This window comes from Rhodoplanes sp. SY1 (genome assembly GCF_046000175.1).
Classification (GTDB): domain Bacteria; phylum Pseudomonadota; class Alphaproteobacteria; order Rhizobiales; family Xanthobacteraceae; genus Rhodoplanes.
On the sequence record NZ_JBEOMB010000060.1, the window covers coordinates 1 to 56,348 of the forward strand.

Below are 56,348 nucleotides of genomic sequence, written 5' to 3' on the forward strand. Positions count from 1 at the left end.
GATCGCCTCGTCGTAGTCGGCGATCGCGCGGTCGAAGTCCTTCATGTTGCGGTAGGCGTTGCCGCGGAAGTTGAAGTAGCTCGCGCTGCGCGGCTCGAGCCGGATCGCCTCGTCGTACTCGGCGACGGCGCGCGCCCAGTCGGACTTGTTGTACCAGGTGTGGCCGCGATTGATGATCGCGGTGACGTAGTTCGGGCGCAGGCGCAGCGCCTCGTCGAAGTCGCGCAGCGCCCGGTCGTAGTCGTTCTTGTTGCGGTAGGCGTTGCCGCGATTGCTGCGGTAGACGGCGTTCTTGGGCGCCAGCCGGATCGCCTCGTCGTAGTCGGCGATCGCCTTGTCCCACTCGCGGCGATCGAAATGGACGTTGCCGCGGGCGTTGAAGTAGTCGTCGGCACCGGGCTTCAGCCGGATCGCCGCGTCGTAGTCGGCGATCGCCTTCTCGGATTCGCCCTTCTTGCGCCAGGCGACGGCCCGGTTGCCGAGCGCGACGACCTTCTTCGGATCGAGCCGCAGCGCCTCGTCGTAGTCGCGGATGGCGCGATCCGGATTGCCGGAGGCGTTGAAGGCGTAGCCGCGATTGTTGAAGGCGGTCGCGTTGGTCGGATCGGCGCGCAGCGCCTCGTCGAGATCCTTGATGGCCAGCGTGTGCTGGCCCTTCTCGTTGTAGACATAGGCGCGATTGGTGTAGGCCTCGGACCGCTCGCGGGCCGCGAGCTTGCCGGCCTTGTCGAGGATCTTGCTGCAGGCGGCGACCCGCTTGTCGAGGTCGCCGGTGCGGCAGGCGGCCCAGTCCTTCTGGCTCTGCGCCTCGGCCGGCGACGGCATGGCGAGGACGGCCGCCGCAGCGGCCAGAACGGCGAATGTCGCGAGACGCCGGCGCATTGGGCCCTCCCCGGAGAACGTCCTGTCACTGCGGGTCTCTCGTTCGACCACCGTCATAGATTCCGCGAGCCGCCCCCCGGATTCAAGCCCCGGCGGAGGTTTGTATGCGGGGCGGGCCGATCGGTTCGATCGACCGCCGGCGCGGCGCTCAGCGCGCCGGCGCGACCGTCAGCGTGCCGGCGCGACCGTCAGCGCGCCAGAACGACGTCGCCGATCAGCGAGGAGTGGTCCCACGGAAGCTGGCGTTGCCGCGTCGCCTCGTAGACGTCGGCCCGCACCCGCTTCATCACGGCGCCGATCTCCAGCCCCGGCGTCGGCAGATGCTTGAGCAGCGCCGTCGTGAACGGGCTGTTGCGGCCGTCGCCGTCGAGGGCGACGTTCTTGGGCTGCGTGGCGTAGACGATCATGGTGCCGACCGCGCTCTGGATCGGCGCCAGCCCCGACCCGACCGAGGCGGAGCGGGTGCCGAGCGAGCGGGCGAGCGTGCGGGCCAGCGGGTTGTCGCGGCAGGCGTCGAGGAAGACGAGGTTGACGCGGCGCTCGCTCTCCATCTGGGCCAGCACGTCGTCGATCGTGATGGTGTCGAGCGCGAGGTCGCCGGGCCGCTCCAGCTTGGCGTCGATCGGCACCAGGTAGTTCTTGTCGGCGACCTGCAGGCCGTGTCCCGCGTAGAAGAACAGGGCGAGGTCGGCGCGGTCGAGCTTCTTGCCGAACTCGCGGATCTTGCGCTCCATGCCGTGCTTCTCGAGGTCGATGCCTTCGACCACGTCGAAGCCGAGGCCGCGCAGCGAGCGGGCGACGTCGCGGGCGTCGTTGCCCGGATTGGGCAGGGCGGTGGCGTAGCGGTAGTCGCCGTTGCCGATCACCAGCGCGACCCGGTTTTCGCGCCCGACCGGGATGGCGGTCGACGGTGACGAAACAGGCGGTGACGGCACGGGCGGGGACGTCGCGGGCGGGCTCGGCGCGACCGCGGCGGTGGTCGACGGAGGTGTGACCGGCGTGCCGCTGTCGATCGCGGCGAGCCGGGCACGGGCCGTGTCGACGGCCCACTTGCCGCTGACATAGGTCCGGGCCGGAGCCGCGAGCGCGGCCCGGAAGCTGTCCCTGGCGCGGGCGAGGTCGCCGCGGGCCTCGTAGGCGAGGCCGCGGCTGGTCAGCGCCGGCGTCATCTCCGGCGACAGCCGCAGCGCCTCGTCGAGATCGGCGAGCGCGCGGCCGAGGTCGCCCTTCAGCCGGTACGCCTCGCCGCGGTTGCCGATCGCCACCGCGCTGCGCGGATCGAGACGGATCGCCTCGTCGAGATCGCGCAGCGCCCGATCGAGGTCGCCGCGCTGCCGGTAGACGAAGCCGCGGAGATTGTAGGCGATCGCGTCCTTCGGGGTGATCTCGAGCTCCTTGTCGAGATCGAGCAGCGCGCGGTCGAGATCGCCGCGGGCGATGTGGGTCTCGGCGCGGAAGTGATAGGCGCCGTCGTCGCGCGGATTGAGGCGGATCGCCTCGTCGAGATCGCGCAGCGCCCGGTCGGTATCGCCGGCGAGCCGGTAGGCGCGTCCGCGATAGGCGTAATAAGGACCCGAGCGCGGCTCCAGCCGGATCGCCTCGTCGAAGTCGCGGATCGCCGCGGCGTAGTCGCGCCGCCCTTGGTGGCTGTGGCCGCGATTGACCCAGGCGGCCACGTAGGTCGGCGACAGGCGGATCGCGGTGTCGAAGTCGACGATGGCGCGGTCGTGCTCGCCCTTGTGACGGTAGGCATTGCCGCGATTGTGGACGATCACGGCATCCTTCGGCGAGAGCCGCATGCCCTCCTCGTAGTCGGCGATCGCGCGGTCGTACTCCTTCTTGTCGAACCAGACATTGCCGCGGGCGTTGCGCAGCGGTGCGGACTTGGGGTCGAGCCGGATCGCCTCGTCGTAGTCGCGCAGCGCCAGGTCGTGATTGCCGAGGTTGCGATGGATGGAGGCGCGGTTCCCCCAGACGGTGGCGCTCTTCGCCCCGAGCCGCAGGGCGTCGTCGAAGTCGCGCACGGCGCGCTGGTTGTCGCCCTTGCCCGAGAAGGCGACGCCGCGGTTGTTGAAGGCGGCGCCGTTGGTCGGATCGAGACGCAGCGCCTCGTCCAGCTCGTGGATCGCCTGATCGTACTGCCCGCGCTCGTTATAGACCTGCCCGCGATTGTTATGAGCTGCGGAGCGGTTCTTGGTCGAGACCTTGCTGCCCTGCGCGATGATGCGTCCGCAGGCGGCGAGCCGGGTGTCGAGATTGCTCGACTGGCAACCGGCGACGTCGCTCTTGCTCTGCGCTCGGGCAGGACCGGAGCCGGTCAGCAAGACGGCCATCAGGACGGCGAGCAGGATGCCGGCGGAGAGAATCGAAAGAGCAAAACGATGTCGATGCATGCGGGCCCCCCGAACGCATCTCGTCACGTGATCACGGGCGGCGGCTGCGCCGTCCGGAGTGTCGGCTTCTCGGTCGGATGTTTCAAGTGCCGACAAGAATTAGTGCGGCTTCCCCCGAAGCCGGTTCACGCTCCGCTCATCCCCGCGAAGGCGGGGATCCAGAGCCACGTGCCGTGCCGCTCCTGCGTCGCCGCCTCCGCGGGGACGAACGGACGAGGTCGATTCAGCGGTCGTGGTTCTCGCGCAGAAGGGCGGCGCGGGCCTTCAGGAGGCCGGCGCGCTCGGCCTTCGAAAGCGTCGGGAAGGCGAGGTCGAGCGTCCCCATCGCCTCGACGATCGCGGCGACGATCACCAGCCGGGCGAACCACTTGTTGTCGGAGGGCACGACGAACCACGGCGCGTGCGGGGCGGCGGTCGCCCGGATCATGTCCTCGTAGGCGCGCATGTACGCCTTCCAGTGCTGGCGCTCGGCGATGTCGGCGCCGGAGAACTTCCAGTTCTTCTCGGCCTCGTCGAGCCGCTCGATGAAGCGCCGCTTCTGCTCCTTCTTGGAGACGTGCAGGAAGAACTTCAGGATCAGCGTGCCGTTGCGGGCGAGATAGCGCTCGAAACTCGCGATGTCCTCGTGGCGGTCCGCGAAGATGTGCTTGCCGACGAGCTGCGGCGGGAGCTTCTGGCGGGCCAGCACGGCCTCGTGGACGCGGGCGACCAGCACCTCCTCGTAATAGGAGCGGTTGAAGATGCCGATGCGGCCGCGCTCCGGCAGATGGATCAGACAGCGCCACATGTAGTCGTGGTCGAGCTCCAGCGCCGAAGGCTGCTTGAACGAGGTGACCTGGCAGCCCTGCGGATTGACGCCCGACATCACGTGCTTGATGGCGCCGTCCTTGCCGGCCGCGTCCATGGCCTGGAAGATCAGCAGCACCGACCAGCGGTCCTGGGCGTAGAGCTTCTCCTGCATCTCCGAAAGCTTCTCGACGCCGGCCGCGATGTGCAGCTTGGCCTCCTCCTTTTCGATGTCGAGGCCGAGCGTGTCGTCGGGCGCGATGTCGGACAGCGCGAACTTGCGGCCTTTGGTGATGCGGAAGGGGGCGATCAGCTCGGCGGCCCTCATGGGCATGGCGGGACACTCCGGAGGCGGGACGGCGGCCGGCCGGAGCGGCCGGCGCCGGGACATCATCGATACCGCGTCCGATCCGGTCGGGCAAAACGCGCGGCGGGGTGGTCGCTGGCGGACCGCCGATGGCGTGATCTCACCGGTCCGCGTTCGCCGGGCTATCGACCGCTTCGGCGAGCCGCCCGACCAGCTCGGGCATGCCGATCGTGGCGACCCAGCCGAGCTTGTCACGCACCCGTTCGGGCCGGCCCAGCGAGACGGCGATGTCGGAGGGCCGCTTGTGCTCGGCGACGGAGACGACGTGCGCTTCCCAGTCGAGCTCGAACGCCGCGAAGGCGGCCGCCGCGAAGTCCCGCAGGGTCGCGGCCCGGCCGGTGGCGACGACGAGGTCCTCGGGCGCCGCGGCCCGCACCATCAGGCGCATGGCATCGACGTACTCGGTGGCCCAGCCCCAGTCGCGGGTCACGTCGAGATTGCCGAGCGGCAGCGGTTCGGCGGTCTCGCCGGCGGCGAGGCGGCCCGCGATGCGGGCGGCGCCGCGGACGATCTTCTGGGTGACGAAGCGTTCCGGCCGCAGCGGCGACTCGTGGTTGAACAGGATCGCCGTGACGGCGAACAGGCCGAAGCGCTCGCGACAGGTCGCAACCGCCTGCTGGGCCGCCGCCTTGGCCTCCGCATAGGGACTGCGCGGCCGGAACGGCGTCGTCTCGTCGGCCCCCTCCGGCCCGGTGTCGCCGAAGCACTCGCCCGAGCCGGCATTGCAGAAGCGGATCGGCGCCGCCACGTCGCGGATCGCGTCGAGGAGGCCGGTGGTGGCGCCGAGGATGCTGTCGCGGGTCTCGCGCGGCGCTTTGAACGAGTCGCCGACCGAGCTCTGAGCCGAGAGATTGTAGACCTCGTCCGGCCGCACCGTCTCGAGCAGGCGCCGGACGCCGGCGACCTGCTCGGGGGCGCAGCTGTGGACCACGACGCGGTCCCGGATGCCGAGCCGGACCAGGTTGGCGAACGGATTGGCGGCGGCGTCGCGCGACGTGCCGTGCACGATCGTGCCTTCGGCCAGCAGCCGTTCGGCGAGGAGGCTGCCGTCCTGCCCCGAGATGCCGACGATCAGGGCGGTCCGGCTCATGCCGCCCGCTCCGGCCCGGCGCAACGCATCGACGAGGGGGCGGCCGGCCGGGGCCGGGACGCGGGACGGGCCGTGACTGCGATCATGGTTCGACTCGGCGCGACGGACGGCGCCGGTGTAACAGACCGTCACCGGCAGGAACAGCGCGCCCGACCGTCGACCATGGTCGATCGGCTCTCGTCATCGAGGATCAGGGGCGCGTCCACGGCAGCGCGCCACCAGGCGGGCGCTGCCACGGGGTCGCAAGGACGCATTGGTGGAAAACCCGGGCGTGCCGGTGTATCGGAACGCGCGGTCGCGATGGTTCCGCGTGTTCAATGGAATGTTGCCCCGGCTCGCGAAGTTGTTTCGAGTCGTTTCCCGAGACGTGAAGGAAACAGACGGAAACAAAAAACTGCGCCAGAACCCGGCGGAACATGCGTATGCGAGACGACCAACGGGGGCCCGAATGACCGACTCTCCGCATATCCTGGTCGTCGAGGACGATCAGGAGATCAGCCGCCTCGTCGCCCGCTATCTGCGTGCCAACGAATGCCGGGTGTCGCTCGCGGGCGACGGCCGCGAGATGGACCGGGTGATGGGGACGAGCCGGATCGACCTCGTCGTGCTCGACCTGATGCTGCCCGGCGAGGACGGGCTGAGCCTGTGCCGCCGGCTGCGCAACGCCTCCAGCGTGCCGGTGATCATCCTGTCGGCCCGCGGCGAGGAGGTCGATCGCATCGTCGGGCTCGAGATGGGCGCCGACGACTATCTGGCCAAGCCGTTCAACCCGCGCGAGCTGCTCGCCCGGGTGCGCGCCGTGCTGCGGCGCAGCGACTCGCTGCTGCGCGGTCCCGCCGGCCGGCGTCCGCGCGTGCTGAGCTTCCTCGGCTGGCGGCTCGACTGCGGGCTCGCCAAGCTGACCAATCCGGAGGGCGGGGCGGTGGCGATCACGGGCGGCGAGTTCGACCTCCTGCAGGCGCTGTGCGAGCACCCGGGGCGGGTGCTGTCGCGCGACCAGCTCCTCGACCTCACGCAGGGACGGGCGGCCGGCGCCTTCGAGCGCTCGATCGACGTGCTGATCAGCCGTCTGCGGCGCAAGATCGAGCCCGACCCGCATCACCCCGAGATCATCCGGACGGTGCGGTCCGGCGGCTACGTGTTCACGCCGGAGGTCGCCGTCGCGTCATGAGGCGCGCGCTCGCCCGGCTGTTCCCGCTCTCCATCGGCACCCAGATCGCCGGGCTGGTCCTGGTCTCGCTCCTCGGCATCCATGGCCTGCTGACGCTGCTGTTCTTTCTCGGCGATCGCGACGACGGGCGGGTCCGCGACGACACGGCGGCGCAATTCGTCGCGCTCGTGCGACTCGCCGAGGCCGATCGGGCCGGCCGCGACGCCCTGATCGCGCGGGCCGCGACCGCGTTCCCGAAGTTCGACCTGATGCGCACCGAGGCGGCGCCGCCGCTGCCGGGCCTCCTGCCGCCACCCGGTCCCAGGCAACCGCCCGGTGCCACGCCCGCGGCCGGCGGGCCGCCGCCCGCGCCCGGGTCGAGGGGGCTCGAACGCGAGCTGCGCGCCTTGCCGGCCGGCGTCACGGTCGTGGCCCTGGCGCCGGCCGAGCCGGGCGCGCCGCGTCGCATCACGGTGCGACTGCGGGACGGTACGGCCCTGTCGGCGACCGTGGCCCCGCGACGGCGGCCGCCCTTCGGCCCCCTGGAGGTCTCGATCCTCATCCTGGCGAGCCTGGTCACCGTGCTGAGCGGCTGGGCGGCGCTCGCCCTCACGCGCCCGCTGCGCGCCTTCGCCACGGCGGCCGAGGCCTTCAGGCCCGACGGCGAGATCGTCCCGCTGCCCGAGCGGGGGCCGCAGGAGATTCGGATCGCGGCGCGTGCGCTCAACGAGATGCGGGCGCGCGTTAAAGCGATGGTGGAGGAACGGTCCCGGATGCTGGCGGCGGTCGGGCACGATCTGCGCACCCCGATCACCCGGCTGCGGCTGCGCAGCGAGTTCATCGAGGACGAGAGCCTGCGGACGCAGGCGCTCGCCGACCTCGATCAGATGCGGGGGATGGTCGAGTCGCTCCTCGTCTTCATGCGCGGCGGCCAGTCGGCGCGGGCCCCCGTCATGGTCGACCTGACCGCCAGCCTGACCACGGTGTGCGACCAGTTCGCCGATCTCGGGCACGCCGTCACCTATTCGGGTCCGGACCACGCCGCGATCGTGGGGCACCCCGACGACCTGCAGCGGGCGGTGACGAACCTCGTCGACAACGCCGTGCGTTACGCCGGGCGGGCAACGGTCCGTCTGAGCCTCGCGGCGGACCGGGTCGAGATCGACGTGGAGGACGACGGCCCCGGCATTCCGGACACCCAGAAGGCCGCGATGCTGCGTCCGTTCGCGCGCGGCGAGAGCGCCCGCAGCATGGACGGCACCACCGGGTTCGGGCTCGGCCTCTCGATCGCCCAGGTGGTGGCGGCGGCGCATGGCGGCTCGCTCGCGCTCCTCGATGCGCGCCCGCACGGGCTCGTCGCCCGGATCACCCTGCCGCGCGACGCCAGCGGGTTGCCCCGGCCGGTCGGTCCGAAGGGCGGACACTCCGAGGTTCGGGGCACGATCGCGACGTCGAAGCCCGCATTTCCGGATTAAGCGCACCGCGCGCATACAACTAATGTCACAACCGAAACAATTCGACGGACTTCGGAAAGGCCGGAACAAGGGGTGGCGTGCTAGACCGCACTCATACGCCTCCGGCGTTCCCGTGGCCACGCGCGGGTCGAGAGACTGGCCCCTGCCGCCTGCTCCGGCGGGGGCCGGCTCTTCTCGTGCGGTCAAGACACGCCGTCGAGACACGCCATGCGCTCCCAGGCGAAATCCCCGGCTCACACTCTATACATAATCACCGCGTAGAAGGGGCGGACGGATGCGCAGCGCGCGTCAGCTGCGCACGCCCACCGACGGGCCGCGCACGCCATGCGGCACGGGCGGTCCGATGCGCCCGTATCGAAATGCCCGTCGGCTCGCCTGGCTGTGGGCCGGGTCCGATGATCGTTGCGGCTCCGTCCGGTTCCGTCGGGCCCCGGAGAGGAGGGGCTTGGCAAACCGCTTTCGACTCGTTAAATAGCCCCCACGGGCGTGCCGGCCCTTTGTCGGCGCGCCCTTGCGTGTTCTCGGAAAATCTGGCGGTACAGGACTCTGTTCCTTTTGGGCATCCGACGGGATCGATCTGAAGGGACCAGGGGACGGATCTGCCAACTCTCCGCGGCGCGCGGCCGTTCCGTTCGAACGGTTGGTCCTGTCCGAGACTGCAGGTGCTTCCGCCCGCGCCCCACGGCAACGGCAGACGCTTAATTCCGCTCTGCAAGGGCCTGCACAGACGGGGAAGATCGGTTTCGGGGGAGACCCCGTACGGTTCCGACTCGGGTTGACCCGACGGCGCGCTCGCGCCCGAGGGGGACAGGGCAAGAAGCGCCGTCCCGGTGCCGCTTCGCGAGAGGCGGAGCAGGGGCGGTCGATGCAACCGGTGGCCCTCGCGGCCATCAACCAGAGAGAGCAAGACGTGGATCGAGCGGCAAAGAAAGAGCTCGTCACGACGCTGAACGAGGTCTTCAAGGCCTCCAACGTCGTGGTCGTGGCTCACTATGCCGGCCTGACCGTCGCCCAGATGCAGACCCTGCGCAAGCAGGCCAAGCAGGCTGGCGTGTCGGTGAAGGTCGCCAAGAACCGTCTCGCCAAGATCGCTCTTGATGGCACCGACGCGGCGATCGTCGCGCCCCTCCTCAAGGGGCCGACCGTGCTCACCTACTCGGGTGATCCGATCGCAGCGCCGAAGGTCGTCTCCGACTTCGCCAAGGCGAACGACAAGTTCGTCATCCTCGGCGGAGCGATGGGGAAGACCGCCCTGAACCCCGACGGCGTCAAGGCCCTGGCCACGCTGCCGTCTCTCGACGAACTCCGCGCAAAGATCGTCGGCCTCGTGCAGGCCCCGGCGACCAAGGTGGCCCAGCTCGTCAATGCGCCGGCCGGCAAGCTCGCGCGGGTGGTTCAGGCTTATGCCAGCAAGGGCGAGGCGTGACGCTCGCCAACCCGAACTAGTCGAAACCAACAAGGACTGACTGCAATGGCTGATCTGCAGAAGATCGTTGACGACCTGTCGAGCCTCACCGTCCTCGAGGCGGCCGAGCTGGCCAAGCTGCTCGAGGAGAAGTGGGGCGTGTCCGCCGCCGCCGCCGTGGCCGTCGCGGCCGGCCCGGCTGCCGCCGCCGCGGCGCCGGTCGAGGAGAAGACCGAGTTCAACGTCATCCTGGCCGCCGCCGGTGACAAGAAGATCGAGGTCATCAAGGAGGTGCGTGCGCTCACCGGTCTCGGCCTGAAGGAGGCCAAGGACCTGGTCGAGGGCGCCCCGAAGCCGGTCAAGGAAGGCGTCAACAAGGACGAGGCCGAGAAGATCAAGGCGACCCTCGAGAAGGTGGGCGCCAAGGTCGAACTCAAGTAATCGTGAGCTTTGTCAATCGATTCCGTTCCTATATTGCGGAGTCGACGCCGTCCGCACGGGTGGCACGAGGTTTGCGTTACCCCGGTTGTGCCAGCTTCGCGGTGCGCCGGGATTGAATTGACGAGTGAGCGGTCCGGGCAAGCCCGGGCCGCCCGACCTTAACGGCGGGCGCGCGGACGAGTCGCGGGAGACGTCGCGAAGAGCCCCCCGGCATGCCGCTTCCGGCAGCGCTCGCATGCGCCCGGAAGCCCCCCGCGGCCATTTCGGCCGTCGGAGGAAGCGAGAGGCCACGATGGCAGAGACGTTCACCGGTCGTAAGCGGGTTCGCAAGTTCTTCGGCAAGATTCAGGAAGTGGCGGAGATGCCGAACCTCATCGAGGTTCAGAAGGCGTCCTACGACCAGTTTCTGCTGATCCAGGAACCGAAAGGCGGGCGGCCGGACGAAGGGCTGCAGGCCGTCTTCAAGTCGGTGTTCCCGATCTCCGACTTCTCGAACACGGCGCAGCTCGAGTTCGTGCGCTACGAGTTCGAGCCGCCCAAGTACGACGTGGACGAGTGCCGCCAGCGCGGCATGACCTATGCCGCGCCCCTCAAGGTGACGCTGCGGCTGATCGTGTTCGACGTGGACGAGGAGACGGGCGCCAAGTCGGTCAAGGACATCAAGGAGCAGGATGTCTACATGGGCGACATTCCGCTCATGACCAACAACGGCACCTTCATCGTCAACGGCACCGAGCGCGTCATCGTCTCCCAGATGCACCGCTCGCCGGGCGTGTTCTTCGACCACGACAAGGGCAAGACCCACTCCTCGGGCAAGCTCCTGTTCGCGGCCCGCATCATCCCGTATCGCGGCTCCTGGCTCGACATCGAGTTCGACGCCAAGGACATCGTCTATGCGCGCATCGACCGGCGCCGGAAGATTCCGGTGACGTCGCTCATGTACGCGCTCGGCATGGACGGCGAGGAGATCCTCAACACCTTCTACAGCCAGATCGTCTACAAGAAGACCAAGGACGGCTGGCGCGTGCCCTTCGACGCCAACCGGATGAAGGGCTACAAGGCGATCAACGATCTGGTCGACGCCGACACCGGCAAGGTGGTGGTCGAGGCCGGCAAGAAGATCACGGTCCGTCAGGCGCGCCTGCTCCAGGAGAAGGGTCTCAAGGCGCTGCGGATGACCGACGACGAGCTGATCGGCTCCTACATCGCCGAGGATCTCGTCAACGCCAACACGGGCGAGATCTACGTCGAGGCCGGCGAGGAGATCACCGAGAAGACCCTGAAGCTGCTCTCCGAGGTCGGCTACAAGGACGTCCCGGTCCTCGACATCGACCACGTGAACATCGGCGCCTACATCCGCAACACGCTCGCGGTCGACAAGAACATGCGGCGCGAGGACGCCCTGTTCGACATCTACCGGGTGATGCGGCCGGGCGAGCCGCCGACCATCGACACCGCGAGCGCGATGTTCCAGTCGCTGTTCTTCGACAGCGAGCGCTACGACCTCTCGGCGGTCGGCCGCGTGAAGATGAACATGCGCCTCGACCTGCAGTGCCCCGACACCATCCGGGTGCTGCGCAAGGACGACATCCTCGGCGTGATCAGGACGCTGGTGGATCTGCGCGACGGCAAGGGCCAGATCGACGACATCGACCATCTCGGCAACCGGCGCGTCCGCTCGGTCGGCGAGCTGATGGAGAACCAGTACCGCATCGGCCTCCTGCGCATGGAGCGCGCCATCAAGGAGCGGATGAGCTCGGTCGACATCGGCACCGTGATGCCGCAGGACCTGATCAACGCCAAGCCGGCGGCGGCGGCGGTGCGCGAGTTCTTCGGCTCGTCGCAGCTCTCGCAGTTCATGGACCAGACCAACCCGCTGTCCGAGATCACCCACAAGCGCCGCCTGTCGGCGCTCGGCCCGGGCGGTCTGACGCGCGAGCGCGCCGGCTTCGAGGTGCGCGACGTGCACCCGACCCACTACGGCCGCATCTGCCCGATCGAGACGCCGGAAGGCCCGAACATCGGCCTGATCAACTCGCTCGCCACCTACGCGCGGGTGAACAAGTACGGCTTCATCGAGGCCCCTTACCGGCGCGTCAAGGACGGCCGGGTCAGCGACGAGGTAATCTACCTGTCGGCCATGGAGGAGGGGCGCTACTACGTCGCCCAGGCCAACCAGCCGGTCGATGCCGACGGCAAGTTCACCGAGGATCTGATCGTCTGTCGCCACGCCGGCGACGTGCTGATGATGCCGCCGGACCGCGTCGACTACATGGACGTGTCGCCCAAGCAGCTCGTCTCGGTCGCCGCGGCGCTCATCCCGTTCCTCGAGAACGACGACGCCAACCGCGCCCTGATGGGCTCGAACATGCAGCGGCAGGCCGTGCCGCTGGTGCGCGCCGAGGCGCCGTTCGTCGGCACCGGCATGGAGGGCGTGGTCGCGCGTGACTCGGGCGCCGCCATCGCGGCGCGCCGCACCGGCGTGATCGACCAGGTGGACGCCACCCGCATCGTGGTGCGCGCGACGGAAGATCTCGACCCGACCAAGTCGGGCGTCGACATCTACCGGCTGCAGAAGTTCCAGCGCTCGAACCAGAACACCTGCATCAACCAGCGTCCGCTGGTGAAGGTGGGCGACTCGGTGGCGAAGGGCGACATCATCGCCGACGGTCCCTCGACCGAGCTCGGCGAGCTCGCCCTCGGCCGCAACGTGCTCGTCGCGTTCATGCCGTGGAACGGCTACAACTTCGAGGATTCGATCCTGCTCTCCGAGCGGATCGTGAAGGACGACGTGTTCACGTCGATCCACATCGAAGAGTTCGAGGTGATGGCCCGCGACACCAAGCTCGGGCCGGAGGAGATCACCCGCGACATCCCGAACGTCTCGGAAGAGGCGCTCAAGAATCTCGACGAGGCCGGCATCGTCTACATCGGTGCCGAGGTCCATGCCGGCGACATCCTGGTCGGCAAGATCACGCCGAAGGGCGAGAGCCCGATGACGCCGGAGGAGAAGCTCCTGCGCGCCATCTTCGGCGAGAAGGCGTCAGACGTGCGCGACACCTCGCTTCGGGTGCCGCCGGGCGTCCAGGGCACGGTCGTCGAGGTGCGGGTGTTCAACCGCCACGGCGTCGAGAAGGACGAGCGCGCGCTCGCCATCGAGCGCGAGGAGATCGAGCGTCTCGCCAAGGACCGCGACGACGAGCAGGCGATCCTCGACCGCAACGTCTACGGCCGCCTCGCCGAGCTGCTCGACGGCAAGACCGCGATCGCCGGCCCGAAGGGCTTCAAGAAGGACACCAAGATCGTCCGCGCCTCGCTCGACGAGTATCCGCGCTCGCAGTGGTGGCTGTTCGCCACCGCCGACGATCGGCTGATGAGCGAGATCGAGGCGATCCGGAAGTCCTACGAGGAGAGCAAGAAGGGCCTGGAGCAGCGCTTCCTCGACAAGGTCGAGAAGCTGCAGCGCGGCGACGAGCTGCCGCCCGGCGTGATGAAGATGGTCAAGGTCTTCGTCGCCGTGAAGCGCAAGATCCAGCCGGGCGACAAGATGGCCGGCCGTCACGGCAACAAGGGCGTGGTGTCGAAGATCGTGCCGGCCGAGGACATGCCTTTCCTGGGCGACGGCCAGCCGGTCGACATCGTGCTCAACCCGCTCGGCGTGCCGAGCCGCATGAATGTCGGGCAGATCCTCGAGACGCATCTGGGCTGGGCCTGCGCCGGCCTCGGCAAGCGCATCGGCGAGGCGATCGACGCCTACTACGCGCGCGCCGATCTCAAGCCGCTCAAGGAGACGCTCGACAACGTCTACGGCGACGACAGGACCATCCAGTCGCTGGGCGACAGCGAGCTCGTCGAGCTCGGCTCCAACCTGCGCAAGGGCGTGCCGATCGCCACTCCGGTGTTCGACGGCGCCAAGGAGCACGACATCGAGACCATGCTCAATCTCGCCGGGCTCGACCGCTCCGGCCAGGTGACGCTGTACGACGGCCGCACCGGCGATCAGTTCGATCGCAAGGTGACGGTGGGCTACATCTACATGCTCAAGCTGCACCACCTGGTCGACGACAAGATCCACGCCCGCTCGATCGGCCCGTACTCGCTCGTCACCCAGCAGCCGCTGGGCGGCAAGGCGCAGTTCGGCGGGCAGCGTTTCGGCGAAATGGAGGTCTGGGCGCTGGAGGCCTACGGGGCCGCCTACACGCTGCAGGAGATGCTCACCGTGAAGTCCGACGACGTCGCCGGCCGCACCAAGGCCTACGAGTCGATCGTGCGCGGCGACGACACCTTCGAGGCGGGCATCCCGGAGTCGTTCAACGTGCTGGTCAAGGAGATGCGCTCGCTCGGCCTCAACGTCGACCTGCACAACTCCAAGAACCAGCGCGGCCCGAACGACACCGCGGAGGCGGCCGAGTGACGGTTTCGCGGGCCGGGTGACACCCGGCCCTCCCGCCCCGCGGCCCCCCGCCGCGGCGCGGTGCCCGCGTGCGTTCGTCACGGGCGGTTTTCAAAGGAACGACTCGGCGGCGGCGGAACGATCCGAGGATCGGTCGTCGGTCGGACCCCACCAAGTGTGGAGACAGCGATGAATCAAGAGGTCATGAATCTTTTCGGGCCGCAGGTGCCGGCCCAGGTATTCGACCAGATCCGTATCTCGATCGCGAGCCCGGAAAAGATTCTGTCGTGGTCCTACGGCGAGATCAAGAAGCCGGAGACCATCAACTACCGGACCTTCAAGCCGGAGCGCGACGGCCTGTTCTGCGCCCGCATCTTCGGTCCGATCAAGGACTACGAGTGCTTGTGCGGCAAGTACAAGCGCATGAAGTACAAGGGCATCATCTGCGAGAAGTGCGGCGTCGAGGTGACGCTCTCGCGGGTGCGGCGCGAGCGGATGGGCCACATCGAGCTCGCCGCTCCGGTGGCGCATATCTGGTTCCTGAAGTCGCTGCCGAGCCGCATCGGCCTGCTGCTCGACATGACCCTGAAGGATCTCGAGCGGATCCTCTATTTCGAGTACTACGTGGTGCTCGAGCCGGGCCTCACGCCCCTGCAGAACCGTCAGCTGCTCTCCGAGGAGGAGTATCTGCGGGCGCAGGACGAGTACGGGGCGGACAGCTTCACGGCGATGATCGGCGCCGAGGCGATCCGCGAGCTGCTCAAGGGCATGGACCTCGACAAGCTCGCGACGGATCTGCGCAAGGAGATCGCCGAGTCGACCTCCGACCTGAAGCCGAAGAAGCTCGCCAAGCGGCTCAAGCTGATCGAGGCCTTCACCCAGTCCGGCAACAAGCCGGAGTGGATGATCCTCACCGTCGTGCCGGTGATCCCGCCGGATCTGCGCCCGCTCGTCCCGCTCGACGGCGGCCGCTTCGCGACCTCGGATCTGAACGATCTCTATCGCCGCGTCATCAACCGCAACAACCGCCTCAAGCGGCTGATCGAGCTGCGCGCGCCGGACATCATCATCCGCAACGAGAAGCGGATGCTGCAGGAGGCCGTCGACGCGCTGTTCGACAACGGCCGCCGCGGCCGCGTCATCACGGGCGCCAACAAGCGCCCGCTGAAGTCGCTCGCCGACATGCTGAAGGGCAAGCAGGGCCGGTTCCGCCAGAACCTGCTCGGCAAGCGCGTCGACTATTCGGGCCGCTCGGTGATCGTCGTCGGTCCCGAGCTCAAGCTGCACCAGTGCGGCCTGCCCAAGAAGATGGCGCTCGAGCTGTTCAAGCCGTTCATCTACTCGCGACTCGACGCCAAGGGCCTGTCGACCACGGTGAAGCAGGCCAAGAAGCTCGTCGAGAAGGAGAAGCCGGAGGTCTGGGACATCCTGGACGAGGTCATCCGCGAGCATCCGGTGCTCCTGAACCGCGCCCCGACCCTGCACCGCCTCGGCATCCAGGCGTTCGAGCCGGTGCTGATCGAGGGCAAGGCGATCCAGCTGCATCCGCTGGTCTGCGCCGCCTTCAACGCCGACTTCGACGGCGACCAGATGGCCGTGCACGTCCCGCTGTCGCTCGAGTCGCAGCTCGAGGCGCGCGTGCTGATGATGTCGACCAACAACATCCTGCACCCCGCCAACGGCTCGCCCATCATCGTGCCGTCGCAGGACATCGTTCTCGGCCTCTACTACCTGTCGCTCATTCGCGAGAACGAGCCGGGGCAGGGCAAGGCCTTCTCGAACATGGCCGAGATCGAGCACGCGATCGGCGAGCGCGCCGTCACGCTGCACACCAAGATCAAGTACCGCTGGATCGGTCTCGACGAGAACGGTGTCGAGGTGTCGCGCATCTACGACACCACGCCGGGCCGGGTGATCCTCGGCCAGGTGCTGCCGCGCCACCGCAAGGTTCCCTTCGACGTCGTCAACAAGCTGATGACGAAGAAGGAGATCTCCAACATGATCGACACGGTCTACCGCCACTGCGGCCAGAAGGAGACCGTGATCTTCTGCGATCGCATCATGGCGCTCGGCTTCCACCACGCCTTCAAGGCCGGCATCTCGTTCGGCAAGGACGACATGGTGGTGCCGCGCAAGAAGTGGGAGATCGTCGACAAGACCCGCACCGAGGCGAAGGACTTCGAGCAGCAGTTCCTCGAAGGCCTGATCACCCAGGGCGAGAAGTACAACAAGGTCGTCGACGCCTGGTCGAAGTGCACCGAGCAGATCGCCGACGAGATGATGCGCGAGATCTCGGCGGTCCGGAAGGACGAGACGACGGGCCGCGAGGTGCCGATCAACTCGATCTACATGATGGCCCACTCCGGAGCGCGCGGTTCGCCCGCCCAGATGCGCCAGCTCGCCGGCATGCGCGGCCTGATGGCCAAGCCGTCGGGCGAGATCATCGAGAGCCCGATCATCTCGAACTTCAAGGAAGGCCTGTCGGTTCTCGAGTACTTCAACTCGACCCACGGCGCCCGCAAGGGCCTCGCCGACACGGCGCTCAAGACCGCCAACTCGGGCTACCTGACCCGGCGTCTCGTCGACGTCGCGCAGGACTGCATCATCACGACCGACGACTGCGGCACGACGGGCGGCATCAAGGTGCGGGCCATCATCGACGCCGGCACCGTGGTGGCGTCGCTGGGCAGCCGCATCCTCGGCCGCACCGTGGCCGAGGACGTGCGCGACCCGTCGTCGGGCGAGCTGATCGTGCCGCGCAACACGCTCCTCGACGAGCGTGACGTCGAGAAGATCGTGACGGCGGGCGTGCAGGAGCTGAAGATCCGCTCCGTTCTCACCTGCGAGACCACCTCGGGCGTGTGCGGCGCCTGCTACGGGCGCGATCTCGCCCGCGGCACGCCGGTCAACATGGGCGAGGCGGTCGGCGTCATCGCGGCGCAGTCGATCGGCGAGCCGGGCACCCAGCTCACCATGCGCACGTTCCACATCGGCGGTGCGGCGCAGATCTCGGAGCAGTCCTTCATCGAGTCGAACTTCGAAGGCACGATCCGGATCAAGAACCGCAGCATGGCGCGGAACTCCGACGGCGAGCTGATCGCCATGGCCCGCAACATGGCCGTGGTGGTGGTGGATCAGGACGGCACCGAGCGCGCCGTCCACCGCATCCAGTACGGCTCGCGCGTCAAGGTCGACGAGGGCGACAAGATCAAGCGCGGCCAGCGCATCGCCGAGTGGGATCCCTACACCCGGCCGATCCTGACCGAGGCGGAGGGCACTATCGGCTTCGAGGATCTGGTCGAAGGCCAGTCGATGTCCGAGACGCTCGACGAGTCGACCGGCATCGCCAAGCGCGTTGTCATCGACTGGCGGGCCTCCGGCCGCGGCCAGGACCTGCGCCCCTCGATCGTCATCAAGGACGACGAGGGCAAGGTGATGAAGCTGGCTCGCGGCGGCGACGCGCGCTACCAGCTCGCCGTCGACTGCATCCTCTCGGTCGATCCGGGCACCAAGGTGAAGGCCGGCGACGCCATCGCGCGCATGCCGACCGAGAGCGCCAAGACCCGCGACATCACCGGCGGTCTGCCGCGGGTGGCGGAGCTGTTCGAGGCGCGGCGGCCGAAGGAGGCCGCGGTCATCGCCGAGATCTCCGGCACGGTGCGGTTCGGGCGCGACTACAAGAACAAGCGGCGGCTCACCATCGAGCCGAACGAGAAGGACGTCGAGCCGCGCGAGTACCTGATCCCGAAGGGCAAGCACGTCCATCTGCAGGACGGCGATCTCATCGAGAAGGGCGACTACATCGTCGAGGGCAATCCCGCCCCGCACGACATTCTCGCGGTCAAGGGTGTCGAGGAGCTGGCGGCCTATCTGGTCAACGAGATCCAGGAGGTCTACCGGCTGCAGGGCGTGCAGATCAACGACAAGCACATCGAGGTGATCGTTCGCCAGATGCTGCAGAAGGTCGAGGTGGACGACGCCGGCGAGACCGACCTGATCCAAGGCGAGCAGATCGACTGGGTCGAGTTCGACGAGGTCAACGCCCGCGCTCACGAGGAGGGCAAGAAGGAGGCGAAGGCACATCCGGTCCTGCTCGGCATCACCAAGGCCTCGCTGCAGACCCGGTCCTTCATCTCGGCGGCGTCGTTCCAGGAGACCACCCGCGTGCTCACCGAGGCGGCGGTCGCCGGCAAGGCGGACACGCTGGATGGGCTCAAGGAGAACGTCATCGTCGGCCGCCTGATCCCGGCCGGCACCGGCGCCCAGATGAACGTGCTGCGCGAGATCGCCAGCAAGCGCGACTCGCTCATCCTCGAAGAGCGCGAGAAGGTGTCGTCGGACAAGCCGCCGGAGCAGCCGGCGGCACTGCCCGCCGCGGAGTAAGCTACAACGAGAAAGAGCCGCCCCTCGGGGCGGCTCTTTTGCTTTGGGGGGGGGGGACGAGGCGGGCAACGCGCCGTGCCTAAGCTGTCCTCGCCTCGGCGTCTCGACGTGCGGCGACCGACCGTCTGGGCACGGCCCGCCGGGGGCATCCCTCGGCCAACCCTACGAAACTGCGCTGCTCTGCAAAAAAAGCGGCGAACCGGGTCGCTTCGGCTGCGTTCGTCTACCGGTATGCCGATGGACGAAGAGGGGGCCGCCATGGACGCGCTGGCCGAACGGACCACATCCGACCACACGACGACCGAAATTGCCTCCGGGCGGCCCGCGCCGTGGTGGCAGACCGGCATTCTCTACCAGATCTATCCGCGCTCGTTTCAGGACGCGAACGGCGACGGGATCGGTGACCTCGCCGGCATCCTGCGACGGCTGCCCCATCTGGTCGAGCTCGGCGTCGACGCGCTCTGGCTGTCGCCGATCTTTCCCTCGCCGATGGCGGACTTCGGCTACGACATCGCCGACTACACCGGCATCGATCCGATCTTCGGCACGCTCGACGACTTCGACGCGCTGCTCGCCGCGGCGCACGGGCACGGCCTCAAGGTGCTGCTCGACCTCGTGCCCAACCACACCTCCGACCACCACCCGTGGTTCGAGGAGAGCCGGTCGTCGCGCGACAACCCGAAGCGGGACTGGTATATCTGGCGCGATCCGGCGCCGGACGGCGGCCCGCCGACCAACTGGCTGTCGGAGTTCGGCGGCAGCGCCTGGGAGTTCGATCCCGCGACCGGCCAGTACTACTACCATGCCTTCCTGAAGGCTCAGCCCGACCTCAACTGGCGCAATCCGAAGGTGCGCGAGGCCGTCCACGACGTCATGCGGTTCTGGCTGAAGCGCGGCGTCGACGGGTTCCGGGTCGACGTCATCTGGCATCTGATCAAGGACGAGGAGTTCCGCGACAATCCGCCGAACCCGGACTGGCGTCCGGGGCGGCCGCCGGTCGAGTCGGTGGTGCCGCTGTACACCACCGATCGTCCCGAGGTGCACGACGTCATCGCCGGGATGCGGCGGGTGGTCGAGGAGTTCGAGGAGCGGGTCTTGATCGGCGAGATCTACCTGCCGATCGAGCGCCTCGTCGCGTATTACGGGACGGACCTCTCGGGCGCCCATCTGCCGTTCAATTTCGCGCTACTGAACGCGCCCTGGGACGCGCGGCGAATCGCCCAGCTGGTCGAGGAGTACGAAGCCTCGTTGCCGAGCGGCGGCTGGCCGAACTGGGTGCTGGGGAATCACGACCGCCCGCGAGTCGGCAGCCGAATCGGCCGCGAGCAGCTCCGCGTCGCCGCGATGCTGCTGCTCACCCTGCGCGGGACGCCGACCATCTACTACGGCGAGGAGATCGGGATGGTCGACGTCGCCATTCCGCCGGACCGGGTGCGTGATCCCTATGAGAAGAACGTGCCGGGAATCGGCGTCGGGCGCGACGGCTGCCGCACGCCAATGCAGTGGGAGCGGGGCGAGTCGGCCGGCTTCACGGAGGCCGAGCCGTGGCTCCCGACGGCTGCCGATTCGGATGTCGAAAACGTTGAAAATCAACGCGATGACGCCGGTTCTTTGTTCAATCTCTACCGCCGCCTGATCGCTCTGCGCCGGCGCCGGCCGGCGCTCACCCGCGGCAGCTACGAGCCGATCGCGGCGAGCGGCGACCTTCTCGTCTATGTCCGCTCGCTCGATCAGGATCGCATCATGGTCGCCCTCAATCTCGGCGCCGAGCCGGTCAGCCTAACGGTGCGGGGCGCCGTCTCGAACGGACGGATTCTCGTGTCGTCGTCGGCCGATCGTGACGGCGAGGAGGTCGTCGGAGAAATATACTTGCGCAGCCACGAGGGCGCCGTGGTCGGCCTCGATCCGGCGCCGTGATCGAAGCGTCAGGCCGCGGGCCGTACAGGGAGAAACCTCTCCGTCGCGAAGCCGTTGGCGCTTGACTTCACGGGGTGTGGCCGTTAAAACCCGCCCACTTTTCGGCAGGCGGTGAGCTTCGCTGATCGGAACGGCTCGTCTCGCGACTACGAATTCGGCGCCTTTAGGTCCGACTTCGACGGCGAGACACTGCAGCCTCGACGATTGACGCTCAAACGCTGCCGCTGACACACGACTGTCAGTCCTGGGTACACGACCGCGAGGCGGTGACGCCGCGCGGTCCTCTGTCGATGGGGCGCCATCCCCTCCAGCGGGGGTTGGCGCAGGTTGCGTTTGCGCGCGAGCGCGGACGTGAACGTTTCGGCGCGGGCGGGCAACCCGGAAACGGGGGCCTGTTAGGCGGGGAAACCCGCGTTGTCGGGAAAAACCCGCTGGGCGGGGAACACCCGCAGGGAGACTGAAGGCGAGCGATGCCGACGATCAATCAGCTCATCCGTAATCCGCGGGTCCCGCAGCGGGCGCGCAAGAAGGTGCCGGCCCTCCAGCAGAGCCCGCAGAAGCGCGGCGTCTGCACGCGCGTCTACACGACGACGCCGAAGAAGCCGAACTCGGCGCTCCGCAAGGTCGCCAAGGTGCGCCTCACCAACGGGTTCGAGGTGATCGGCTACATCCCGGGCGAGGGCCACAATCTGCAGGAGCACTCGGTCGTGATGATCCGCGGCGGCCGCGTGAAGGATCTGCCGGGCGTGCGCTACCACATCCTGCGCGGCGTGCTCGACACCCAGGGCGTCAAGAACCGCAAGCAGCGCCGTTCGAAGTACGGCGCGAAGCGGCCGAAGTGACCCGAGCATAGCGAGGGTCATCCCGGGCGAGCGCAGCGAGGCCCGGGATCGACAAGAGGAATTCTGACGTGGATGGCCGGGACGAGCCCGGCCATGACGAAGGAAAAGAGAGCCAATGTCTCGTCGTCACCGTGCAGACAAGCGCGAAATCCTCCCGGATCCGAAGTTCGGGAACGTCGTCGTCACCAAGTTCATGAACTCGATCATGTACGCCGGCAAGAAGTCGGCCGCGGAGGCGATCGTCTACGGCGCCTTCGACATCATCGAGGGCAAGACCAAGAGCAACCCGCTGTCGGTCTTCCAGACGGCGCTCGACAACGTGATGCCGGCCATCGAGGTGCGCTCGCGGCGCGTCGGCGGCGCCACCTACCAGGTGCCGGTCGAGGTCCGGACCGACCGCCGCCAGGCGCTCGGCATCCGCTGGCTGATCTCGGCGGCGCGCGACCGCAACGAGAAGACGATGACGGAGCGGCTCTCGGCCGAGCTGCTCGACGCCTCCAACAACCGCGGCAACGCGGTGAAGAAGCGCGAGGACACGCACCGCATGGCGGAAGCGAACCGCGCGTTCTCGCACTACCGCTGGTGATGCGGGCGAAGCTCGAGAGACATTGAAGGAGATCCCCCCGTGGCGCGCCAGCATCCGATCGAGGACTACCGCAATTTCGGCATCATGGCCCACATCGATGCCGGCAAGACGACGACCACGGAGCGGATCCTCTACTACACCGGGAAGAGCCACAAGATCGGCGAGGTCCATGAGGGCGCCGCCACCATGGACTGGATGGAGCAGGAGCAGGAGCGCGGCATCACGATCACGTCGGCCGCGACGACCGCCTTCTGGCGGGGCAAGCGCCTGAACATCATCGACACGCCCGGGCACGTCGACTTCACCATCGAGGTGGAGCGCAGCTTGCGCGTGCTCGACGGCGCCGTATGCGTGCTCGACTCCAACCAGGGCGTCGAGCCGCAGACCGAGACGGTGTGGCGCCAGGGCGACAAGTACAAGGTTCCGCGGATCGTCTTCGCCAACAAGATGGACAAGATCGGGGCCGACTTCTTCAAGTGCCTCGACGACATCAAGACCCGCCTCGGCGCCAAGCCGGTGGCGATCCAGCTGCCGATCGGTGCCGAGAGCCAGTTCAAGGGCCTCATCGACCTGATCCGCATGGTCGCGGTGGTGTGGGACGACGAGACGCTCGGCGCCAGCTACAAGGACGTCGAGATCCCGGCCGACCTGCTCGACCAGGCCAAAGAATATCGCGAGATGATGATCGAGGCCGCCGTCGAGCTCGACGACGACGTGATGACGGCCTACCTCGAGGGCAACGAGCCCGACGAGGCGACGCTGCGCCGCCTGATCCGCAAGGCGGTGATCACCGGTGCCTTCTATCCGGTGCTGTGCGGCTCGGCCTTCAAGAACAAGGGCGTGCAGCCGCTGCTCGACGCCGTGGTGGACTTCCTGCCGTCGCCGATCGACGTGCCGGCCATCAAGGGCATCGACCCCAAGGGCAACGAGGTGGTGCGTCCGCCCGAGGACACCCAGCCGCTCGCCGCGCTCGCCTTCAAGATCATGGACGACCCGTTCGTCGGGACCATCACGTTCTGCCGCATCTACTCGGGCATCCTCCAGTCGGGCACGGGCGTCGTCAACTCGACGCGCGAGCGCAAGGAGCGCATCGGCCGCATGCTGCTGATGCACGCCAACAACCGCGAGGACATCAAGGAAGCCTATGCGGGCGATATCGTCGCGCTGGCCGGCCTGAAGGAGGCTCGCACCGGCGACACGCTGTGCGATCCGAACAATCAGGTGATCCTCGAGAAGATGGAGTTCCCGGACCCCGTCATCGAGATCGCCATCGAGCCGAAGTCGAAGGCCGACCAGGAGAAGCTCGGCGTCGCGCTCGCCAAGCTCGCGGCCGAGGACCCGTCCTTCCGCGTGTCGACCGACCAGGAGTCCGGCCAGACCATCCTCAAGGGGATGGGCGAGCTGCATCTCGACATCAAGGTCGACATCCTCAAGCGCACCTACAAGGTCGACGCCAACATCGGCGCGCCGCAGGTGGCCTATCGCGAGAAGCTGACCAAGCCGGTCACGATCGACTACGTCCACAAGAAGCAGACGGGCGGCTCCGGCCAGTTCGCCGGCGTGAAGATCCAGGTCGAGCCGAGCGAGCCGGGCTCCGGTTTCACGTTCGAGAACGCGATCATCGGCGGCGCGGTGCCGAAGGAGTACATCCCGGGCGTCGAGAAGGGCCTCAACTCGGTCCTCGGCTCCGGCGTGCTCGCCGGCTTCCCGGTGGTCGACCTCAAGGTGTCGCTCATCGACGGCAAGTATCACGACGTCGACTCGTCGGCGCTCGCGTTCGAGATCGCGTCGCGCGCCGCGCTGCGCGAAGCCCTGCAGAAGGGCGGGTCGGTGCTGCTCGAGCCGATCATGAAGGTCGAGGTCGTGACGCCCGAGGATTACACGGGCTCGGTCATCGGGGATCTCAATTCCCGCCGCGGCCAGATCCAGGGCCAGGACATGCGTGGCAACGCCAACGTCGTGAACGCGATGGTGCCGCTCGCCAACATGTTCGGCTACGTCAACACCCTGCGGTCGATGTCGCAGGGACGAGCCACGTTCACCATGCAGTTCGACCACTACGAGCAGGTTCCGAACAACGTGGCTCAGGAGGTCCAGGCCAAGTTCGCCTGAGCGAGCCGAGCCTGACCGCCACGACCGCAACGACAGAGACGACCAGAGGCAACGGAGAGTCCCGATGGCCAAAGAGAAGTTCGAACGTAACAAGCCCCACTGCAACATCGGCACGATCGGGCACGTCGATCACGGCAAGACGACGCTGACGGCCGCGATCACGAAGGTCCTCGCCGAGACGGGCGGCGCGACGTTCACGGCCTACGACCAGATCGACAAGGCTCCGGAAGAGAAGGCGCGCGGCATCACCATCTCGACCGCGCACGTCGAGTACCAGACCCAGAAGCGCCACTACGCGCACGTCGACTGCCCCGGGCACGCCGACTACGTGAAGAACATGATCACGGGCGCGGCCCAGATGGACGGCGCGATCCTGGTCGTGTCGGCCGCCGACGGCCCGATGCCGCAGACCCGCGAGCACATCCTGCTCGCCCGCCAGGTCGGCGTGCCGGCGCTGGTCGTGTTCATGAACAAGGTCGACATGGTCGACGATCCGGAGCTGCTCGAGCTCGTCGAGCTCGAGGTCCGCGAGCTCCTCTCCAAGTACAACTTCCCGGGCGACAAGATCCCGATCATCAAGGGCTCGGCCCTGATGGCGCTCGAGGGCAAGGACGAGAAGCTCGGCAAGAACGCGATCCTCGAGCTGATGGCCGCGGTCGACGACTACATCCCGCAGCCGGATCGTCCGAAGGACCAGCCGTTCCTGATGCCGGTCGAGGACGTGTTCTCGATCTCGGGCCGCGGCACCGTGGTGACCGGCCGTATCGAGCGCGGCGTCGTGAAGGTCGGCGAGGAAGTCGAGATCGTCGGCATCAAGCCGACCGTCAAGACCACGGTCACCGGCGTCGAGATGTTCCGCAAGCTGCTCGACCAGGGCGAGGCGGGCGACAACGTCGGCTGCCTGCTGCGCGGCACCAAGCGCGAGGACGTCGAGCGCGGCCAGGTGCTGTGCAAGCCGGGCTCCGTGAAGCCGCATACCAAGTTCAAGGCCGAGGCCTACATCCTCACCAAGGAGGAGGGCGGCCGCCACACGCCGTTCTTCACCAACTACCGCCCGCAGTTCTACTTCCGCACCACCGACGTGACCGGTGTCGTGCACCTGCCGGAAGGCACCGAGATGGTGATGCCGGGCGACAACATCGCCATGACGGTCGAGCTGATCGTGCCGATCGCCATGGAGGAGAAGCTGCGCTTCGCCATCCGCGAGGGTGGCCGCACGGTCGGCGCCGGCGTCGTCGCCAGCATCATCGAGTGAGCGGCGAATAGCGAATGGGGAGTAGCGAACGGCGTTCGCTACTCGCTACTCGCTACTCACTATTCGCCCCAAGCAGTCACTACTCGCGCCTATCGAGGCAGAGAAGACCATGAACGGCCAGAACATCAGAATTCGCCTCAAGGCGTTCGATCATCGTATTCTCGACGCCTCGACGCGCGAGATCGTGGCGACGGCCAAGAGGACGGGCGCGCAGGTTCGCGGGCCGATCCCGCTGCCGACCAAGATCGAGAAGTTCACCGTCAACCGCTCGCCGCACGTCGACAAGAAGAGCCGCGAGCAGTTCGAGATGCGCACTCACAAGCGGCTGCTCGACATCGTCGATCCGACCCCGCAGACCGTGGACGCCCTGATGAAGCTCGACCTCGCCGCCGGCGTCGACGTCGAGATCAAGCTCTAAGGCGCGACACGGTAGAGCGCAGAAAGGGACGAGAACGATGCGTTCCGGTGTGATCGCACAGAAGCTCGGTATGACCCGCGTCTACACCGACGCGGGCGAGCACGTGCCCGTCACGGTGCTCCGGCTGGCCAAGTGCCAGGTCGTGGCTCACCGCACCATGGACAAGAACGGCTACGTCGCCATGCAGCTCGGCTCGGGCGCGCGGAAGCCGAAGAACACGCCCAAGGCCGAGCGCGGCCACTTCGCCGTGGCGAAGGTCGAGCCCAAGCGCAAGGTGGTCGAGTTCCGCGTGAACGACGACGCGCTGATCCCGGTCGGCGCCGAGATCACGGCCGATCACTTCGTGGTCGGTCAGTTCGTCGACGTCACCGGCACCTCGACCGGCAAGGGCTTCGCCGGACCGATGAAGCGGTGGAACTTCGGCGGCCTGCGCGCCTCGCACGGCGTGTCGATCTCGCACCGCTCGCACGGTTCGACCGGCGGCCGGCAGGATCCGGGCAAGACCTTCAAGAACAAGAAGATGGCCGGCCATCTCGGCGTCGAGCGGGTGACCACGCTGAACCTCAAGGTGGTTCAGACGGACGTCGACCGCGGCCTCATCCTCGTCGAGGGTGCGGTGCCGGGCGTCAAGGGCGGCTGGATCACGGTGCGCGACGCCGTGAAGAAGTCGCTACCGAAGGACGCGCCGCGTCCGGGCAAGTTCCGTCTGCCGACCGAGGACGGTGCGGCGAACGGCGCGATCCCGGCCGGCGAGGCGACCGAGGCTGCGGCACCGGGCGAGGGAGCGTAAGATGGAATTCACGGTCACCACCCTCGACGGCGACACCGCTGGCTCGATCGACCTGTCGGCCGAGATCTTCGGTCTCGAGCCGCGCGCCGACCTGATCCAGCGCTGCATCGTCTGGCAGCTGTCGCGCCGCCAGGCCGGCACCCACGCGGTCAAGAACCGCGCGGAGATCTGGCGCACCGGCAAGAAGATGTACAAGCAGAAGGGCACCGGCAGCGCCCGTCACGGCTCCGCCCGCGTGCCGCAGTTCCGCGGCGGCGGCCGCGCCTTCGGCCCGCAGCCGCGCAGCCACGCGATCGACCTGCCCAAGAAGGTGCGCTCGCTGGCGCTGCGCCACGCGCTCTCGGCCAAGGCGAAGGACGGCGGCATCGTCGTGCTCGACAAGGCGGCGCTCGACGACGGCAAGACGAAGACGCTCAAGGCGCGGTTCGAGAAGCTCGGGCTCGCCAACGCGCTGATCATCGACGGCGCCGAGCTCGAGTCGAAGTTCTCGCTGGCGGCCCGCAACATTCCGAACATCGACGTGCTGCCGATCCAGGGCATCAACGTCTACGACATCCTGCGTCGGAACAAGCTGGTGCTGACGCGGGCCGCGGTCGATGCGCTGGAGGCGCGCTTCAAATGAGCACCCGAGACCCGCGCCACTACGACGTGATCGTCAGCCCGATCATCACCGAGAAGGCCACCGTCGCGTCCGAGCACAACCAGGTGCTCTTCAACGTCCGCAAGACCGCCACCAAGCCGCAGATCAAGGACGCGGTGGAGAAGCTGTTCGACGTCAAGGTGAAGGCCGTCAACACGCTGATCCGCAAGGGCAAGCTGCGCCGGTTCCGCGGCGTGAAGGGCGAGACCTCGGACGTCAAGAAGGCGATCGTGACCCTCGAGGAGGGGCACCGGATCGACGTGACCACCGGGCTCTGAGGAAACGGCGATGGCACTCAAGACATACAAGCCGACCACTCCGGGCCAGCGTCAGCTCGTTCTGGTCGACCGCTCGGGCCTCTACAAGGGCAAGCCCGTCAAGGCGCTGACCGTCGGCAAGAGCTCGTCGGGCGGCCGCAACAACACCGGCCGCACCACGGTGCGTTTCCGCGGCGGCGGCCACAAGCAGTCGCTGCGCCTCGTCGACTTCAAGCGGGCGAAGCACGACCAGCCGGCGACCGTCGAGCGGATCGAGTACGATCCGGGTCGCTCGGCCTTCATCGCCCTGATCAAGTATCAGGACGGCGAGCTCGCCTACATCCTGGCGCCGCAGCGCCTCGGTCCCGGCGACACGGTCGTCTCCGGCGAGCGGGTCGACGTGAAGCCGGGCAATGCGATGCCGCTCTCCTCGATGCCGATCGGCACGATCGTGCACAATGTCGAGCTGAAGATCGGCAAGGGCGGCCAGATCGCCCGCTCGGCCGGCACCTATGCGCAGATCGTCGGCCGCGACCGTGACTACGTCATCCTGCGCATGAACTCGTCCGAGCAGCGCCTGGTGCACGGCCGCTGCATGGCGACCGTCGGTGCGGTGTCGAACCCGGACCACATGAACACCTCGATCGGCAAGGCGGGACGCTCCCGCTGGCTCGGTCAGCGGCCGCACAACCGCGGCGTCGCGATGAACCCCGTCGATCACCCGCACGGCGGCGGCGAAGGCCGCACCTCGGGCGGCCGGCATCCGGTGTCTCCGTGGGGCTTCCCGACCAAGGGCAAGAAGACCCGCAAGAACAAGAGCACCACGAAGTTCATCGTTTCCAGCCGCCACGCGCGGAAGAAGAAGTAAGGAAGCACGAGATGGCGCGCTCCGTCTGGAAAGGCCCGTTCGTCGACGGCTATCTGCTCAAGAAGGCGGAAGCCGCCCGCTCGTCCGGCCGTCACGACGTGATCAAGATCTGGTCCCGGCGGTCGACGATCCTGCCGCAGTTCGTGGGGCTGACCTTCGGGGTCCACAACGGCCACAAGCACGTCCCCGTGCTGGTCACCGAGGAGATGGTCGGGCACAAGTTCGGCGAGTTCTCGCCGAGCCGCACGTTCCACGGCCACTCGGGCGACAAGAAAGCCAAGCGGGCGTGAGGCGAGGGAACGAGAGATGAGCAAGACAGCACGTCCCCGCAGCCTCCCGGACAACGAGGCGAAGGCGGTGGCCCGGATGCTCCGGGTCTCTCCGCAGAAGCTCAATCTGGTCGCGCAACTCATTCGCGGCAAGAAGGTGCAGACTGCGCTCGCCGACCTCGAGTTCTCGCGCAAGCGCATCGCCCGCGACGTCCGCAAGTGCCTGCAGTCGGCGATCGCCAACGCCGAGAACAACCACGACCTCGACATCGACGACCTGGTCGTGTCGCAGGCCCACGTGGGCAAGGCGCTGGTGATCAAGCGCTTTGTGCCGCGCGGCCGTGGTCGCTCGGGCAAGATTCTGAAGCCGTTCTCGCACCTGACGATCGTCGTTCGTCAGGTCGAAGCCGCCGCATCCTGAGGAGAGCCCCATGGGTCAGAAGGTCAATCCGATCGGGCTGCGCCTCGGGATCAACCGTACCTGGGATTCGCGCTGGTTCGCCGGCAAGAACGAGTACGGCAAGCTGATGCACGAGGACATGGCGATCCGGACCGAGCTGCTCAAGCAGCTCAAGCAGGCCGCCGTGTCGCGCATCGTCATCGAGCGGCCGCATCGGAAATGCCGCGTCACCATCCACTCGGCCCGGCCGGGCGTGGTGATCGGCAAGAAGGGCGCCGACATCGAGAAGCTCCGCCGCAAGGTCGCGGCGCTGACCAACTCGGACGTCGTGCTCAACATCGTAGAGATCCGCAAGCCGGAGCTCGACGCGCAGCTGGTCGCCGAGTCGATCGCCCAGCAGCTGGAGCGCCGCGTCGCCTTCCGTCGCGCCATGAAGCGCGCCGTGCAGTCGGCGATGCGTCTCGGCGCCGAGGGCATCCGCATCAACTGCTCCGGCCGGCTCGGCGGCGCCGAGATCGCGCGCATGGAATGGTATCGCGAGGGCCGCGTGCCGCTGCACACCCTGCGCGCCGACGTCGACTACGGCGTCGCCACGGCGTTCACCACCTACGGCACCTGCGGCGTGAAGGTGTGGATCTTCAAGGGCGAGATCCTCGAGCACGATCCGATGGCGCAGGACAAGCGCGCGGCCGAGGCCGACGCCAGCGGCGGCTCGAGCCGTCCGCGGCGCGACGCGGCGTGACGCGCGGTCGCACAAGGACATAAGAAAGGCGACGATCCATGCTGCAACCAGCGCGCACGAAGTTCCGCAAGGCGCACAAGGGCCGCATCAAAGGTGTTGCGACCAGCGGGACGACCCTGGCCTTCGGCCAGTTCGGCCTGAAGGCGATGGCGCCGGAGCGGATCACGGCCCGCCAGATCGAGGCGGCCCGCCGGGCCATGACGCGCCATATGAAGCGCGCCGGCCGGGTGTGGATCCGCATCTATCCGGACGTGCCGATCTCCAAGAAGCCGCTCGAAGTCCGAATGGGCTCCGGCAAGGGCGCGCCCGAGTACTGGGTGGCGCGCGTGAAGCCCGGCCGCATCCTGTTCGAGGTCGACGGCGTGACGAGCGAGATCGCCCGTGAGGCGCTCACGCTGGCGGCCGCCAAGCTGCCGATCAAGACGCGCTTCATCGAGCGCATCGCCGAGTAGGGACCGGACACGCCATGGCCAAGATCGAAGACTTCCGCACCATGACGGTCGATCAGCTCGACGACGAGCTCCTGAAGCTGAAGAAGGAGCAGTTCAACCTGCGCTTCCAGAAGGCGACGGGTCAGCTCGAGAACACCTCGCGGGTGCGGCAGGTCCGCCGCGACATCGCCCGGATCAAGACGGTGGCGCAGACCAAGCGCGCAGCCGCCGGTACGAAGTAAGGAGAACGACGATGCCGAAGCGCATGCTGCAGGGTGTCGTGGTGGGCGACAAGCAGGACAAGACCGTCATCGTGCGGGTCGAGCGTCGTTTCACTCACCCCGTCATGAAGAAGACCGTCCGGCGCTCCAAGAAGTACCACGCGCACGACGAGACCAACCAGTACGCCGTGGGCGACACCGTGTGGATCGAGGAGCATCGTCCGATCTCCAAGCTGAAGCGGTGGTCGGTCGTCCAGGGCGAGAAGCGCGCGAAGTAAGGCCGCGCGCTCCATAACGAAAGAACAAGGCGGCTCATCATGATCCAGATGCAGACCAATCTCGATGTGGCGGACAATTCCGGCGCGCGCCGCGTCATGTGCATCAAGGTGCTGGGCGGCTCGAAGCGCAAGTACGCGACCATCGGGGACGTCATCGTGGTGTCCGTGAAGGAGGCGATCCCGCGCGGCCGCGTGAAGAAGGGCGACGTCATGAAGGCGGTCGTCGTCCGTGTGGCGAAGGACATTCGTCGTGCCGACGGCTCGGCCATCCGGTTCGACCGGAACGCCGCCGTCCTGATCAATGCCCAGATGGAGCCGGTCGGCACCCGCATCTTCGGACCGGTGCCGCGCGAGCTCCGCGCCAAGAACCACATGAAGATCATCTCGCTCGCCCCGGAGGTGCTGTGATGGCTGCGAAAATCCGCAAGGGCGACAAGGTCGTCGTTCTCACGGGGCGCGACAAGGGCCGCACCGGCGAGGTGATCGAGGTCCGTCCGACCGAGAACCGTGCGCTCGTGCGCGGCGTCAACATGGTCAAGCGGCACCAGCGCCAGTCCGCCCAGCAGGAGGGCGGCATCATCTCCAAGGAGGCGCCCGTGCACCTGTCCAATCTCGCGGTCGCCGATCCGAAGGACGGTAAGCCGACCCGCATCGGGTTCAAGATTCTGGCGGACGGCAAGAAGGTCCGTGTCGCGAAGCGTTCGGGAGCCGAGATCAATGGCTGAGGACAAGAAGGACGCCAAGAAGGGCGCCAAGCCGGACGCGAAGGGTGCCAAGGGCGCGCATCCGGCCGCTCCGAATCCGAAGGCCGAGAAGGCCGCCGCCAAGGCCGCCAAGAGCGCCGCCCCGAAGGCGGCCGCGGCCGGCGAGGTCGAGGCGTCGAAGGGCCCGTCGCGGCTGCGCGTGCAGTACGACCAGACGGTCAAGCAGAAGCTGACCGAGCAGTTCGGCTACAAGAACAAGTTCGAGGTCCCGAAGATCACCAAGATCGTGATCAACATGGGCGTTGGCGAGGGCGTCGCGGACCGTAAGAAGGTCGAGCAGGCGGCCGCCGACCTGGCGATGATCTCGGGCCAGCGCCCGGTCATCACCAAGGCGCGCAAGTCGATCGCGACCTTCAAGGTCCGCGAGGGCCAGGCGATCGGCTGCAAGGTCACGCTGCGCAAGGACCGGATGTACGAGTTCGTCGACCGGCTGATCAACATCGCGCTGCCGCGCGTTCGCGACTTCCGCGGGCTCAATCCGAAGAGCTTCGACGGCGGCGGCAACTACACGCTCGGGGTGAAGGAGCACATCATCTTCCCCGAGATCGACTACGACAAGGTCGCCGAGGTGTGGGGCATGGACATCACGGTCTGCACCACGGCGCGCAGCGACGCGGAGGGCCGCGCCCTCCTGGCCGCTTTCAATTTCCCGTTCCGGCAGTGAGACGGACCGACAGCCCGTCTCAGACGCGGAGTTAGGAGCATCGAATGGCGAAGAAGAGCTCTGTCGAGAAGAACGAGCATCGGCGCAAGCTCGTCGCCCAGCAGGCGGCGAAGCGGGCCCGGCTGAAGGCCGAGGCCAACGACAAGGACAAGCCGATGGAGGAGCGGTTCGCCGCGACCCTGAAGCTCGCCGAGATGCCGCGCAACGGCTCGAAGACCCGCATCCGCAACCGCTGCGAGGTCACGGGGCGTCCGCGCGCCTATTATCGCAAGCTGAAGATGAGCCGCATCGCGCTGCGCGAGCTCGGTTCCAAGGGCCTGATCCCGGGCCTCCTCAAGTCGAGCTGGTGAGGAGGGCGTCGCCATGAACGATCCGATCGGCGATATGATCACCCGCATCCGCAACGCTCAGCTGCGCGCCAAGTCGAAGGTGTCGACTCCCGGCTCGAAGCTGCGCGCCAGCGTGCTCGAGGTCCTCAAGAGCGAGGGCTACATCCGCGACTTCTCGACCACCGAGCACGCCGACGGGCGGACCGAGTTCGAGATCGAGCTGAAGTATTTCGACGGCACCCCGGTGATCCGCGAGATCGCCCGCGTGTCGAAGCCCGGCCGCCGCGTCTACGCCTCCGTCAAGGCGCTGCCGCGGGTCAACAACGGTCTCGGAGTCGCCATCGTGTCGACCCCGAAGGGCGTCATGGCCGACCACGCCGCGCGCGACGCGAACGTGGGCGGCGAGATCCTCTGCACCGTGTTCTAAAGGGAGCCGGAATGTCTCGCATCGGCAAGAAGGCGGTGCCGGTCCCCTCCGGAGTGACCGCCAATATCGAAGGCCAGACCGTCAAGGCCAAGGGCCCGAAGGGTGCCCTCCAGCTCGTGCTTCCCGACGACGTCGTCGTGAAGATGGAGCAGGGCGCCGTGAAGGTCGATCCGCGCAACGAGACCAAGCGGGCGCGCTCCATGTGGGGCACCTCCCGGACCCTCGTGTCGAACATGTTCACGGGCGTGAGCAAGGGCTTCGAGCAGAAGCTCGAGATCGTCGGCGTCGGCTATCGCGCCGCCGTGCAGGGCAAGAACCTGCAGATTGCCCTCGGCTTCAGCCACGACGTCCTGTACCCGATCCCGGAGGGGATCGCGATCGCGACGCCGAAGCCGACCGAGGTCGTGATCAGCGGCATCGACAAGCAGAAGGTCGGGCAGGTCGCGGCCGAGATCCGCTCCTACCGGCCGCCGGAGCCCTACAAGGGCAAGGGCGTCAAGTACGCGGGCGAATACATCTTCCGCAAGGAAGGCAAGAAGAAATAGCGGAGCGCACGATGTCCAGGCTCAATATCAAGACGGCGCGGCGCACCAGCCGCGTCCGCCGGGCCATCAAGGCGGCGGCCGGCGACCGGCTGCGGCTTTCGGTGTTCCGCTCGTCGCAGCACATCTATGCGCAGGTCATCGACGACCTGAAGGGTGTGACCGTGGCGTCCGCCTCGACGCTGGAGAAGGACCTCCGGTCGAGCCTCAAGACCGGGGCCGACAAGGAGGCCGCCAAGGTGGTGGGCAAGCTCCTCGCCGAGCGGGCCGTTGCCAAGGGCGTCAAGGACGTGGTCTTCGATCGCGGCGGCTACATCTATCACGGTCGCGTCAAGGCGCTGGCCGACGGCGCCCGCGAGGGCGGGCTGAATTTCTAAGGGCGATGACGGGCGATCGCCCGAGGGAGACGGTTTCACATGGCTCGTGAGCACGGACGCGACCGCGAGGAGCGGGACAGCGAGTTCACCGACAAGCTCGTCCACATCAATCGCGTCGCCAAGGTGGTGAAGGGCGGCCGGCGCTTCGGCTTCGCGGCGCTGGTCGTGGTCGGCGATCAGAAGGGCCGTGTCGGCTTCGGCCACGGCAAGGCCCGCGAGGTTCCGGAGGCGATCCGCAAGGCGACCGACGCGGCCAAGCGCGGCCTCATCCGGGTGCCGCTGCGCGAGGGCCGGACCCTGCACCACGACGTGGCGGGTCGCCACGGCGCCGGCAAGGTGTTTTTGCGCGCTGCCCCTGCGGGCACCGGCATCATCGCGGGCGGCCCGATGCGCGCCGTCTTCGAGACGCTCGGCATGCAGGACGTGGTGGCGAAGTCGCTCGGCTCGTCGAACCCGTACAACATGGTGCGGGCGACCTTCGACGCGCTCAAGCACCAGGACTCGCCGCGCTCCGTCGCCGCCCGGCGCAACATCAAGGTCTCGGCCCTGCAGTCGCGTCGCCGCGAGGGCGCCGACGAGACCGTCACCGATTGACGGCCGGGAGAACCAGCATGGCGAGCGAAACCAAGACCATCAAGGTCGAGCAGACCGGCAGCCCGATCCGCCGCCGGCACGATCAGCGCGAGACGCTGATCGGCCTCGGCCTCAACCGGATCGGCCGGGTGTCCGAGCTGAAGGACACCCCGTCGGTGCGCGGCATGATCAACAAGGTCCACCACCTGGTCCGGGTGGTCGAAGAGTGAGTTCGGTCGCGGCCGGGGCGCGTCCCCGGCCGGTCCGGCTGCCCACGAGGGCGCCGCAGCACCCGCGCGACCCCCGAAGACTCGAGGAATCGTCATGAAGCTCAACGAGATCGCCGACAAGGCCGGGGCCCGCAAGTCGCGCATCCGCGTCGGCCGCGGCATCGGCTCCGGCAAGGGCAAGACCGGCGGCCGCGGTGGCAAGGGCCAGACCGCCCGCACCGGCGTCGCCATCAAGGGGTTCGAGGGCGGCCAGATGCCGTTGCATCGGCGCCTGCCCAAGCGCGGCTTCAACAACATCTTCGCGCTCGACCTGAACGAGGTGAATCTCGGCCGGGTCCAGCTCGCGGTCGACAAGGGCCGGCTCGATGCCGGCGCGGTCGTCGACGTCGCGGCGCTGGTCAAGGCCGGCGTGCTGCGGCGCGCGCTCGACGGCGTCCGGCTGCTCGGCAACGGCGCCGACACGCTGACTGCCAAGCTCCAGTTCGAGGTCCACGGCGCCACCGCGTCTGCGATCGCCGCGGTCGAGAAGCTCGGCGGCTCCGTCAAGGTGCTGGCGCCGCGCCAAGAGGCCGCTGAATCGACGGGCGAACAGGCCGGCTGATCCCCATATAGCGGGACACGCCGACCAGTCGTACCGGCAAGGGCGGCAACCGGAGCCTCGACATGGTTTCTGCAGCAGAGCAACTCGCGGCGAACATCAACTTCTCGGCCTTCGCCAAGGCCGAGGAGCTCAAGAAGCGTATCTGGTTCACGCTCGGGGCGCTGCTCGTCTTTCGGCTCGGCACCTACATCCCGCTGCCCGGCATCGATCCGGGGCAGTGGGAGCAGATCTTCCGCACCCAGGCGGGCGGCATCCTTGGCATGTTCAACATGTTCGCGGGCGGCGGCATCCACCGGATGGCGATCTTCGCGCTGAACATCATGCCGTACATCTCGGCCTCGATCATCGTCCAGCTCCTGACGACGGTCTCGCCGACGCTCGAGAACCTGAAGAAGGAAGGCGAGCAGGGCCGCAAGGTCATCAACCAGTACACCCGCTACCTCACCGTGATCCTGTCGGTCTTCCAGGCCTACGGCATCTCGGTCGGGCTCGAGGGCGCCGGCTCGGTGGTCACCGATCCGGGCTGGTTCTTCCGCATCTCCACGGTGATCACGCTCACCGGCGGCACCATGTTCCTGATGTGGCTCGGCGAGCAGATCACGGCGCGCGGCATCGGCAACGGCATCTCGCTGATCATCATGGCCGGCATCGTCGCCGAGCTGCCCGGCGCGCTCGTCGGCATGTTCGAGCTCGGCCGCCAGGGCGCCATGTCGACCGGCGTGATCCTGCTCATCATGGTCATGTCGATCGTCGTGATCGGCTTCATCGTGTTCATGGAGCGGGCGCAGCGCCGGCTGCTGATCCAGTATCCGAAGCGCCAGATCGGCAACCGCATGTTCGAGGGGCAGACCTCGCACCTGCCGCTCAAGCTCAACACCTCGGGCGTCATTCCGCCGATCTTCGCCTCGTCGCTGCTCCTGCTGCCGACCACGGTCGCCAACCTGAACGCGGGGCAGGGGCCCGAGTGGCTCAACGTGATCACCACGCAGCTCGGCCACGGCCGTCCGCTGTTCCTGGTGATGTATATCGGGCTGATCGTCTTCTTCGCCTTCTTCTACACGGCGATCGTGTTCAACCCGACCGAGACGGCCGACAATCTCAAGAAGCACGGCGGGTTCATCCCGGGCATCCGTCCCGGCGAGCGCACCGCCGAGTACATCGACCACGTCCTGTCGCGCATCACCGTGGTCGGCGCCGCCTATCTGTCGGTCGTCTGCCTGATCCCGGAGATCCTGATCTCCTACGCCGCGGTGCCGTTCTACTTCGGCGGCACCTCGCTGCTGATCGTCGTCTCCGTCACCATGGACACGGTCGCCCAGATCCAAGGCTATCTGCTGGCCCACCAGTACGAAGGCCTGATCAAGAAATCCAAGCTGAGAGGTCGACGTCGATGAGACTGATTCTTCTCGGACCGCCGGGGGCGGGCAAGGGAACGCAGGCCCAGCACCTGGTCGAGGCGTGGAAGATCGTCCAGCTCTCCACCGGCGACATGCTGCGCGCCGCGGTCAAGGCGGGCACCCCGGTCGGCCTCAAGGCCAAGGACATCATGGCCCGGGGCGACCTGGTGCCGGACGAGGTCGTGGTCGCCATCGTGGCGGACCGGATCGGCGAGCCCGATGCCGCCAACGGCTTCATTCTCGACGGCTTCCCGCGCACCGTGCCGCAGGCCGAGGCGCTGGAGAGGATGCTGGCCGAGAAGGGCCTGCATCTCGACGCCGTGGTCGAGCTGAAGGTCGACGAGAAGGCGCTGCTCGACCGGGTCGAGAAGCGGGTTCGCGAGATGACGGCGCGCGGCGAGTCGCTGCGGGCCGACGACAATGCCGAGGCTCTCAAGACCCGGCTGGAGGCCTACCGGTCCCAGACGGCGCCGCTCGCGGCGTACTACGAGAGCAAGGGCAAGCTGCGGACGATCGACGGCATGGCGCCCATCGCGGACGTCAGCAAGGCGATCGACGCGGTGCTGAAGACGGCGGCCGGGGACAGCCGATCCACCCCGGCGGCGGTACGATAAGGCGGGCCGGACGGTCCGGATCCGGCGGCGGCCGGGCCGGCGGCGTCCGGACACGCGCCGGTTGGCGCGCAGTGGTTGACGGGTTCCGCAGGAATCCTTACATACTGCGTTCCCAGTCGGAAGAACTCATGGACGGCGCCGCGCCCCGGAGGTCGGGGAATGGCGTCGTTTTCGCGCTTATCGGCGGCGCGTGACCGAATCGGAACAGACCGGCCGGTGAGCCGGGGGAAGAAGGAGCTGCGGCCTTGGCCCGTATCGCTGGCGTCAATATTCCGACCAACAAGCGCGTGCTGATTGGTCTGCAGTACATCCACGGGATCGGGCCGGCGAAGGCCCAGGAGATCATCGAGAAGGTCGGGATTCCGGTGGAGCGCCGGGTGTCCCAGCTGACCGACAACGAGGTTCTGCAGATTCGCGAGGTGATCGATCGCGACTACCTCGTCGAGGGCGATCTGCGGCGCGAGGTCTCCATGAACATCAAGCGGCTGATGGATCTCGGCTGCTATCGAGGCCTGCGCCATCGGCGCGGCCTGCCGGTGCGCGGCCAGCGTACCCACACCAATGCGCGGACCCGCAAGGGCCCGGCGAAGCCGATCGCCGGCAAGAAGAAGTAAGCGGGACCGCAGGTCTTCGGGGATACTTGACGGGCCGGGCGTCGAGGCCGGGCCGCAGAAGGATCGACAATGGGAAAAGAAGCCACGCGCGTCCGCCGTCGCGAGCGCAAGAACATCGCTTCGGGCGTCGCGCATGTGAACGCCTCGTTCAACAACACGATGATCACGATCACGGACGCCCAGGGCAACGCGATCGCCTGGTCGTCGGCCGGCACGATGGGCTTCAAGGGTTCGCGCAAGTCGACCCCCTACGCGGCCCAGATCGCCGCCGAGGACTGCGCCCGCAAGGCCCAGGAGCACGGCATGCGCACCCTCGAGGTCGAGGTCGCCGGTCCCGGCTCGGGCCGCGAGTCGGCGCTGCGCGCGCTGCAGTCGGCCGGCTTCACGATCACCTCGATCCGCGACGTGACGCCGATCCCGCACAACGGCTGCCGGCCGCGCAAGCGGCGTCGCGTCTGACGTCTTTTCATCGCTCCGGCGGGCCGACGCGGTCCGCCGCCGCCATTTTCGTCCCGCGGGCGGAGCGGGACGCGCGGCGTGAATGCCCCCGCGCCACCTACCGATGGGTGATGACGTGACAATTCAGAAGAACTGGCAAGAGCTGATCCGGCCGAACAAGCTGCAGGTCACCCCGGGCGCCGATCCCAAGCGCCTCGCGACCGTCGTCGCCGAGCCGCTCGAGCGTGGTTTCGGCCTCACCCTCGGCAACGCGCTGCGCCGCATCCTGCTGTCCTCGCTGCAGGGCGCGAGCGTGCAGTCCGTGCACATCGACGGTGTCCTGCACGAGTTCTCCTCGATCGCCGGCGTGCGCGAGGACGTCACCGACATCGTGCTGAACATCAAGGACATCGCCATCAAGATGCAGGGCGAAGGCCCGAAGCGCATGGTGGTGAAGAAGCAGGGGCCGTCGGTCGTCACGGCCGGCGACATCCAGACCGTCGGCGACGTCGTGATCCTGAACCCCGAGCTGATCCTGTGCCATCTCGACGAGGGCGCCGAGATCCGCATGGAGTTCACGGTCAATACCGGCAAGGGCTACGTCCCGGCCGAGCGCAACCGGCCCGAGGACGCGCCGATCGGCCTGATCCCGGTCGACAGCCTCTACTCGCCGGTCAAGAAGGTCTCCTACAAGGTCGAGAACACCCGCGAGGGCCAGATCCTCGACTACGACAAGCTCACGCTGTCGATCGAGACCAACGGCGCCGTGACGCCCGAGGACGCGCTCGCCTACGCGGCGCGCATCCTGCAGGACCAGCTCAACGTCTTCGTCAACTTCGAGGAGCCGAAGCGGGCCGAGCAGCCGATGCTGCTGGCCGACGACCTCGGCGGCATCCCGCCGGCCTTCCTCAAGAAGGTCGACGAGCTCGAGCTGTCGGTGCGTTCGGCCAACTGCCTGAAGAACGACAACATCGTCTATATCGGCGACCTCGTTCAGAAGACCGAGGCGGAAATGCTCCGCACGCCGAACTTCGGGCGCAAGTCGCTCAACGAGATCAAGGAGGTGCTGGCGCAGATGGGCCTGCATCTCGGCATGGAAGTGCCCGGCTGGCCGCCCGAGAACATCGAGGAACTCGCCAAGCGCTTCGAGGACCACTACTGAGGGCCTTTTCACCTCTCCCCTGTGGGGAGAGGTCGGACCGCGAAGCGGTCCGGGTGAGGGGGATCCGGCGTCGAAATCCGTCGAGGCCCATCCCCCCTCACCCTAGCCCTCTCCCCGCAGGGGAGAGGGGACATCTCTGAATTCTGGGCCGGTCGAACGGGCCCAACAAGAGGATACGACCATGCGCCACGGCTCCGCCCACCGGAAGCTCAACCGCACCTCCGAGCATCGGCGCGCCATGTTCGCCAACATGGCGGCGGCGCTGATCAAGCACGAGCAGATCGTCACCACGCTGCCGAAGGCGAAGGACCTGCGTCCGATCGTCGAGAAGCTGGTCACGCTCGGCAAGCGCGGCGACCTGCACGCGCGCCGCCAGGCGGTCGCCGAGCTGCGCGACATCGCCATGGTGAAGAAGCTCTTCGAGGTGATCGGCCCGCGCTACAAGGACCGCCAGGGCGGCTACACCCGCGTCCTCAAGGCCGGCTTCCGCTACGGCGACTCGGCCCCGGTCGGGGTCATCGAGTTCGTCGACCGCGACGTCACGGCCAAGGGCAAGGACTCCGGCCCGACCGCCGAGGTCGGCGAGGCCGAGGCGGCCTGATCATTTCGGACGGGCGCGTCGTCGCGCCTCTCGTCTCGACGAAACGAACGCGCCCGGACCTCGTCCGCGGCGCGTTTTTTCGTGCCTGCGCGGCTTTTCCCGCGCCATGCCGTCGCCGGCCCGCACGGCCGGAGCGGAAAGGCATTTACGAACGAAGCTCGATCGCCGAACCTCTCCGTCATAAGCCGCACAAATGAATCATTGCGGCACAGGGGAGATCAGCGATGCTCGGACGACAGACGGTGCTGGCCGTCGCCGTGTTGGTGGCTGGAACCTCCGGGGCGGCGGCGCAGGGCGCGGTCGAGCGCGGCGCCTACCTCGTCAACACTGTGATGACCTGCCACAACTGCCACACGCCGATCGGGCCGAACGGCCCCGACTTGGCGCGGGCCTTCTCGGGCGGCACGCCGGTCTTCGACACGCCGGCGTTCAGGGTGCGCGGCTCCAACATCACCCCGGACAAGCAGAACGGCATCGGCACCTGGAGCGAAGCCGACATCGAGAAGGCCATGCGCGAGGGCGTGCGGCCGAACGGCGTACCGCTCGCCCCGCCGATGCCGACCGGCTTCTACGGCGTGCTGACGCCGGCCGACGGCAAGGCGATCGCCGTCTATCTCAAGAGCCTGAAGGCGTCGCCCAACAAGGTCGAGGCCCCCGTCTACAATTCGCATTTCGAGCGCGAGCTCTTCCCGGGCGCCGACAAGCCGGCCGACCCGGCCGCGCTGCAGGCCGACAAGGTGAAGCTCGGCGAGTACCTCGTCACCATCGCCCATTGCATGGAGTGTCACACGCCGCGGATCGACGGGAAGCTCGACTTCTCCGCGGTCGGCGCCGGCCGGCAGGAGTTCGCCGGACCGTGGGGCACCTCGATCGCCCGCAACATCACGTCGCATCCGCAGAAGGGGCTCAAAGCCTGGACCGACGACGAGATCAAGCGGGCCATCACGCAAGGCGTGTCGCGCGACGGCTCCAAGCTCAAGCCGCCGATGGGCTACGGCTTCTACGCCCGGATGACGGCCGGCGACCTCGATGCCGTGGTCGCCTATCTGCGCACCCTGCCGCCGCGGGAGTGAGGGCGGAGCGAGCGGCGCCCCGGACCTGGTCGTCGCGGCCCTTCATTTGAGCGGTTCGAGGCTCTATGGTTCGCGGGATTTCGACTTGGGAGTCGCACCATGCCGTCCATCCTGCGTTCGGGTCTCGGATCGCTCGCCATCGTTCTCGCCGTGCTGGCGGCCGGACCGGCGGCGGCCCAGGAGGGCCGCGTCCCGACCTCGGTGCAGGAGATGAAGCTCTCCTTCGCCTCGGTGGTGAAGCGGGTCGCGCCGGCGGTCGTCAACGTCTACGCGGCGCGCGTGGTGGAGAATCGTCACCCGCTGATGGACGACCCGGTGTTCCGCCGCTTCTTCGGCGGCCGCCCCCAGGAGCAGGTGCAGCGCTCGCTCGGCTCCGGCGTCATCGTCGATCCGAGCGGTCTCGTGATGACCAACAATCACGTCATCGAGAACATGGACCAGGTGAAGGTCTCGCTCGCCGACAAGCGCGAGTTCGAGGCCGAGATCGTGCTCAAGGACGCGCGCTCCGATCTCGCGGTGCTGCGCCTGAAGGAGGTCTCGGAGCAGTTTCCGGCGATCCCGTTCGGCGATTCCGACGCGCTCGCGGTCGGCGATCTGGTGCTCGCCATCGGCAACCCGTTCGGCGTCGGCCAGACCGTGACGCACGGCATCGTCTCGGCGGTCGCCCGCACCCAGGTCGGAATCACCGACTATCAGTTCTTCATCCAGACCGACGCCGCCATCAATCCCGGCAATTCGGGCGGCGCGCTGGTCGATCTCTCCGGCAGGCTGATCGGCATCAACACGGCGATCTTCTCGCGCTCCGGCGGCTCGCAGGGCATCGGCTTCGCGATCCCCGCCAACATGGTGAAGGTGGTGCTCGCCTCGGCGCAGGGCGGCTCGAGCGTGGTGCGCCGGCCGTGGCTCGGCGCCAAGCTGCAGGCCGTGACGGCGGAGATCTCCGAGGCCTTCGGCCTCAAGCGGCCGTCCGGCGCGCTGGTCGGCACGGTCGTCGCCAAGAGCCCGGCGGAGCGCGCCGGCTTGCGCACCGGTGATCTGATCGTCGCCATCGACGGCACCGAGGTCGACGACCCCAACGCCTTCGACTACCGCTTCGCCATGAAGGCGACCGGCGGCCAGGCCCAGGTCGGCGTGCTGCGCAGCGGCCGCGAGATCCGCGTCGCGATCCCGCTCGAGACCGTGCCGGACGGGCCGCGCGACGCGCGCCCGATCCGGTCGCGCTCGCCGTTCCAGGGCATCACGGCCGCCAACCTGTCGCCGGCGCTCGCCGAGGAGCTGCGGCTCGACGTCACCCTGCAGGGCTGCGCCGTCGTCGAGGTGCAGGAGAACTCGACGGCCCGCGGCCTCGGCTTCCGCAAGGGCGACGTGGTGATCGCCATCAACGGCGAGAAGATCGTCACGAGCCGCGACCTCGAACGCGCCGCCGGCCAGCAGAACCGCCTCTGGCGCATCACCATCCTGCGCGAGGGCAAGCCCCTCTCGGTGGTGTTCGGCGGGTGACCGTCAGGGGGATGTCTCCGTCACTCCCGCTCGTCCCCGCGCAGGCGGGGACCCAGGGGCGACACGGCAAAGAAGCCCTGGATCCCCGCTTGTGCGGGGATGAGCGGTGGATGGGGCGAGTCCACCGGAGATCGCGCTGACACCGATGGCCACCCGCGCCAAGAAGCCCGACTCCCCCTCGCTGTTCGCGGCCGCCGGCCTCGATCACGACGCGCCGCGCCCGCTCGCCGACAAGCTGCGCCCGCAGTCGCTCGCCGAGGTCGTCGGCCAGGATCATCTGCTCGGGCCGGACGGCGCGCTGACCCGGATGATCGAGACGCGCTCGCTCGGCTCGCTGGTCTTCTGGGGACCGCCCGGCACCGGCAAGACCACGGTGGCGCGGCTCCTGGCGCACGCGACCGACCTGGAATTCGTCCAGATCTCGGCCGTGTTCTCCGGCGTCGCCGATCTGAAGAAGGTCTTCGACGCGGCGCGCGAGCGGCGCGAGACGGGGCAGGGGACGCTGCTGTTCGTCGACGAGGTGCATCGCTTCAACCGCGCCCAGCAGGATTCCTTCTTGCCCGTGATGGAGGACGGCACCGTCGTGCTGGTCGGCGCGACCACCGAGAATCCGTCGTTCGAGCTCAACGCGGCGCTTCTGTCGCGCGCCCGCGTGCTGGTGTTCCGCTCGCTCGATCCGGCCGCAGTGGAAAAGCTGTTGGCGCGGGCCGAGGCGGTCGAGGGCAAGCCGCTGCCGCTCGACGCCGACGCGCGGGCCGCGCTGATCCGCATGGCCGACGGTGACGGCCGCGCCTCGCTGACGCTCGCCGAGGAGGTCTGGCGCGCCGCGCGAAAGGACGAGGTGTTCGATCTCGTCACCCTGCAGGAGATCGTGCAGCGTCGTGCGCCGATCTACGACAAGAGCCAGGACGGCCACTACAACCTGATCTCGGCCCTGCACAAGTCGGTGCGCGGCTCGGACCCGGACGCGGCGCTCTACTGGTTCTGCCGCATGGTCGACGCCGGCGAGGATCCGCTGTTCCTCGCCCGCCGCATCGTCCGCATGGCCGTGGAGGACATCGGGCTGGCCGACCCGCAGGCGCTGGTCGTCGCCAACGCCGCCAAGGACGCCTACGACTTCCTCGGCAGCCCGGAGGGCGAGCTCGCCATCGCCAATGCGGTGATCTACGTCGCCACCGCGCCGAAGTCGAACGCCGCCTACAAGGCCTACGGGGCCGCGATGCGGGCGGCCAAGCAGGGCGGCTCGCTGCTGCCGCCCAAGCACATCCTCAACGCGCCCACCAAGCTGATGCAGCAGGAGGGCTACTCCGCGGGCTACGAATACGACCACGACGCCCCGGACGCCTTCTCGGGCCAGGACTACTTCCCCGAGACGCTCGGCCGCCAGGCGTTCTACCACCCGGTGGAGCGCGGCTTCGAGCGCGAGATCAGGAAACGCCTGGAATGGTGGGCGAAGCTCCGCCGGGAGCGGGGCGGGGGGTGAGGGCTAAAAAGTGTTGTGTGCGAAACCAGTGTAATGTAACGCGAAGACCGTTGGACGCCCGATCGACGTGACGTTTAGAACAGCAATACCTGAGCATCACCGCCGCCAACTTTGTCAGTAAGCCTATCCTCAGTTGTCTTGAAGATTGCTGGGAACGCGGTTTTAAGCTTTGCGCGGAGATCGCTCATCGTCGAGGCGCTTGCGGCCGTGAATACGAATCGGGTTGATCCGGGTTTGCCGACCGTCGAGCCGAGTTCCTCAAAGTCTGTGTAGGTCGCAGAACTCTTGTAGCCTGCATCCAGTAAGTAGTCCCTTATCTGCTCGGCTTTTTCGTTCAATCCCTTAGTATAGTACACCAATATTGTTGTTTTTCTGTTCTCCCTATACGCTGGCAATGATGTTGCGTCAGTTGATGTTGGGAATAATTTACGATGAATTTCAGAGACCTTTAATTTTATATCATGAAGGTTCGAATCGGTATTGGCGGTATTCGTCGCGATCTCGCCTTTGACTTCAACCTTGACATCGCGGATCTGGGTCGAAATTTTCCCCCAAGGGCCGTCGTAATTGAAACTCTGTAGGTATGGCAGAGCCAACAAGAGTGCGCCAACGATTAACGGCCACGCCAAGCTGTTCGGAATTGCCTGGCTTCTGAACATCACGGCGGCTATCGCCAAGATCATGACAGCACCGGCCACCAACGGAATCAGAATAGCGTGCTCCATCGCTAGCTCCGACTGTGAATGCAATCAAAGAGTGTATACGCAATCTTCTTATCGACCATTCACTCTCTCGCGAGTACAGAGGGAGCGCCCCGGGTCAGCCGCCGCACCGGGTCGGATCAGGGGGGCGTGAAATATGTTTCGGCCGGTATCCGCCGATGATGAATTCTTCGCACTTCGAAATGATCGCCATTTCGTTGATGGAGCTTGGTTATGAAACGGAGCGGCGGACCCCGGCAGCCGGGCGGAAAGCGTCAGATCGCCGGACCGCGCGATCACGATCGCGGCGGTTTTGCGCGCACCGGCGGAGGCGGCCGGAGCGGTGGACCGGGCCGTGGTCCGGGGAAGCCGGGCAAGGGGCCGGGTGGAAAATTCGGCGGTGGCAAGTTCGGTGGTGAAAAGTTCGGCGGCGGCTTCGCCGGCGATGCGCCGAAGCGGCCGCACGGGCCGAAGCGCTCCGCCGCCGGGGCCGGCGCGCCGGGAGGCGCCAAGCGCACGCGCGACGAGGGGGTCCGCGGGCCGCGCCGCGATCGCGACGAGGGGCGGGACAAGGTCGGCTACGGCCAGTTCCGCCGCGACGACCGTCCGCTCACCGGCCGCAACAAGAAGGAGCGTCCCGCGCCCGATCGGCGCTTCATCAAGACCAGCAAGCGCCGCGAGGTCGAGCCGGAGGAGGCCGCGTTCGAGGAGCGCATCGCCGACGAGCGTCGCGACGAGGGCCGGTTCGCCGAGCGTCGTTTCGACGACGCGCGGTCTCCCGGCGAGCGGCCGCGCGGTGGCCGGGCCAGTCCGGAGCGTCGCGACGATCGCGGTGAGGGGCCGCAACGGCCGGCTCGCGGGCGTCCTTCGGCCGCGCGCGACACGGCTCCGCGCCCGCGACGCGCACAGGACAACGACGAGCGCGACAGATTCGAGCGCGACACGGTCGATCGCGACGAGGCGTCTGACGCCGCGGCCGAGGCTGAGGTCGAGACGAATGCCCCGCCGCCGACCGCCGTGCAGACCCTGGTGGTGACGGCCGACGAATCCGGCATGCGGGTCGACCGTTTCTTCGAGGCGCATTTCCCGGGGCTGTCGTTCAGTCACATCCAGCGCATCGTCCGCAAGGGCGAGGTGCGGGTGAACGGCAAGCGGGTCGACACCAAGGACCGTCTGGAGGAGGGCCAGAGCGTGCGCGTGCCGCCGCTGCGGCTCGACGCTCCCAAGTCCTCGGGCGCCTCCTCCGAGGCCGACGAGAAGACGCGCGCCTTCCTGAAGTCGATCACGCTCTACGAGGACGCCGACGTCCTCGTGCTCAACAAGCCGATGGGGCTCGCCGTGCAGGGCGGCTCGGGCACGACCCGCCATGTCGATGGCATGCTCGATGCGCTGCGCGACGCCAAGGGCCAGCGGCCGCGCCTCGTCCACCGGCTCGACAAGGACACGGCGGGCTGCCTCTTGATCGCCAAGACGCGCTTCGCTGCCTCGACGCTCGCCGGCAGCTTCCGCTCGCGCTCGGCCCGAAAGGTCTACTGGGCGCTCGCCGCCGGCGTGCCGAAGCCGCGCCAGGGGCGGATCTCGACCTTCCTGATCAAGGAGGAGCGCGAGGACGAGAGCGTGATGCGCATCGCCAGGCACGGCGAGGAGGGGGCGAGCCATGCCGTCACCTACTACGCCGTCGTGGAGACGGCGGCGCAGCGCCTCGCTTGGCTGTCGCTCAAGCCGGTGACCGGGCGCACGCATCAGCTGCGGGCCCATCTCGCGCATATCGGTCATCCGATCGTCGGCGATCCGAAGTACTTTTCCATCGAGAACTGGGAGCTGCCGGGCGGCATCCAGAACCGCCTGCATCTGATGGCACGCCGCCTGGTGATCCCGCATCCCCGCCAGGGCGTCATCGACGTCACGGCGCCGCTGCCGCCCCACATGGTGCAGTCGTTCAATCTGCTCGGCTTCGACGCGACCCGCTACGATCCGATCGAGGACGCGCCCGACGAGGACTGACGAGCTCGGCCGCGGCGGAGCGCGTCACGTCACGTCGCGGCGCGTCGCTGCTTCGCACCATCAGGGCTCTTGATGGAAGATCACCCAATCACGTTGCGTGGTCTTACGAATCGCAGTCGAACGGACTATTCACGCTCTAACGAATGGTTAACGTGATCCTGCCGGTTCTCGGGTGTGTCGTGACGATGTGAGGCGTTCCCCGGCGCCGGCTTCCGTAGACAAAGCAGAACGACGTGAACGTGCGCGCGCTCCTCGTGCGCACGGGAGGCCTTCCCATGCTCGGCTCCCGACTCGACACGACGAACCCGGACGCCGAAGACGGGCCGACGGTGGCGCGCGTGACGCTCGCGGTCGGCCGGCTGCGCCTGTCCACCGAAACCCGCGGATCGGGCGAGGCCGTGCCCCACCTTCGCATCGGCCGGTCCCCGAATGCCGATCTCGATCCGGATCTGGGCATCAAGCTTCCGCGTTTCCCGTGAGGTTGGCCCCGCGCCCGGGACCGGGCTCCGCGTGCCGGCCCTCGCCATCGCCGGACCGGCATGCCGGACGGCGCTCTTGATTACATAATTGCGAATATGAGAAAGTATCAGGGACGGCGCAGCCGGTGCGCCGCACTCCCGGAGCTTTTCGCATGATCGCGCTCACCGACCGTGCCTGGTCCCCCTATGTCGCCGGAGTCCTCATCGGCCTCCTGCAGATCCCCGCCTTCCTGCTGATCGACACGGCGCTCGGCGCCTCGTCGTCCTTCGTCACGATCGGCGGCAGCATCGCCGGGCTGGTCGATCCGTCGATCCTGACGATCGACTACGTGGCCAAGCACGTGGCCGCGACCGCCAAGAACTGGTGGCAGGTCGCGCTGGTCGTCGGCGTCGCCATCGGCGCGTTCGTGTCGGCCTTCCTGTCCGGGTCGCTGCGCCGCGGCGTGTCGCCGATCTGGGCGCGGGCGCTCGGCACGCCGTCGCGGCCGGTGCGTTACGCGGTCGCCTTCGCGGCCGGCTTCCTGATGCTGTTCGGGGCGCGCCTCGCCGACGGCTGCACGTCGGGCCACGGCCTCTCCGGTGTCGCTCAGCTCGCCGTCGGCTCCACCGTCGCGGTCGCCGCCATGTTCGTCGGCGGCATCGCCACCGCGATGCTGCTGCTGCGCCGCATCTGATCCGTCCGGACGATTCGAGAAGAGGAGAGTTCCATGTCGCTTTTCGTCGCCGTGCCGGTCGGTCTCGCCATGGGCGTGGTGTTCGGCTTCCTGCTGGAGAAGGGGCGCGTCTTCGAGCCCGGCATCATCGTCGGGCAGATGCAGATGCGCAGCTTCGTCATGCTCAAGATGTTCCTCGCCGCGGTCGCCACCGGCGCCGTGGTGCTGGCGGTTCTCAACGGGCTCGGCATCGTCAAGCTGCAGCCCAAGGCGGCCCTCTATGCCGCCGACGTGGTCGGCGGCCTGATCCTCGGCATCGGCATCGCGCTCGCGGGGGCCTGCCCGGGCACGACGCTCGCCCAGATCGGCGCCGGCTATCGTGACGCGATCTTCACGCTCATCGGCGGTCTCGCCGGAGCCGTGACCTTCTCGTATGCCGAGCCGTGGCTGAAGACGACCTTCCTGGGCCAAGGGCAGGGCAAGATCACGTTCGCGCAGATCCTCGGCATCCCGTACTGGATCGGGGCGCTCGCGCTCGCCGCCGCGCTCGTCGCGGTGCTGATCGCCCTCGAGCTGTGGCGGCCGTGGCGCGGCGAGATCGGCCGCAATGCCGATGGCGATCTCGATGCGCCGGCCGAGCGGCCCTCCGGCCCTCGGGTCGTCCCCGCCGAATAGGACTAATGCGGCGGGCAGGGCAAACCGGGCGATGGAACCATTTCCGCGGTGGCGCGTTGTCGGCGCGGTCGTGGTTCCGCCACGAAAACGCCCGGTGAAGGTCACGCCATGGATGCCGCTGTGAGCAGGCCCGATCAGGGCGGTCGAGGATCCCCGATCGCGTCCGGAAAGCTGAGCTCCTGGAAGGAGATGCTGGACTCGCTCCCGGTCGCCGCCTATCTCTGCGACGGTGCCGGCGCGATCGTCCACTGCAACCGTCGGGCGGCCGAGATGTGGGGCCGCTCACCGATCGTCACCGACGACTCCCCCTCCGCGTGGCCGCCCCGTCCGGTGCGGGACACCGATCCGGCCCATCATCATCTCGGCCTCGCCGACACGCCGGTCGGGCAGTTCATGCGGACCGGCCAGCCGGTGCGCGACCGCGAGATCGTGCTGGAGCGCTCCGACGGCGGGCGGGCCATCGTGCTCGCCAATGTCGAGCCGATCACCGAGGACGGCGCCCTGGTCGGCGCCGTCGGCTGCTTCCAGGACATCACCGAGCGCAAGCGCGCCGACCACGCGCAGCGCGCGCTGCTCAACGAGCTCAATCACCGGGTCAAGAACGCGCTCGCCACCGTGCAGACGTTCGCCGACCACACGATCCGCAAATGCGGGCTGCCGCGCGAGGCGCAGGACGACTTCGAGGGCCGCCTCGTCGCGCTGAGCCGGGCGCACGACCAGCTCACCCGCGGGCGGTGGGAGCCGATCGACCTTCGCACCATCGTCGAGAGCGCCGTCGAGCCGAGCTGCGCCGGCCGCCCGGACCGGCTGCGCGCCGCCGGCGACACCATCCGGCTGGGCGCCCAGGCGGCCCTGACCCTCTCGCTGGTGTTTCACGAGCTCGCCGCCAACGCCACCAAGCACGGCGCGCTGTCGGTCGCGACCGGCCACGTGACGGTCGGCTGGAGCGTCGAGGACCGCGGCGAGGTGCCGACCGTCCGGATCGTCTGGGAGGAGCGCGGCGGCCCGTCCGTGCAGGAGCCCCCCGCCCGGGCCGGCTTCGGCTCGCGGCTCGTTCGCGAGGGCCTCGCTCGCCAGTTGCACGGCACCACCGTGCTTGACTGGGATCCCTCCGGACTGCGATGTACGATGGATATTCCATTGTCGTCGACGCCGGGATGATGTCGGACGAAAACGAAGACCCGTCCTATCCGAGCTTCGGTCGTCTGAACGTCCTCATCGTCGAGGACGAAGCCATCATTTCGTTCCTCATCGAGGACGTCCTGCGCGAGCTCGGCTGCAAGGTCGTGCGCAACGTCGCCTGCATCGAGGACGCCTTCGCGGCGCTCGACGAGGAGGCCCCGGACGTCGCCGTGCTCGACGTCAATCTCGACGGGGTCGAGGTCTATCCGGTCGCCGAGCGGCTGCGGGCGCGCGGCATTCCCTTCGTCTTCACCACCGGCTACGGGGTCGACGGGCTGGCGCCCGACTGGGCCGACCGGCCGGTCGTCCAGAAGCCGTTCCGCTCCGAAAGCCTCGCTCGGGCGCTCGAAGCCGTTATCGCGGAAGCGTGACCGGGCCACACCGACTGGCCGCCCGGAGACCCCTGGCCGCGCCACGGTCGCGGACCCAATATCGCCCGGGTAGTCGTTGTGGCGTCCGCCCGAAGGTCTAAGATCGGCCCGAGCTTCGCGCCGGCCCGGCCGCGGCGGACCGTTCGTCCGCCGTCGACCCGGCAGCATCCGTAAACCGTGGATCTGGATCATGTCCCTTTTGAAAGCGCTGCACGCCCAGGGTCAGGCCGTGTGGCTCGATTTCGTCGCCCGCGGCTTCGTCGAGAAGGGTGACCTCGCCCGGCTGGTCGCCGACGACGGCGTCCGCGGCGTCACCTCCAATCCGGCCATCTTCGAGAAGGCGATCGGCGGCTCGTCCGAGTACGACGACGCCATCCGGGCGGCCCTCGCCGATGGTGACCGCAGCGTCGTCGACCTCTACGAGCAGCTCGCGATCGCCGACATCCAGAAGGCCGCCGACGTGCTGCGCCCGGTCTACGACGCGACCGGCGGGGCCGACGGCTATGTCAGCCTGGAGGTGTCGCCCTATCTGGCGCTCGACACCGAGGCGACGGTCGCCGAGGCACGGCGCCTGTGGGCCGATGTCGGCCGGCCGAACCTGATGGTCAAGGTGCCGGGCACGGCGCCGGGCGTGCCGGCGGTGCGCACGCTGATCGGCGAGGGCATCAACGTCAACGTGACGCTGCTGTTCGCCCGTCAGGTCTACGAGGAGGTTGCCGAGGCCTACATGGCCGGGCTCGAGGACCTCGCCGCCAAGGGCGGCGACGTATCGAAGGCGGCGAGCGTCGCGAGCTTCTTCGTCAGCCGCATCGACAGCGCCGTCGACGCCCAGCTCGAGGCGAAGGCGGCGGCCGCGACCGACCCGGCCGAGAAGGCGCGCATCGAGGAGCTTTTGGGCGAGATCGCCATCGCCAACGCCAAGCTCGCCTATCGCAGCTACGAGCAGATGATCGCGGGCGCGCGCTGGAAATCGCTCGCCGCCAAGGGCGCGCGGCCGCAGCGGCTCCTGTGGGCGTCGACCGGCACCAAGAACAAGGCCTACAGCGACGTCCTCTATGTCGACGAGCTGATCGGCCCCGACACCGTCAACACGGTGCCGCCGGCGACTCTCGACGCCTTCCGCGACCACGGCACCCCGGCCGCGACCCTGCAGCGCGGCGTCGACGAGGCGGAGCAGGCGCTCGCCGCGCTCGACCGTCTCGGCATCGCGCTCGACGCGATCACGGACCAGCTCGTCACCGAGGGCGTGCAGCTGTTCGCCGACGCGGCCGACAAGCTTTTGGGCGCCGTCGCCCAGAAGCGCGCCCAGGTGCTCGGCGATCGCATCAACGCGCAGACCATCACGGTGCCGCGCGATCTCGCCGCGGCGGTGGCGAAGGAGACCGAGCGCTGGCGCGCCGAAGGCCTGATCCGCCGCCTGTGGGCCAAGGACGCGAGCGTGTGGACCGGCGCCGACGAGGCGAAGTGGCTCGGCTGGCTGACCGGCACGATCGAGGGCCGGGCGAAGCTCGCCGACTACCAGGCCTTCGCGGCCGACGTGAAGGCCGCCGGCTTCACCGACGTGCTCCTCCTCGGCATGGGCGGTTCGAGCCTCGGCCCGGAGGTGCTGGCCGAAGTGTTCGGGCCGCAGGCCGGCTTCCCGAAGCTGCGCATCCTCGACTCGACCGACCCGGCGCAGGTGCGCGCCACCGAGGCGGCCGTGAAGCTCGCCACCACGCTCGTCATCGTATCGAGCAAGTCGGGCTCGACCACCGAGCCCAACGTGATGCTCGCCTACTTCTTCGATCGCCTGAAGAAGACGGTCGGCGACAAGGCGGGCAGCCATATCGTCGCCGTCACGGATCCGGGCTCGTCGCTGGAGAAGGTGGCGAAGCGCGACGGCTTCCGAAAGATCTTCCACGGCGAGCCGACGATCGGCGGCCGCTACTCGGTGCTGTCGCCGTTCGGCCTGGTGCCGGCGGCCGCCGCCGGCATCGACGTCGCCGCCTTCCTCGACTCGGCCGACGTGATGGTGCACGCCTGTGGCCCGGACGTTCCGCCCGCCGCCAATCCCGGCGTTCAGCTCGGCGTCGTGCTCGGGCTCGCCGCCCAGGCGGGACGTGACAAGATGACGATGCTGGCCTCGCCGGCGCTGGCCGACTTCGGCGCCTGGACCGAGCAGCTCGTCGCCGAGTCGACCGGCAAGAACGGCAAGGCGATCATCCCGGTCGACGGCGAGCCGCTCGGCTCGGTCGTCTGCTACGGCAAGGACCGGGTGTTCGTCGACCTGCGGCTCGCCTCCGATGCGGCGTCGCCGCACGACGCCGAGATCAAGGCGCTGGAGCAGGCCGGCCACCCGGTGGTTCGCATCACGCTGCGCGACCGCGCCGCCATCGCCCAGGAATTCTTCCGGTTCGAGATCGCGACCGCGGTGGCCGGCGCCGTGCTGGGCATCAACCCGTTCGACCAGCCGGACGTGGAAGCCTCGAAGATCAAGACCCGCGAGCTGACCGCGGCGTTCGAGGCGACCGGCAAGCTGCCGCCCGAGACCCCGGTGGCGTCGAGCGGCTCGTTCGACGTCTTCACCGACCCGAAGAACGCCGAGGCGTTGCGTGCCGCCGGCGCCGGGGCCGATCCGGCGAGCTGGCTGAAGGCGCATCTCGCCCGGGTGAAGCCGGGCGACTACGTCGCGCTGCTCGCCTACGTGGCCCGCAACCCGGCGCATGTCGGAACCCTGCAGGCGATGCGGCTCGCGGTGCGGGCGCACAAGACGGTGGCGACCTGCGTCGGCTTCGGGCCGCGCTTCCTGCACTCCACCGGCCAGGCCTACAAGGGCGGCCCGGACACCGGCGTCGTCCTGCAGATCACCGCCGACGACCATCCGGATCTCGCGATCCCCGGACAGACCGCGAGCTTCGGCATCGTCAAGGCGGCGCAGGCGCGCGGCGACTTCGGCGTGCTCGCCGAGCGGGGCCGCCGTGCGCTGCGCATCCACATCAAGACCGACGTCGGGGCGGGCCTCTCGGCGCTGGCCGCGGCGGTCGAGCAGGCGCTGAGCTGAGGCGGCCTGTCGAAGCGTTCGGTCATTCCGGGCCGGCGCGGGGCGCCGGACCCGGAATCCAGCCCAGAATGCGCAATCCGCCGTTGGATTCCGGGTTCGCGCCTTCGGCGCGCCCCGGAATGACCAATTCTGCAAAGCCCTCGCCTGCGCGGACGACGACCACCGAGAGGCTGTGCCGTCACTCCCGGCTGCGCAATGTCCGGCTGATCAGCTTCAGCAGATCCTCGGCGGCCGGCGACAGCGGCAGGCCGCGCTTGATCACCACGCCGAGCGAGCGCGTCACGCTCGGATTGCGCAGCGCGACCGTGGCGATGCCGGTGCGGCCGCTCGCCTCGACGGCGAGGCGCGGCACCACGGCGAGCCCGATCCCGGAGGCGACCAGGCTGACCGCGGTGGAGAGATGCTGCACTTCGTAACGCCAGGCCAGCGTCTCGCGGCGCGGCCCGAGCGCGTCGTCGATCAGCACGCGATTGCCGGTCTGCGGGCTGACCCGCACCAGCGGCTGGCCTTCGAGATCCGCCCAGGTGATCGCCTTCTCGGCGGCGAAACGGTGCTCGGCCGGGCACACCAGCACGAACGGCTCCTTGAGGAGCTCGGTCACCTCGAGATCCCAGCGGTTCACCGACACGATGGTGATGCCGAACTCGGCGCGGCCGGACTGGACGTGATCGGCGATCTCGCCGGCCGAGTTGTCGAACACCTGCACGTCGAGGTTCGGATACATCTTGGTGAACTCGGCGAGCACGCGCGGGATGTAGCGGATCGAGATGGTGGGCAGGCAGCCGATCGCCAGCCGCTCCTGCTGGGCGCGGCCCTGGCGACGCAGATCCTCGAAGGAGCGCACCGCCTCGTCGAGGATGCGGCGCGCCTTCGGCAACAGATCGAGGCCGGCCGGGGTCAGCGCGACGTGCCGGGTCGTGCGCACCAGGAGCTTGACGCCGAGATCGTCCTCGAGCTTGCGCATCCGATGGCTCAGCGCCGTCTGCGACAGGTTCAGGTTGGCGGCGGCGCGATGGAAGCTGCCGCGCTCGGCGATGCTGAGAAAGGCTTCGAGCCCCAGGAAGTCGATACGCACGGCATAACCTCGACCACGGACCCGGCATCTTACTGGGAGACGCCGCACCTCGATACGGCCTCGCCGAGACCAATCCATGCGTGTGGTTCAGGGCAGAAGCGCCCGCAACGCGTTTCGATAAAATTGTCACGATCCCGGCGACCGGCTCTCGACCACGCCGGCGAAAACGCCGCGCCCGGCGGGCCTTTCTTACCCGGCGCGTGAGAATAGTCCGCGCATGCTGATCCGGTCGGTCGAGCACGAGGATCAGTGTCGTGAGCCGCGCATTTGAGACATTGCTGCGGAATCCGGATGATCCCGGGTTCAGTTATTCGGTGACCCGCGCCGGCTCTGCCGCGCACCCGACCATGATGGTCGCCGCCTGGGACGGCGAGACCGGCACGCTGATCGGACGCTGCGAGATCCCTGCCACAGGTCCATCGCCCGTAGTGACGCCGCGCGATCTGCTCGACCGCTTCGGCGGGGGCTATCGCCTCGCCGCGGTGCGGGTCGACGTCGCGACCGAGCGTCTCGCGGCCGTGACGCGGCGCATCGCCCGCGCCTGCGCGCACCGCCGCGAGGCCGGCCGCCGCTGGCGTCGGACCACACTGCCGACGATCTGATCCTCTTTCGGCTGATCACTTCGAAGGTCATTCCGGGGCGGCGCGTAGCGCCGAACCCGGAATCCAGCCCCATTGTCGGAGTTTGCCGCTGGATTCCGGGTTCGCAGCTTCGCTGCGCCCCGGAATGACGGAGAACTGATCGAGCGAACCTCGCCCGACTCACGCCTCCTGGGGCGCGGCCTCCACGCCGTGCTTGCGTAGCTTGCGCCTCCGGTGCCGCATCAGGCGACGCCGCGCCTGGAGGAGAAGGCCGCGGCCGCGCGCGCCCTCGCTGCCGAGCAGGCGCTGCACCGTGACGAACAGCACCGGCACCATGATCAGGGCCAGCACCACGACGGCGATCATGCCGCCGAGCACGCCGGTGCCGAGCGCCTGCTGGCTCTTGGCGCTGGCGCCGGAGGCGATCACCATCGGGGCGACGCCCGACGCGAAGGCGAAGCCGGTCATCAGGATCGGCCGGAAGCGCAGGCGCGCCGCCTCGATCGTGGCCGGCACCAGCGGCATGCCGGCGAGATTGAGGTCGCGGGCGAAGCCGATGATCAGGATCGCGTCCTTGGCGGCGAGCCCGATGATCGTGATCAGCCCGATGGTGAAGTAGACGTCGTTCGGCATGCCGCGCAGCGTCACGGCCGCGACGGCGCCGAGGATGCCGAGCGGCACCACGAGCAGCACCGCGATCGGAACGGTCCAGCTCTCGTAGAAGGCGGCCAGCACCAGGAACACGACGAGCGCCGAGAGCGCCAGGAGGAGCGGCGCCTGCGAGCCGGCCGCCTTCTCCTGCAGCGACTGGCCGGTCCACTCGAAGCCGAAGCCGCGCGGCAGCGTCGCCGCGATCCGCTCCATCTCGGCGATGGCGTCGCCCGACGTGAAGCCGGGCCGGGCCGCGCCGCTGATCCGCACCGAGGGATAGTAGTTGAAGCCGACCACCTGGCTCGGCCCCACCGACCACGACACCGTGGCGAAGGACGAGAACGGGACGAGCGTGCCCTTGGCGTTGCGCACGTTGAAGCCGAGGATGTCCTCGGCCTGCATGCGGGCGCGGTCGTCGGCCTGCACGATAACGCGCTGCATGCGGCCGCGGTTGGGGAAGTCGTTGATGTAGGCGGAGCCGAGATTGGTCGAGATCGTCGCGTTGATCTCCTGGAAGGCGACGCCGAGCGCCGCCGCCTTCTCGCGATCGATGATCAGCTCGACCTGCGGGGCCGGCGGCAGCCCTTCGACGAACACGTCCTGCAGCACGGGGCTCCGGCGCGCCGCCGCGAGGAGCTGGTCCTTCGCCTTCATCAGCTCGGCATAGCCCTTCTGGCCGCGGTCCTGCAGACGGAAGCTGAAGCCGGACGAGTTGCCGAGGTTGTCGATGGGCGGCGGCTCGAGCGCCGAGACCCG

The 56,348-nt window shown here is 68.1% G+C and carries 56 protein-coding genes (1 of these 56 running past the window's edge); 49 read left to right on the forward strand and 7 right to left on the reverse strand.

The annotated features are described in order from the left end of the window. From ABTU92_RS16500 to ABTU92_RS16515, 4 genes are all read right to left on the reverse strand, one after another. On the reverse strand, positions 1–882 hold an 882-nt coding region (locus ABTU92_RS16500; RefSeq protein WP_408092521.1), incomplete at its 3' end, for a tetratricopeptide repeat protein. A gap of 188 nt (positions 883–1,070) precedes the next feature. After that, positions 1,071–3,275, reverse strand: a complete 2,205-nt coding sequence (locus ABTU92_RS16505) for a tetratricopeptide repeat protein (RefSeq protein ID WP_408092523.1) — start codon at positions 3,273–3,275, stop codon at positions 1,071–1,073. A gap of 223 nt (positions 3,276–3,498) precedes the next feature. Then, positions 3,499–4,395 carry a polyphosphate kinase 2 family protein gene (locus ABTU92_RS16510; protein WP_408092525.1) on the reverse strand — a complete coding sequence of 299 codons (897 nt, stop codon included), beginning with the start codon at positions 4,393–4,395 and terminating at the stop codon, positions 3,499–3,501. Between the two features lie 133 nt (positions 4,396–4,528). Next, positions 4,529–5,518: a GDP-mannose 4,6-dehydratase gene (locus ABTU92_RS16515; RefSeq protein WP_408092527.1), complete on the reverse strand. Its 990-nt coding sequence runs from the start codon at positions 5,516–5,518 to the stop codon at positions 4,529–4,531. Positions 5,519–5,966: 448 nt separating this feature from the next. Here ABTU92_RS16515 and ABTU92_RS16520 point away from each other — a divergent pair, with 448 nt between their 5' ends. The 41 genes from ABTU92_RS16520 to ABTU92_RS16720 all read left to right on the forward strand — a co-directional run bounded on the left by ABTU92_RS16520 (position 5,967) and on the right by ABTU92_RS16720 (position 44,180). Beyond that, on the forward strand, positions 5,967–6,689 hold the full coding sequence (locus ABTU92_RS16520; RefSeq protein ID WP_408092529.1) for a response regulator: 723 nt from the start codon (positions 5,967–5,969) through the stop codon (positions 6,687–6,689). Next, a complete protein-coding gene (locus ABTU92_RS16525; protein WP_408092531.1) occupies positions 6,686–8,143 on the forward strand; it encodes an ATP-binding protein in 1,458 nt (485 codons plus the stop codon). Before ABTU92_RS16520 ends, ABTU92_RS16525 begins: the two co-directional genes overlap by 4 nt. Positions 8,144–9,053: 910 nt before the next feature. Continuing rightward, positions 9,054–9,569, forward strand: a complete 516-nt coding sequence (rplJ, locus tag ABTU92_RS16530; RefSeq protein ID WP_408092596.1) for a 50S ribosomal protein L10 — start codon at positions 9,054–9,056, stop codon at positions 9,567–9,569. A gap of 45 nt (positions 9,570–9,614) precedes the next feature. Next, entirely contained in the window at positions 9,615–9,989 is a 375-nt protein-coding gene (gene rplL / locus ABTU92_RS16535; RefSeq protein ID WP_272777753.1) for a 50S ribosomal protein L7/L12, read from the forward strand. Positions 9,990–10,281: 292 nt separating this feature from the next. Further along, entirely contained in the window at positions 10,282–14,403 is a 4,122-nt protein-coding gene (gene rpoB, locus ABTU92_RS16540; RefSeq protein WP_408092533.1) for a DNA-directed RNA polymerase subunit beta, read from the forward strand. Positions 14,404–14,571: 168 nt separating this feature from the next. Then, positions 14,572–18,765, forward strand: a complete 4,194-nt coding sequence (gene rpoC, locus ABTU92_RS16545; protein ID WP_408092535.1) for a DNA-directed RNA polymerase subunit beta' — start codon at positions 14,572–14,574, stop codon at positions 18,763–18,765. Positions 18,766–19,002: 237 nt separating this feature from the next. Next, on the forward strand, positions 19,003–20,682 hold the full coding sequence (locus ABTU92_RS16550) for an alpha-amylase family glycosyl hydrolase (RefSeq protein ID WP_408092537.1): 1,680 nt from the start codon (positions 19,003–19,005) through the stop codon (positions 20,680–20,682). A gap of 470 nt (positions 20,683–21,152) precedes the next feature. Next, the gene (rpsL, locus tag ABTU92_RS16555) at positions 21,153–21,524 is read left to right on the forward strand and encodes a 30S ribosomal protein S12 (protein ID WP_008385443.1); all 372 of its coding nucleotides are present in this window, start codon (positions 21,153–21,155) and stop codon (positions 21,522–21,524) included. Positions 21,525–21,639: 115 nt separating this feature from the next. After that, positions 21,640–22,110 carry a 30S ribosomal protein S7 gene (rpsG, locus tag ABTU92_RS16560; protein ID WP_111355893.1) on the forward strand — a complete coding sequence of 157 codons (471 nt, stop codon included), beginning with the start codon at positions 21,640–21,642 and terminating at the stop codon, positions 22,108–22,110. Positions 22,111–22,149: 39 nt separating this feature from the next. Further along, positions 22,150–24,222, forward strand: a complete 2,073-nt coding sequence (fusA, locus tag ABTU92_RS16565; RefSeq protein ID WP_408092540.1) for an elongation factor G — start codon at positions 22,150–22,152, stop codon at positions 24,220–24,222. Between the two features lie 64 nt (positions 24,223–24,286). After that, complete coding sequence (gene tuf / locus ABTU92_RS16570; RefSeq protein ID WP_111355890.1) at positions 24,287–25,477, forward strand: elongation factor Tu; 1,191 nt, start codon at positions 24,287–24,289, stop codon at positions 25,475–25,477. 109 nt (positions 25,478–25,586) lie between these two features. Next, a complete protein-coding gene (gene rpsJ / locus ABTU92_RS16575; RefSeq protein WP_008385434.1) occupies positions 25,587–25,895 on the forward strand; it encodes a 30S ribosomal protein S10 in 309 nt (102 codons plus the stop codon). Positions 25,896–25,932: 37 nt separating this feature from the next. After that, a complete protein-coding gene (gene rplC, locus ABTU92_RS16580) occupies positions 25,933–26,685 on the forward strand; it encodes a 50S ribosomal protein L3 (RefSeq protein ID WP_408092543.1) in 753 nt (250 codons plus the stop codon). A 1-nt stretch (position 26,686) separates the two neighbouring features. Further along, positions 26,687–27,307, forward strand: coding sequence for a 50S ribosomal protein L4 (rplD, locus tag ABTU92_RS16585; RefSeq protein WP_111355886.1), 621 nt, complete (start codon positions 26,687–26,689; stop codon positions 27,305–27,307). Further along, positions 27,304–27,603: a 50S ribosomal protein L23 gene (locus tag ABTU92_RS16590; RefSeq protein WP_111355884.1), complete on the forward strand. Its 300-nt coding sequence runs from the start codon at positions 27,304–27,306 to the stop codon at positions 27,601–27,603. Before rplD ends, ABTU92_RS16590 begins: the two co-directional genes overlap by 4 nt. Before the next feature lie 10 nt (positions 27,604–27,613). Beyond that, positions 27,614–28,450 carry a 50S ribosomal protein L2 gene (gene rplB / locus ABTU92_RS16595; RefSeq protein ID WP_408092545.1) on the forward strand — a complete coding sequence of 279 codons (837 nt, stop codon included), beginning with the start codon at positions 27,614–27,616 and terminating at the stop codon, positions 28,448–28,450. Between the two features lie 11 nt (positions 28,451–28,461). Then, entirely contained in the window at positions 28,462–28,740 is a 279-nt protein-coding gene (gene rpsS, locus ABTU92_RS16600) for a 30S ribosomal protein S19 (protein ID WP_111355882.1), read from the forward strand. 16 nt (positions 28,741–28,756) lie between these two features. Then, positions 28,757–29,140, forward strand: a complete 384-nt coding sequence (gene rplV / locus ABTU92_RS16605) for a 50S ribosomal protein L22 (RefSeq protein WP_111355880.1) — start codon at positions 28,757–28,759, stop codon at positions 29,138–29,140. 10 nt (positions 29,141–29,150) lie between these two features. Next, on the forward strand, positions 29,151–29,861 hold the full coding sequence (gene rpsC / locus ABTU92_RS16610; RefSeq protein ID WP_111355879.1) for a 30S ribosomal protein S3: 711 nt from the start codon (positions 29,151–29,153) through the stop codon (positions 29,859–29,861). Positions 29,862–29,899: 38 nt separating this feature from the next. Beyond that, positions 29,900–30,313, forward strand: a complete 414-nt coding sequence (rplP, locus tag ABTU92_RS16615) for a 50S ribosomal protein L16 (RefSeq protein ID WP_111355877.1) — start codon at positions 29,900–29,902, stop codon at positions 30,311–30,313. Between the two features lie 14 nt (positions 30,314–30,327). Further along, positions 30,328–30,534 (forward strand): 50S ribosomal protein L29, encoded by a 207-nt coding sequence (gene rpmC / locus ABTU92_RS16620; RefSeq protein WP_111355874.1) that lies wholly within the window; start codon positions 30,328–30,330, stop codon positions 30,532–30,534. Positions 30,535–30,545: 11 nt separating this feature from the next. Beyond that, on the forward strand, positions 30,546–30,791 hold the full coding sequence (gene rpsQ / locus ABTU92_RS16625; protein WP_111355873.1) for a 30S ribosomal protein S17: 246 nt from the start codon (positions 30,546–30,548) through the stop codon (positions 30,789–30,791). Positions 30,792–30,830: 39 nt separating this feature from the next. Next, the gene (gene rplN, locus ABTU92_RS16630; protein ID WP_111355871.1) at positions 30,831–31,199 is read left to right on the forward strand and encodes a 50S ribosomal protein L14; all 369 of its coding nucleotides are present in this window, start codon (positions 30,831–30,833) and stop codon (positions 31,197–31,199) included. Further along, positions 31,199–31,516, forward strand: coding sequence for a 50S ribosomal protein L24 (gene rplX / locus ABTU92_RS16635; RefSeq protein ID WP_272777771.1), 318 nt, complete (start codon positions 31,199–31,201; stop codon positions 31,514–31,516). The genes rplN and rplX overlap by 1 nt, the downstream gene beginning before the upstream one ends. After that, the gene (rplE, locus tag ABTU92_RS16640) at positions 31,509–32,219 is read left to right on the forward strand and encodes a 50S ribosomal protein L5 (protein ID WP_111355868.1); all 711 of its coding nucleotides are present in this window, start codon (positions 31,509–31,511) and stop codon (positions 32,217–32,219) included. Before rplX ends, rplE begins: the two co-directional genes overlap by 8 nt. Before the next feature lie 44 nt (positions 32,220–32,263). Continuing rightward, entirely contained in the window at positions 32,264–32,569 is a 306-nt protein-coding gene (rpsN, locus tag ABTU92_RS16645; RefSeq protein ID WP_111355866.1) for a 30S ribosomal protein S14, read from the forward strand. Positions 32,570–32,582: 13 nt separating this feature from the next. Beyond that, the gene (gene rpsH / locus ABTU92_RS16650; RefSeq protein WP_111355864.1) at positions 32,583–32,975 is read left to right on the forward strand and encodes a 30S ribosomal protein S8; all 393 of its coding nucleotides are present in this window, start codon (positions 32,583–32,585) and stop codon (positions 32,973–32,975) included. Positions 32,976–32,986: 11 nt separating this feature from the next. Then, entirely contained in the window at positions 32,987–33,520 is a 534-nt protein-coding gene (rplF, locus tag ABTU92_RS16655; RefSeq protein WP_408092550.1) for a 50S ribosomal protein L6, read from the forward strand. A gap of 11 nt (positions 33,521–33,531) precedes the next feature. Beyond that, positions 33,532–33,894 (forward strand): 50S ribosomal protein L18, encoded by a 363-nt coding sequence (gene rplR, locus ABTU92_RS16660; RefSeq protein WP_408092552.1) that lies wholly within the window; start codon positions 33,532–33,534, stop codon positions 33,892–33,894. Positions 33,895–33,933: 39 nt separating this feature from the next. Continuing rightward, positions 33,934–34,488, forward strand: coding sequence for a 30S ribosomal protein S5 (gene rpsE, locus ABTU92_RS16665; protein WP_111355859.1), 555 nt, complete (start codon positions 33,934–33,936; stop codon positions 34,486–34,488). 17 nt (positions 34,489–34,505) lie between these two features. Continuing rightward, positions 34,506–34,697: a 50S ribosomal protein L30 gene (gene rpmD / locus ABTU92_RS16670; protein ID WP_111355858.1), complete on the forward strand. Its 192-nt coding sequence runs from the start codon at positions 34,506–34,508 to the stop codon at positions 34,695–34,697. A gap of 94 nt (positions 34,698–34,791) precedes the next feature. Next, positions 34,792–35,298: a 50S ribosomal protein L15 gene (rplO, locus tag ABTU92_RS16675; protein WP_408092555.1), complete on the forward strand. Its 507-nt coding sequence runs from the start codon at positions 34,792–34,794 to the stop codon at positions 35,296–35,298. 62 nt (positions 35,299–35,360) lie between these two features. After that, complete coding sequence (secY, locus tag ABTU92_RS16680; protein ID WP_408092557.1) at positions 35,361–36,692, forward strand: preprotein translocase subunit SecY; 1,332 nt, start codon at positions 35,361–35,363, stop codon at positions 36,690–36,692. After that, positions 36,689–37,309 (forward strand): adenylate kinase, encoded by a 621-nt coding sequence (locus ABTU92_RS16685; protein WP_408092559.1) that lies wholly within the window; start codon positions 36,689–36,691, stop codon positions 37,307–37,309. The genes secY and ABTU92_RS16685 overlap by 4 nt, the downstream gene beginning before the upstream one ends. A gap of 245 nt (positions 37,310–37,554) precedes the next feature. Further along, complete coding sequence (gene rpsM, locus ABTU92_RS16690) at positions 37,555–37,923, forward strand: 30S ribosomal protein S13 (RefSeq protein ID WP_111355851.1); 369 nt, start codon at positions 37,555–37,557, stop codon at positions 37,921–37,923. A 69-nt stretch (positions 37,924–37,992) separates the two neighbouring features. Next, positions 37,993–38,382: a 30S ribosomal protein S11 gene (gene rpsK / locus ABTU92_RS16695; RefSeq protein ID WP_111355850.1), complete on the forward strand. Its 390-nt coding sequence runs from the start codon at positions 37,993–37,995 to the stop codon at positions 38,380–38,382. 103 nt (positions 38,383–38,485) lie between these two features. Continuing rightward, entirely contained in the window at positions 38,486–39,523 is a 1,038-nt protein-coding gene (locus tag ABTU92_RS16700; RefSeq protein ID WP_111355848.1) for a DNA-directed RNA polymerase subunit alpha, read from the forward strand. Between the two features lie 181 nt (positions 39,524–39,704). Then, the gene (gene rplQ / locus ABTU92_RS16705; protein WP_111355847.1) at positions 39,705–40,124 is read left to right on the forward strand and encodes a 50S ribosomal protein L17; all 420 of its coding nucleotides are present in this window, start codon (positions 39,705–39,707) and stop codon (positions 40,122–40,124) included. 224 nt (positions 40,125–40,348) lie between these two features. Next, positions 40,349–41,197, forward strand: a complete 849-nt coding sequence (locus tag ABTU92_RS16710) for a c-type cytochrome (RefSeq protein WP_408092562.1) — start codon at positions 40,349–40,351, stop codon at positions 41,195–41,197. Positions 41,198–41,296: 99 nt separating this feature from the next. Beyond that, on the forward strand, positions 41,297–42,697 hold the full coding sequence (locus ABTU92_RS16715) for a Do family serine endopeptidase (protein ID WP_408092564.1): 1,401 nt from the start codon (positions 41,297–41,299) through the stop codon (positions 42,695–42,697). A gap of 145 nt (positions 42,698–42,842) precedes the next feature. Next, on the forward strand, positions 42,843–44,180 hold the full coding sequence (locus ABTU92_RS16720; RefSeq protein ID WP_408092566.1) for a replication-associated recombination protein A: 1,338 nt from the start codon (positions 42,843–42,845) through the stop codon (positions 44,178–44,180). Between the two features lie 74 nt (positions 44,181–44,254). Here the strand turns inward: ABTU92_RS16720 and ABTU92_RS16725 are convergent, their stop codons facing one another. Beyond that, positions 44,255–44,905: a hypothetical protein gene (locus ABTU92_RS16725; protein WP_408092568.1), complete on the reverse strand. Its 651-nt coding sequence runs from the start codon at positions 44,903–44,905 to the stop codon at positions 44,255–44,257. A gap of 690 nt (positions 44,906–45,595) precedes the next feature. Between ABTU92_RS16725 and ABTU92_RS16730 the strand changes: the two genes are divergently transcribed. From ABTU92_RS16730 to ABTU92_RS16760, 7 genes are all read left to right on the forward strand, one after another. Further along, complete coding sequence (locus ABTU92_RS16730; protein ID WP_408092598.1) at positions 45,596–46,885, forward strand: RluA family pseudouridine synthase; 1,290 nt, start codon at positions 45,596–45,598, stop codon at positions 46,883–46,885. A 233-nt stretch (positions 46,886–47,118) separates the two neighbouring features. Continuing rightward, on the forward strand, positions 47,119–47,364 hold the full coding sequence (locus ABTU92_RS16735; protein WP_408092570.1) for a hypothetical protein: 246 nt from the start codon (positions 47,119–47,121) through the stop codon (positions 47,362–47,364). Between the two features lie 152 nt (positions 47,365–47,516). Then, the gene (locus ABTU92_RS16740; RefSeq protein ID WP_408092572.1) at positions 47,517–48,038 is read left to right on the forward strand and encodes a YeeE/YedE thiosulfate transporter family protein; all 522 of its coding nucleotides are present in this window, start codon (positions 47,517–47,519) and stop codon (positions 48,036–48,038) included. A gap of 33 nt (positions 48,039–48,071) precedes the next feature. Beyond that, entirely contained in the window at positions 48,072–48,692 is a 621-nt protein-coding gene (locus tag ABTU92_RS16745; protein WP_408092574.1) for a YeeE/YedE thiosulfate transporter family protein, read from the forward strand. Positions 48,693–48,881: 189 nt separating this feature from the next. Next, positions 48,882–49,853, forward strand: coding sequence for an HWE histidine kinase domain-containing protein (locus ABTU92_RS16750; protein ID WP_408092576.1), 972 nt, complete (start codon positions 48,882–48,884; stop codon positions 49,851–49,853). Beyond that, positions 49,850–50,245, forward strand: a complete 396-nt coding sequence (locus tag ABTU92_RS16755) for a response regulator (RefSeq protein WP_408092578.1) — start codon at positions 49,850–49,852, stop codon at positions 50,243–50,245. Before ABTU92_RS16750 ends, ABTU92_RS16755 begins: the two co-directional genes overlap by 4 nt. Positions 50,246–50,435: 190 nt before the next feature. After that, the gene (locus ABTU92_RS16760) at positions 50,436–53,285 is read left to right on the forward strand and encodes a bifunctional transaldolase/phosoglucose isomerase (RefSeq protein ID WP_408092580.1); all 2,850 of its coding nucleotides are present in this window, start codon (positions 50,436–50,438) and stop codon (positions 53,283–53,285) included. 178 nt (positions 53,286–53,463) lie between these two features. On the opposite strand, the gene ABTU92_RS16765 is transcribed toward ABTU92_RS16760, so the two are convergent. After that, entirely contained in the window at positions 53,464–54,360 is an 897-nt protein-coding gene (locus ABTU92_RS16765; RefSeq protein ID WP_408092582.1) for a LysR family transcriptional regulator, read from the reverse strand. A gap of 254 nt (positions 54,361–54,614) precedes the next feature. On the opposite strand from ABTU92_RS16765, the gene ABTU92_RS16770 reads away from it, so the two are divergent. Next, positions 54,615–54,962, forward strand: a complete 348-nt coding sequence (locus tag ABTU92_RS16770) for a hypothetical protein (RefSeq protein ID WP_408092584.1) — start codon at positions 54,615–54,617, stop codon at positions 54,960–54,962. Positions 54,963–55,121: 159 nt separating this feature from the next. Here the strand turns inward: ABTU92_RS16770 and ABTU92_RS16775 are convergent, their stop codons facing one another. Then, positions 55,122–56,348 carry the 3' end of a multidrug efflux RND transporter permease subunit gene (locus ABTU92_RS16775; protein ID WP_408092586.1) on the reverse strand. It continues 1,965 nt past the right edge of the window, so only the last 1,227 of its 3,192 coding nucleotides appear in the window; its start codon lies beyond the right edge, outside the window — the gene reads right to left on this strand; it ends in the stop codon at positions 55,122–55,124.

What these genes read in the sequence shown, in the direction of transcription:
- ABTU92_RS16505 (WP_408092523.1), bottom strand. Translation starts at nt 3,275, where the DNA reads ATGCATCGACATCGTTTTGCTCTTTCGATTCTCTCCGCCGGCATCCTG.
- ABTU92_RS16510 (WP_408092525.1), bottom strand. Translation starts at nt 4,395, where the DNA reads ATGCCCATGAGGGCCGCCGAGCTGATCGCCCCCTTCCGCATCACCAAA.
- ABTU92_RS16515 (WP_408092527.1), bottom strand. Translation starts at nt 5,518, where the DNA reads ATGAGCCGGACCGCCCTGATCGTCGGCATCTCGGGGCAGGACGGCAGC.
- ABTU92_RS16520 (WP_408092529.1), top strand. Translation starts at nt 5,967, where the DNA reads ATGACCGACTCTCCGCATATCCTGGTCGTCGAGGACGATCAGGAGATC.
- ABTU92_RS16525 (WP_408092531.1), top strand. Translation starts at nt 6,686, where the DNA reads ATGAGGCGCGCGCTCGCCCGGCTGTTCCCGCTCTCCATCGGCACCCAG.
- rplL (WP_272777753.1), top strand. Translation starts at nt 9,615, where the DNA reads ATGGCTGATCTGCAGAAGATCGTTGACGACCTGTCGAGCCTCACCGTC.
- rpoB (WP_408092533.1), top strand. Translation starts at nt 10,282, where the DNA reads ATGGCAGAGACGTTCACCGGTCGTAAGCGGGTTCGCAAGTTCTTCGGC.
- rpoC (WP_408092535.1), top strand. Translation starts at nt 14,572, where the DNA reads ATGAATCAAGAGGTCATGAATCTTTTCGGGCCGCAGGTGCCGGCCCAG.
- ABTU92_RS16550 (WP_408092537.1), top strand. Translation starts at nt 19,003, where the DNA reads ATGGACGAAGAGGGGGCCGCCATGGACGCGCTGGCCGAACGGACCACA.
- rpsL (WP_008385443.1), top strand. Translation starts at nt 21,153, where the DNA reads ATGCCGACGATCAATCAGCTCATCCGTAATCCGCGGGTCCCGCAGCGG.
- rpsG (WP_111355893.1), top strand. Translation starts at nt 21,640, where the DNA reads ATGTCTCGTCGTCACCGTGCAGACAAGCGCGAAATCCTCCCGGATCCG.
- tuf (WP_111355890.1), top strand. Translation starts at nt 24,287, where the DNA reads ATGGCCAAAGAGAAGTTCGAACGTAACAAGCCCCACTGCAACATCGGC.
- rpsJ (WP_008385434.1), top strand. Translation starts at nt 25,587, where the DNA reads ATGAACGGCCAGAACATCAGAATTCGCCTCAAGGCGTTCGATCATCGT.
- rplC (WP_408092543.1), top strand. Translation starts at nt 25,933, where the DNA reads ATGCGTTCCGGTGTGATCGCACAGAAGCTCGGTATGACCCGCGTCTAC.
- rplD (WP_111355886.1), top strand. Translation starts at nt 26,687, where the DNA reads ATGGAATTCACGGTCACCACCCTCGACGGCGACACCGCTGGCTCGATC.
- ABTU92_RS16590 (WP_111355884.1), top strand. Translation starts at nt 27,304, where the DNA reads ATGAGCACCCGAGACCCGCGCCACTACGACGTGATCGTCAGCCCGATC.
- rplB (WP_408092545.1), top strand. Translation starts at nt 27,614, where the DNA reads ATGGCACTCAAGACATACAAGCCGACCACTCCGGGCCAGCGTCAGCTC.
- rpsS (WP_111355882.1), top strand. Translation starts at nt 28,462, where the DNA reads ATGGCGCGCTCCGTCTGGAAAGGCCCGTTCGTCGACGGCTATCTGCTC.
- rplV (WP_111355880.1), top strand. Translation starts at nt 28,757, where the DNA reads ATGAGCAAGACAGCACGTCCCCGCAGCCTCCCGGACAACGAGGCGAAG.
- rpsC (WP_111355879.1), top strand. Translation starts at nt 29,151, where the DNA reads ATGGGTCAGAAGGTCAATCCGATCGGGCTGCGCCTCGGGATCAACCGT.
- rplP (WP_111355877.1), top strand. Translation starts at nt 29,900, where the DNA reads ATGCTGCAACCAGCGCGCACGAAGTTCCGCAAGGCGCACAAGGGCCGC.
- rpmC (WP_111355874.1), top strand. Translation starts at nt 30,328, where the DNA reads ATGGCCAAGATCGAAGACTTCCGCACCATGACGGTCGATCAGCTCGAC.
- rpsQ (WP_111355873.1), top strand. Translation starts at nt 30,546, where the DNA reads ATGCCGAAGCGCATGCTGCAGGGTGTCGTGGTGGGCGACAAGCAGGAC.
- rplN (WP_111355871.1), top strand. Translation starts at nt 30,831, where the DNA reads ATGATCCAGATGCAGACCAATCTCGATGTGGCGGACAATTCCGGCGCG.
- rplX (WP_272777771.1), top strand. Translation starts at nt 31,199, where the DNA reads ATGGCTGCGAAAATCCGCAAGGGCGACAAGGTCGTCGTTCTCACGGGG.
- rplE (WP_111355868.1), top strand. Translation starts at nt 31,509, where the DNA reads ATGGCTGAGGACAAGAAGGACGCCAAGAAGGGCGCCAAGCCGGACGCG.
- rpsN (WP_111355866.1), top strand. Translation starts at nt 32,264, where the DNA reads ATGGCGAAGAAGAGCTCTGTCGAGAAGAACGAGCATCGGCGCAAGCTC.
- rpsH (WP_111355864.1), top strand. Translation starts at nt 32,583, where the DNA reads ATGAACGATCCGATCGGCGATATGATCACCCGCATCCGCAACGCTCAG.
- rplF (WP_408092550.1), top strand. Translation starts at nt 32,987, where the DNA reads ATGTCTCGCATCGGCAAGAAGGCGGTGCCGGTCCCCTCCGGAGTGACC.
- rplR (WP_408092552.1), top strand. Translation starts at nt 33,532, where the DNA reads ATGTCCAGGCTCAATATCAAGACGGCGCGGCGCACCAGCCGCGTCCGC.
- rpsE (WP_111355859.1), top strand. Translation starts at nt 33,934, where the DNA reads ATGGCTCGTGAGCACGGACGCGACCGCGAGGAGCGGGACAGCGAGTTC.
- rpmD (WP_111355858.1), top strand. Translation starts at nt 34,506, where the DNA reads ATGGCGAGCGAAACCAAGACCATCAAGGTCGAGCAGACCGGCAGCCCG.
- rplO (WP_408092555.1), top strand. Translation starts at nt 34,792, where the DNA reads ATGAAGCTCAACGAGATCGCCGACAAGGCCGGGGCCCGCAAGTCGCGC.
- secY (WP_408092557.1), top strand. Translation starts at nt 35,361, where the DNA reads ATGGTTTCTGCAGCAGAGCAACTCGCGGCGAACATCAACTTCTCGGCC.
- ABTU92_RS16685 (WP_408092559.1), top strand. Translation starts at nt 36,689, where the DNA reads ATGAGACTGATTCTTCTCGGACCGCCGGGGGCGGGCAAGGGAACGCAG.
- rpsK (WP_111355850.1), top strand. Translation starts at nt 37,993, where the DNA reads ATGGGAAAAGAAGCCACGCGCGTCCGCCGTCGCGAGCGCAAGAACATC.
- ABTU92_RS16700 (WP_111355848.1), top strand. Translation starts at nt 38,486, where the DNA reads ATGGGTGATGACGTGACAATTCAGAAGAACTGGCAAGAGCTGATCCGG.
- rplQ (WP_111355847.1), top strand. Translation starts at nt 39,705, where the DNA reads ATGCGCCACGGCTCCGCCCACCGGAAGCTCAACCGCACCTCCGAGCAT.
- ABTU92_RS16710 (WP_408092562.1), top strand. Translation starts at nt 40,349, where the DNA reads ATGCTCGGACGACAGACGGTGCTGGCCGTCGCCGTGTTGGTGGCTGGA.
- ABTU92_RS16715 (WP_408092564.1), top strand. Translation starts at nt 41,297, where the DNA reads ATGCCGTCCATCCTGCGTTCGGGTCTCGGATCGCTCGCCATCGTTCTC.
- ABTU92_RS16720 (WP_408092566.1), top strand. Translation starts at nt 42,843, where the DNA reads ATGGCCACCCGCGCCAAGAAGCCCGACTCCCCCTCGCTGTTCGCGGCC.
- ABTU92_RS16725 (WP_408092568.1), bottom strand. Translation starts at nt 44,905, where the DNA reads ATGGAGCACGCTATTCTGATTCCGTTGGTGGCCGGTGCTGTCATGATC.
- ABTU92_RS16740 (WP_408092572.1), top strand. Translation starts at nt 47,517, where the DNA reads ATGATCGCGCTCACCGACCGTGCCTGGTCCCCCTATGTCGCCGGAGTC.
- ABTU92_RS16745 (WP_408092574.1), top strand. Translation starts at nt 48,072, where the DNA reads ATGTCGCTTTTCGTCGCCGTGCCGGTCGGTCTCGCCATGGGCGTGGTG.
- ABTU92_RS16750 (WP_408092576.1), top strand. Translation starts at nt 48,882, where the DNA reads ATGCTGGACTCGCTCCCGGTCGCCGCCTATCTCTGCGACGGTGCCGGC.
- ABTU92_RS16755 (WP_408092578.1), top strand. Translation starts at nt 49,850, where the DNA reads ATGATGTCGGACGAAAACGAAGACCCGTCCTATCCGAGCTTCGGTCGT.
- ABTU92_RS16760 (WP_408092580.1), top strand. Translation starts at nt 50,436, where the DNA reads ATGTCCCTTTTGAAAGCGCTGCACGCCCAGGGTCAGGCCGTGTGGCTC.